The organism is Streptomyces sp. NPDC098781, assembly GCF_044759995.1.
Taxonomy (GTDB): domain Bacteria; phylum Actinomycetota; class Actinomycetes; order Streptomycetales; family Streptomycetaceae; genus Streptomyces.
The window spans coordinates 796,877-852,076 of sequence record NZ_JBIWAK010000003.1 but is presented as its reverse complement, the minus strand read 5'-3'; the positions used below and the strand labels follow the sequence as shown (position 1 = coordinate 852,076).

Below are 55,200 nucleotides of genomic sequence, written 5' to 3'. Positions count from 1 at the left end.
TTCCACGGCCGGTCACCCGAACGCAGCAGGACCGCGTGCCCGCGACGAACGACATGCGGGCCGGCCCCCGACCCCCGAGACCCCGGGACACGCACCGGACGGCGAGCGACGACCGGCACGTCGCCCCAGTCGAAGAATCCGGCAAATCCTGGCAAGGTGGCCCCATGGTTGATCGGGGAGCGAGCGCCCCGTCACTCCCGGACGACTGGCCCGCCCACCCGGACCCGATCCTGGCGCTCAACCGCATGGGCACCTTCGACTGGGACCTGGACACCGGTGCGTTCCACATGGACGCCCAGGCCCACGAGGTGTTCGACCTGCGCCCCGAGGAATACGACGGCAATCCCATGACCCTGGCGATCCGGGTGCCGCCGGTGGAGGGCTACCGGCTGGACGGCGTCGTCTCCCAGGCCATGAAGGACGGCAGTGAGAACTACGGGGCCTACTTCCGCATCCGCTGCCGCGACGGCACCATGCGCTGGACCCACACCCAGGGCTACATCCGCCGCGACGAGACCGGCCGGCCCCGCCGCATCGTCGGTGTCGTCCGCGACGCCACCGAAGAACTCGCCGAGAGCGAGGAACGGCGTCAGCAGGCGGCCGACGACGAGGCCCGGCGGCGCCAGACCAGCGTCGTCCAGCTCACCACGGCCGCCCTCGCCCACGCCCGCACCATCCAGGACGTCATCGACATCCTCAAGGACACCCACGGCCTCACCCACCTCGGCGCCAAGAGCCTGGTGATGGGCCTGGTCGAGGCAGGGCGCATCCGACTGGTCGCCGAAGGCCCCTCCGGCAGCTTCGTGCCCGGCACGCTGGTCACCCGGATCGACGAGCAGTACCCGATGAGCGAGGTCGTACGGACCCTCAGCCCGCGCTTCATCGAGTCACCGGAGGAGTTCGCGGAGCGCTACCCGATCCTGTGGCCGCACATCACCGACCTGCACATCACGTCCGCCGCCTACATGCCGCTGATCGCCCAGGCCAAGCCCATCGGCGCCATCGGATTGCTCTACAGCGACCGGCGCGGCTTCTCCACCGAGGACCGCAACGTGCTTGTCGCCCTCGGGAGCAGCATCGCGCAGAGCCTCCAGCGGGCCATGCTCTACGAGCAGGAGAAGGACCTCGCCACCGGCCTCCAGCAGGCCATGCTGCCCCGCACCATCCCCAGCGTGCCCGGCGCCGACGTCGCCGTCCGCTACCGTTCCGCCTCCCTCGGCCGGGACATCGGCGGCGACTGGTACGACCTGATCCCGCTGCCGGGCGGCCGGGTCGGCGCCGTGATCGGCGACGTCCAGGGCCATGACACACACGCCGCCGCCGTGATGGGCCAGTTGCGCATCGTCCTGCGGGCCTACGCCGCCGAGGGGCACACCCCCGCCACGGTGATGGCCCGCGCCTCCGTGTTCCTGCACGAACTGGACACCGACCGCTTCGCCACCTGCCTGTACGCGGAGGCCGACCTGTCCACCGGTGTCGTACAGGTCGTACGGGCCGGCCACATCGACCCGCTGATCCGGGAGCCGGGCGGCGCCTGCCGACGCGTCTCGGTCGAGGGCGGGCTGCCGCTCGGACTGTCGGCGGAGTTCGGGCAGCTCGAATACCCGGTCGGCACGATCGAGCTGGACTCCGACCACACCCTCCTGCTGTGCACCGACGGCCTGGTCGAACAGCCCGGCACCGACCTGGACGACGGCATGCAGACCCTCACCGCCCTGATCGCCGGCGGCCCCGAGGACGTACGGGACCTCGCGGACCGCCTGATCGACGTGGCCGAGGCACGCGGCGGCGACGACGACGTGGCCCTGCTCCTGCTGCGCCGCCGCGTACTGGACGCCCCGCAGGCCGGCGGCCGGCTCCAGCAGCACGTCGCCCCCGGCGACCCCGAGGCCCTCACCGCGGCCCGGCACATGATCCGTGCCGCCGTACGGGCCTGGGGCGCGGCCGACCGGGCCGACGAGATCGAACTGGTCGCGGACGAGCTGATCACCAACGCCCTGATGCACACCGAGGGCTCCGCCGTCGTGACCCTGCGGGTCCTGGCCGGTCCCGAACGCCGGCTGCGCGTCGAGGTCGAGGACTCCTCCAGCGCGCTGCCGCGCCGCCGGGAGGCGGGGGAGTCGGGTGTCTCCGGGCGTGGGCTGCTCCTGGTCGACCTGCTCACGGACGTGTGGGGCGTGGAGGCGCGGGGCGGCGGCAAGGCGGTCTGGAGCGAGTTCATCGTGCAGGAGCGACCCTGACCGGCCCGCGCGATGCGCCGCGTACCCGAACCCACCCGGCACTGTCGGTGCCGGATGGCACTCTGGACGTATGCCGGAACTCCCCGAGGTCGAAGCGCTCAAGGACTTCCTGACCGACAACCTGGTCGGCCACGAGATCGTCCGAGTGCTGCCCGTGGCGATCAGCGTCCTGAAGACGTACGACCCGCCGGTCACCGCTCTGGAGGGCCACGAGGTCACCGCCGTGCACCGGTACGGCAAGTTCCTGGACCTCGAAACCGCCGACGGCCCCCGTCTGGTGACCCATCTGGCCCGCGCGGGATGGCTGCACTGGAAGGACCAGCTCCCGAGCGGTATGCCCCGTCCGGGCAAGGGCCCGCTCGCGCTGCGGGTGGCCCTGGAGACCGGCGCGGGCTTCGACCTGACGGAGGCGGGCACGCAGAAGCGACTCGCGGTGTACGTCGTCGACGACCCGCAGCAGGTACCGGGCGTGGCCCGGCTCGGCCCCGACCCGCTCGCCGACGGCTTCGACGAGGCGCGGTTCGCGGCCCTGCTGAAGGACGAGCGCCGCCAGATCAAGGGCGCCCTGCGCGACCAGAGCCTGATCGCCGGGGTGGGCAACGCATATAGCGACGAGATCCTGCACGCGGCGAAGATGTCGCCGTTCAAGCTCGCCGCGTCACTGACCCCCGAGGAGACCGCGCGGCTGTACGAGGCGCTGCGCACCACCCTCACGGAGGCGGTCGAGCGCTCCCGCGGGGTCGCGGCCGGCCGTCTGAAGTCCGAGAAGAAGAGCGGCCTGCGGGTCCACGGCCGCACCGGCGAGCCCTGCCCGGTCTGCGGCGACACCGTCCGCGAGGTCTCCTTCAGCGACTCCTCGCTCCAGTACTGCCCCACCTGCCAGACCGGCGGCAAGCCGCTGGCGGACCGGAGGATGTCGAGGCTGCTGAAGTAGCCCGGAACCTGCTGCGCCGGTGAGCGGAACGGTTCAGCTCGGTTCCAGCGTGACCAGGTTCTGCCCGTCCGCGGTCCGCACCTCGTAGCGCACGATCTCGTCGGCGTGCATGGCGGACGCGCCCGTCATGGTGTTCTCGCGGGCGTCGTGATGGGCCGCGGACCAACTGGTCACGGTCTCCTCCGAGCCGTCCCGGCCGATGGCGATCAGATGGCAGGGCCGGGGGCCCGCGCCGTCCTTCACCTTCAGCTCCACCTGACTGCCGTACGCCTCGTTCTCGGTCGTGACCTGCGCCCACACCCCGGACCGCTCGTCGGTCGCCTGGACGACCTGTACGGTCCGGCTGTCACCGCTCGCCATCATCGCGAGGGAGGGCGCGGCCAGCGCGATGACCACCGAGGCGGCCACGGCGTAGAGGGAGCGCCGGCGCCGGGCGCGCCGGCGGACGGCCACCGCTTCGAGCAGCCGGTTCAGCATCTGCGGTCCCGGCTGGGCCATGGGGTGGACGAACTGGGGCGTGGACCGCCGGTACAGCATCAACTGGCGGGTGATGGGCCCGAACTCGGTCACGTGTGCCGCACAGCGGGGGCACTCCATGAGGTGGTCCTCGAAGCGGAACGCCTCCGCCTCGTTCAGCACGCCGAGCGCGTACGCGGCGACGTCGCGATGCCTCTCCAGGGACCTCATGCCGAATCCTCGTGCCGTTGGGTGTGGGGTGTGTTACTCCTTGCGCCCACTGGTACGCACCAGGAAGTCGAATCACTCAAGGCCTATACAGAATCGCAACCAAGGGATTCGTAGCGGTCGGCACCGAGGATTGGTCCCAGGGGAAAAGAACTTAAAAAAGATGGATGGCGAGGTGTCCGAGCGGCAGTCCGAGCTGCCACGCCGGTGTCCACACCTTGGGTCCCTCGTCCTCACCGACCGGTACGCCGCCGCCCGGCACCGCGTTCAGATCGGGCGCGAGCAGCTCGGTCTCCTGGAGCCAGCGCCAGGCGGCCTCGGCCAGTTCCAGATCGGGCGCCGGCCCGCCGGACTCGACCGCCTCGGCCGCGAGGGCTGCCATGCGTTCGCGCACCCACTCCTGCCAGGGCTGGTCGTAGGCCGTCAGCGACAGCCAGGTCTCCAGCTGGGTCACGACCCGGATGCCGGAGAGCTCGCCGTCGGTGTCGGACAGGAAGATGGTCAGCGCCAGGGCGTCGCGCCCGGCGCGGAACTCGAAGGACGTCGGCGGCATCAGATCGCCGGTGCGCAGCAGCTCGTCGGCGATGTACTCGGCGTACATCCACGCCATGGGGACGGTGAGTTCACCGCCACCGGTGCCGTCCGTGCTCTCCTGACCTCTGTGCAGCATCCCTTCCTGCCTTCCTCCGGTGAGTGCGTCGCCCTACCCCGGGGCCGCGGGCCCTTGCCCGATCCGGAACACGGATGAGGACAGCCGATTACTCAACCGGGGTGTTCAGCAAGGCGCTTTACGGAGGTTTGACTAAGCCTTCGGTTTCACCGCAGGTCGGCCGCGTATCCGGGAAGCACCCGACGCAGGGCCCGCAGCGCGTAGTACGCGCGGGACTTCACCGTACCGGGCGGAATACCGAGGGCTTCCGCGGCCTCCGCCACACTCGCCCCTTGGAAGTACACGAGCACCAGGACTTCACGGTGCTCCGGAGTGAGTGTCTTCACAGCCTCGCGGACGTCGAGCATCTCGGCGGCCCGCTCGGCGTGGTCGGAGATCACCCGCGCGTTCTCCAGGATCGCGTCCCCGACCTCCGGCGGCCGTGCCTGGCGGGCCCGCCGCGCGTCGATGGCGAGTCGCCGTCCGACGGTCATGAGCCAGGGCCGCACCGAGTCGAAGTCGTCGGCGCGCAGAGCCTCGGGATGCTGCCAGGCGCGCACCAGGGTCTCCTGCACGAGGTCCTCGGCGCGCTGCCGGTCGCCGTCGCAGAGCCGGAGCAGGAGCGCGAAGAGGGGCCGGCCGTGCTCGCGCTGCAATGCGGCGAGCTCGTGCTCGGCGGTCGTCCCGTTCGTGAGGGTGGTTCCGGCCGTCATGGCCGTATGGCATCGCAGGCGGCGGCCGCGGGACAGGGCACGCACACGCATCTGCGGCGGACGGTCGATCGCGTCGGCGAACGGTTCGGTGAACGGTTCCTTCCGCAAGCCGGGGCGGGCCGGACGGGCTAACGGAAGCGACCGGATTGTTTGCGGGAGTGCGCTATTTCGTACCTATTTTGGTGCGTATATACGACCACAAGGGGTGAGCTGATGATCGCACGCAGTCGGCTCGTGGCCATCGCTGTCACGGCCGTCCTCGCCGCAGGAGCCGCCTGCCAGGCCCACAACCGCGAGGCCTCGGGACGCCCGGCTCCCTCCGCCGGCACCCGCGGCTTCACCCTCGTCGCCTCCGGCGACGTCGTCCCGCACACCCCGATCATCGACCGCGCGCGCTTCGACGCGGGCGGCAGGGGATACGACTTCCGCCCGATGTTCGCCGGCGTCGAATCCGTGGTCACCCGGGCCGACCTGGCGCTGTGTCATATGGAGACCGTCTACGGGGAGAACGGCCAGTACACCGGCTACCCCCTGTTCAAGTCCCCGCCGGAGATCGCGAAGGCCCTCGCCGTCACCGGCTACGACGGCTGCTCCACCGCCTCCAACCACAGCCTCGACGACGGCGCCGCCGGCATCCTGCGCACCCTGAACGCCCTCGACCGGGTGAAGGTGCGGCACGCGGGCGCCGCACGCAGCGAGGGTGAGGCGCGCACGGTGACCGTCCTGCGCGCGGGCCGGGCCAAGGTGGCGCACCTCGCGTACACCTACGGTGTGAACGGCTTCCCGCTCCCGCCGGGGCAGCCCTGGGCGGTCAACCTGATCGACCGGGAGAAGATCCTCGCGGAGGCGCGGGCCGCCCGTAAGGCGGGCGCCGACGTGGTCGTCGTGTCGCTGCACTGGGGTACCGAGTGGCAGGACGCGCCCGACGACGAACAGGTCACGCTGGCCCGCGAGCTCACCGCCGCCCGCTCCGACGAGCGTCCCGACATCGACCTGATCCTCGGCACCCACGCCCATGTCCCGCAGGCGTACGAGAAGGTCAACGGGACCTGGGTGGTGTACGGCATGGGCGACCAGGTGGCCGGCGCGATGTACAACCAGCAGGGCGTGCAGGACCCGCGTGGCAACCAGTCCACCCTCGCCCGCTTCACCTTCTCCCCGCCGGACGAGGCCGGTGGCCGCTGGGAGGTGTCGAAGGCCGAGTTCGTCCCGCAGCTCTTCGACATCGACGCGGGGCGGGTGCTCAACCTCAACCGGTCCATCGCCCAGGGCGCCGAACTGCGGGGAGTGCGGGACCGGATCCGGGAGGTGGTGCTGAGCCGGGGCGCGGGGGAGGACGGGTTGGAGATGGGGCAGTAGGCCGCAGGCGGAGCGGCGGCTCGGCGGCCGGGCCGTGGGTCAGTCGACGTCCACGTGGTCGAAGGTCTTCAGCATCTGCTTCAGCACCCGTACGCAGGCCTGGAGCTCGGCCTCGGTCAGCTCCCCGCCGACCTGCCGGTTCAGCGCGTGCTCGCGCTCCAGGATCGTGGTGATGACGGCCTCGCCCTCCGCGGTGATCCGGATCAGCGAGGAGCGCTGGTGCGCGGGGTTGGCGGTGGCCTCGACCCAGCCCCTGCTCGTGGCGTCGTTGACCATGCGCTGCACGAACTGCCGGGTCAGCGCCATGAGCCGGCCCATCTGAGGCACCGTCATGGGCCCGTACCTGCGCAGCAGCACCAGGACCGAGCGCACGCCGACGGACACCCCCTCGACCTCCTCGCCCTGCTCCAGCTTGCGCAGGCCGCGTCGGTAGAGAGCGCCGATCAGGTCGAACACCTCGCTGACCCGGTGGCCGAGTTCGTCGGGGGAGAGGGGCTTGTCGGAGTCGTCGGAGTGGTCCACCCGGCCATCATGACACCTCGGTTGCCAAATCTCATCGAAGATGACACCTTAGTTGTCATGACGACAGCGACGACTGCTTCGGATCTGCGCTTCTTCGCCTCCGCCGACGGCGACCTCGCCTACCACGACTCCGGCGCCGGGGACCTCGTGGTCCTTCTCCACTCCGGATTCGTCGACCACCGGATCTGGCACGCCCAGATACCCGCCCTCGCCGCCGGCCACCGCGTGGTCGCCCTGGACGTACGCGGCCACGGCTCCTCCGCCAACGCGAGCAAGCCGTTCCGCTGGGCCGACGACACCGCCGCCCTGCTGCGCCACCTCGACGCGGGACCCGCGGTCCTCGTCGGCCTGTCCATGGGCGGGCTCATCGCCACCAACACCGTGCTGGAGCACCCGGATCTCGTCCGCGCCGTCGTCACCTGCGGTGCGGCGACCGGGGAGTTCCAGTACACGGATGCCTGGAACCGCGAGCTCCAGGCCGAGTTGGCCCGCGCTCTGGAGGCGGCGGACATCGACGCCTGGCTCGACGCCTTCGTGCGGGTCCTGCCCGGTCCGGGGCGCACCGCCGCCGATGTCGACCAGGACAGCCTGCGTCTGATCCGGGACCTGGCCCGCGGCACGCTCGCCAAGCACACGCCGGGCGAGAAGGACTGGTTCGTGCCCGTGACCGACACCTTCGCCCGCGCGGCGGACATCACCGTCCCGCTGCTCACCCTCAACGGCGGCCTGGAACCCGCCGACATGCTGGCCGCGGCCGAACGCCTCGCCGACACCGTCCACGACGGCCGCGTCGAGGTCATCGACGGCGTCGGCCACTACCCGAACCTGGAGAGGCCGGAGGACTTCAACAAGATCGTGCTCGACTTCCTGCGGACCCTGTGACGGCCCGTCGCCTCAGCGCGCGACCACGTAACTCAGGTCCCGCGCGCTGAGCGACACGGGCGCGAGGCACAGCCACACCGTGCCGCGCTCCGCCGGATCGTCGTGGAGATACCGCAGGAACCGCGGGTCCCAGCGGTCCTCGTCGGCCCCCAGATAGCGCGTGAGCTTGCGCCGGCCGCGCGGGACGTCGAACGGCACCAGCGCGGCCCGGCCCCGTGCGATCACCTGGCGCACCAGACCCGTCGCCGGTTCGCACTCGTCGACCACGAGGGCCACCGAGGGATCGTCCCGGACCCGCCGAAACAGCCCCGCCCACGGCCCGGTCAGCACCCAGAAGGCCCCGTCCTCCCAGAGGTACCAGACCGGACGCACGGTGGGCCCGTCGGTCGCGATGCGCGCGGTCAGGGGCCGCTGGAGGAAGGCGTCGACGTCGAAGTCGAAGTCGAAGTCGGGAGAAGTCATCCCCCAGATCTACGCCACTTCCTCAGCGCGCCACTAGGGCACCACGGTCACCGGCCAGCGCCCCGCCTTGACCAGCCGGATCGCCACGGAACCGACGATGCGGTGGCCGGCCTGCTCGGAGGCGCCCACCACCACGGCGTCCGCCTTGAGGTCGTCCGCTGCCTTCACCAGGCCGTTGTAGGGGTCGCCCTGGAAGGTGTGGAACTCCCAGCGGACGTCGAATATCCCCTTGAGCCGCTCGGTCGCCTCCCGGATCTGGGCGATCAGCTCCTCGGCGATCTCACTGGTCGTCTCCGCGACCGGCGCCCCGAGCGCCGCGCCCGCCGACATCACCGGCTGCACGTAGACGACGGCGAGCAGGGCGTTCTGCCGCCGGGCGAGGCCACCCGCGTAGGCGGCGGCGCGCATCGAGGAGTCCGAGCCGTCCACGCCGACCACGATGACCTTGGGTCCGTCCGTGCCGCGCTCGAACCGGTGCGAGTGCTGTTCCGTCACGGCAGGAGGCTATCGGAACCCCCAGGTCCGTCTGCCGGCCGGGACGCTCGACGGGCGAGGAGGCCGGGGGCTTCCTACAGTCGGAACATGAGTGCCACCGTGGAGGTCGCCCCCGACAAGCGCGCCACGGGCCCGACACGGCCGCCCGGCAAGAGGCTGCTGAGCAGGGTGCCCGAGGGCTTCGCGACCTTCTTCGGCGCCCTCGGACTGTTCTGCGTCCTGCTGGCCTTCATCCCGCCGCTGCGGACCGCACTGCGCCCGGTGGTGAACGCCCTCGACCAGATCATCGTGCCCGTCAGCGCCAACCTCGCCTACGCCGTCTTCCTCTTCCTGCTCGCCGCCGCGACGGCCGCCCGCAAGAAGATCGCCTGGTGGCTGGTCGTCGTCTATCTGGGCCTGCTCGTCCTGAGCGACATCCTCGGCACGGTGGTCGGCGACTACTCCGACTCCGTCCCCTCCCTGATCGTCTGCGGCCTCGCCCTCGCCCTGCTGATCGTGGCCCGCGGGGAGTTCTACGCCGCCTCCCGCAGAGCCGCCGTACGCAGAGCCCTCGGCGTCCTAGTCGTCGGGCTCGTCATCGGCATCCTCATCGGCTGGGGGCTGGTCGAGCTGTTCCCCGGCACCCTGCCGCAGAGCCAGCGGCTGGCGTGGGCCGCCGACCGGGTCTGCGGCGGCCTCGTCTCCGGCGCCACCTACGACGGACGGCCGCCGCGGCCGCTGCAATTCGTGCTGGGTCTCTTCGGCGCGCTCGCCCTCCTCAACGCCGCCGCGACGCTGTTCCGCTCGCAGCGCATGGAGGCCGCCCTGCACGACGACGAGGAGGCCCGCATCCGCGCCCTCATCAAGACGTACGGCGCCCAGGACTCCCTCGGCTACTTCGCCACCCGGCGCGACAAGGCCGTCGTCTTCTCACCCAGCGGAAAGGCCGCCGTCACCTACCGCGTCGAGGCCGGCGTGTGCCTCGCCAGCGGGGACCCCGTCGGCGACCGGGAGGCATGGCCGCGCGCCATCGCCGCCTGGCTGGACCTGGCCCGCCGCTACGCCTGGGTGCCCGCCGCCATGGGCGCCTCCGAGGACGGGGCCACCGCCTACGCGCGTGCCGGGCTCGGCGCGCTCCAGCTCGGCGACGAGGCGGTCCTGCGGGTACAGGACTTCGACCTCGACGGCCGCGACATGCGGGTGACCCGGCAGGCCGTCCACCGCGTCCGCCGCACCGGCGCGCACTGCCGTATCCGCCGCCACTCCACCCTCAGCGAGGCCGAGATGGAGGAGGTGATCCGCAAGGCCGACGCCTGGCGCGACACCGAGACCGAGCGCGGCTTCTCGATGGCCCTGGACCGCCTCGGCGACCCGGCCGACGGCGACTGTCTCCTCGTGGAGGCGCTCGGCGAGGGCGGCCAACTGCTGGCCCTGCTCTCCTTCGTGCCCTGGGGCAAGGAGGGCATCTCCCTCGACCTGATGCGCCGTGACCGCGGCGCCCCCAACGGCGTCATGGAGTTCATGGTCGCCGAAGTGTGCGCCGCCGCACCCAAGCTCGGCATCCGCAGGATCTCCCTGAACTTCGCCGTCTTCCGCTCGGTCTTCGAGGAGGGCGCCCGCATCGGCGCCGGACCCGTGCTGCGGCTGTGGCGGCGCCTGCTGCTGTTCTTCTCCAAGTGGTGGCAACTGGAGGCGCTCTACCGCTCCAACGCCAAGTACGACCCGCAGTGGTTCCCCCGCTTCATCTGCTACGGCGAGGCCGCCTCCCTCGCCCGGATCGGCACGGCGTCCGCCATCGCCGAGGGATTCGTCTCCGTACCCTCCCTGCACAAGCTCCGCAGGAAGGGGCACCCGAGGAACGGACCGCGCCCCGCCACCACCGAGGGACTGCCCTCGCTGGCGGCGCTCGGCCTCGAAGGAGGGGACGAGGCCGGGGCGGCCGAGCCGGGTGCGGGCCTTCCCGAGCAGGTCCGCATCCGGCACCACACCCTCGACCGGCTGCGCGCCGACGGCGTCGACCCCTACCCCGTCGGCATCCCGGCCCGCACCCACGCCCTCGCCGACGTCCGCACGGGCGAGCAGGTCACCGTCGCCGGCCGGATCATGCTGGTGCGCGACTTCGGCGGCATCGTCTTCGCCGTGCTGCGCGACTGGTCCGGGGACCACCAACTCGCCCTCACCCGCAAGGACTCCGGCGCCGCCCTCGACCGCTTCACCGCCGACAGCGACATCGGCGACCTGATCAGCGCCACCGGCCTGGCGGGCGTCAGCGACAAGGGCGAGCCGACCGTGTTCGTCACCTCCTGGCAGCTCATCGGCAAGTGCCTGCGCCCGCTGCCCGACAAACGCCGCGGCCTCGCTGACCCCGAGGTCAAGGTCCGCATGCGCTACCTCGACCTGGTCTCCAGCCCCGCCGCCCGCGAAACGGTCCGCGCCCGCTCGGTCGCCGTCCAGGAACTGCGCCAGGGCCTGCTCCAGCGCGGCTACCTGGAGGTCGAGACACCGGTGCTGCAACAGATCCACGGCGGCGCCAACGCCCGGCCCTTCACCACCCACATCAACGCCTACGACCTCGACCTCTATCTGCGGATCGCGCCCGAGCTGTATCTCAAGCGGCTGTGCGTCGGCGGCATGGAGAAGGTCTTCGAGATGGGCCGCACCTTCCGCAACGAGGGTGTCGACTACAAGCACAATCCCGAGTTCACCATCCTGGAGGCCTACCAGGCGTACGCCGACTACGAGGTGATGCTCGACCTGGTGCGCGAGCTGATCCAGGGCTGCGCGACCGCCGCCTACGGCCGTCCGGTCGCCCACCAGGACGGCAAGGAGTACGACATCTCCGGGCAGTGGCCGGTCAAGACGGTGTACGGCGCCATCTCCGAGGTCCTGGGGGAGGAGATCGACCCCGACACCGAACTGCTCCGGCTGCACCGGCACTGCGACCGCGTCGGCGTGCCCTACGTCGCCGACGACGGCCACGGTGACGTCGTCCTGGAGATGTACGAGCGGCTCGTCGAGGAGAAGACCCAGCTGCCCACCTTCTACAAGGACTTCCCGACCGACGTCTCCCCGCTCACCCGCCAGCACCGCAAGGACCCCCGGCTCGCCGAACGCTGGGACCTCGTCGCGTTCGGCACCGAACTGGGCACCGCCTACTCCGAGCTGACCGACCCCGTCGAACAGCGCCGCCGCCTCACCGCCCAGTCCCTGCTGGCCGCGGGCGGCGACCCCGAGGCCATGGAACTCGACGAGGACTTCCTCGACGCGCTCGAATACGCCATGCCACCCACCGGCGGCCTCGGCATCGGCGTCGACCGCCTGGTCATGTTCCTCACCGGCTTGACGATCCGCGAGACACTGCCGTTCCCACTGGTGCGTCGCCGCTGAGAGGGTCGGCCGGGAGGGTGTTTTCGTACCGCCGTACCGGTGTCGCACTGGTGCGTCGGTCTCTCGACGGGCGACTCATGAGTCATGACGAAGGTTCAGTTGCCCCCGCGTCTGCTCACCCGGCGCCGCGCGCTGCTCGCGGGTGTCGCCGCCGTCGGAGCCGCCGGCACCGCCGGTCTGGTCTCCACGTGCGCGGGCGACGCGCCGATCCGGGGAGCCGTCACCCCGGCGCCTGCCGCCGGCGCCCAGGCGCGCCCGCTGCTGAAGCCCTCCGCCTACCGCCTCCGGCCCCTGACGGGCTTCGGCCCGCCAGAGGTCGCGCCCCGCCGCACCCTCGTACGGCGCGCACCCCTGCTACGGGTGTCCGGACGCGGCCGCACCATGGTGCTCACCTTCGACGACGGTCCCGACGCCCGCTACACCCCGCACATCCTGGACACCCTGCGCGAGTACGACGTCCGCGCGATGTTCTTCGTGTGCGGCGAGATGGTCGCCGAGAACAAGGACCTCGTGGCCAGGATGGCGGAGGAGGGCCACGTCGTCGGCAACCACACCTGGTCGCACCCGCTGCTCACCGGGCTCAGCAGGGCCCGGATCCGCAAGGAGATGGAGCGCACCAGCGACATCATCGAGGAGAGCTACGGCGAGCGCCCCGCCTGGTTCCGCGCGCCCTACGGAGCCTGGAACCGCGCCGCCTTCCAGATCGGCGCCGAACTGGGCATGGACCCGCTGGCCTGGACCGTCGACACCCTCGACTGGACCACCCCCGGCACCGGCACCATCGTCGACAGGGTCGAGGACGGCGCCGCCCCCGGTGTCGTGGTGCTCTCGCACGACGCCGGGGGCGACCGCACCCAGAGCGTCCACGCCCTGCGGGCCTATCTGCCGCAGTTGCTGGACTCCGGATACCACCTCACCGTCCCGGAACGGCACTACGCGTGACGCCTTTCGCCGCCCGGGAGGAACGCTCAGCGGACCTCGACCAGGCTGGCGAAAGCGACGACGTTCCCGTCATAACCGGTCTGCTCGGAGAAACCGCCGCCGCAGGTGATGACCCGCAGTTCGGCGGTGCCCTTGGACGCGTAGACCCGGTCGCCGGGGAAATTGTCCTTCTGGAACACCTCGATGCCGTACACCTCGAATACGGCCGTCTTTCCGTCCTTGCGGACGATCTCGACGCGGTTTCCCTTCGCGAGGGAGCCGAGACCGTAGAACACGGCGGGCCCCTGCAAGTTGTCGACATGGCCGACGACCACCGACGTGCCCTTCTCACCGGGTGAGACGGAGCCGGTGAACCAGCCCGCCAGATTGGGGTCCTCCGGAGGCGGCGCGCCGACCCAGCCGTCCATGTCCAGACCGACCGGGATCGCCGGCGCGTCGACCTGGATCGCGGGGATCCTGACCCGGTCCGGCAGGGCGAACGGCAGCGGCCGCGCGGCCTGGGTGAGGACGCCGCTGGGCAGCCGGTGGTCCGCGGCGGCCGCCGAGGCGGGCTGCGGCGGACCCTCGTCGAACTCGCCGGAGCCATTGCGAACCAGCGCGAGACCGGTCAGCAGGACCAGCGCCAGGACGCCCCAGGGAGCACGCTTCCTCCGCCGCTCCTCCTCTTCTTCGGCCAGTTCGAAACCGGACATTCGACTTCCCCTCTCGACGCGGCCGTCGCCACGTCATTCGCGCATACGAAAACGCTAAGTCGCCTGCGCGAAACCGGCGCGGGGGGCAGAGACGAACGGGTGGCACCAACTCCTTGGGTGCGCCATCCGAGTTGCCACCGGCCGGAAAATTCTGACGGTGTGTGACCTGCGGCAATTCCCCTTACGGGCAGTTCCTTCGGCGTGTCCTCTCACCAGGACGGACCATCGCCGAAATGCGGCCTCGGGCACGGCATCTGAGGGTCTTTCTGGGAGGCGCTTTCTCGCCGATCGATTCCGGGGACGGTTCCCGGGGCGTCTTCCGCGGAGGATCCCATGCGCACCACACGAACCCTGGCGGCCGCCGCCACCGCGGTCGCCGCCCTCGGTCTGGCCGCCCCGGTGGCCGCGGCGCGCGACGGCATGCCCGTCGGGCCGAGCAACATCGTCGCCCTGCCCAGCGTCATCGCCCGGGGCGGGCAGCTGACCATCACCGTCGACGGCTGCCCGCGCGGCGGCACCGCGACCTCGGACGCGTTCCGGCCCACGACGCTGACGCCGGTCGGCGGCAGCACGGCCAAGGGCACCGCGACGATCGACAGGAACGCGCGGCCCGGCTCGCACAGCATCACGGTCCACTGCACGGGCTCCAGCAGGCCCCTGACGCACCCGAACGCCTTCTCCGTCATCGGCGGCGTCCGCGGCGGCCTCGGTGGCAGCAGCTCCACGGGGGCCACCCCGACCGACATGGCCATCGGAGGCGGGCTCATCGCCGTGGCGCTCGTCGGCGGCGGCGTGTTCTGGATGCGGCGGCGGGCGGAGCGTCGGATCTGACCGCCGCCCGTTGCCGACGGGAGGCAGGTCACAGGTGTACAGGCCTTCGCCCCGGCCCCCGCGTGGGGATCCGGGGCGAAGGCCTTGTCTTCGTAGGCAGGGGGTGTGTCAGGCGCCGTCCTCGTCGGTGGCCCGCCGGGAGAGGTGGTACGCCGTCCCGAGCGCGGCCGTGATGAGCGCGGCCCCCAGCCCGATCTCCTTGAGGTCCAGCCCGGCGAGGGTGCCGCCCGCACCCGCCCGTACGCCGTGGCGCGGGTGGTCGGGCCGGTCCGGCCGGCCGCCGGCGATGGTGAGGTCGACGCTCTGCCAGAAGGTGCCGCAGTAGAACGACACCTCGTACACGGCACCCGGCTCGACGTGCCGGTCGACCGTGGCCCAGGTCGTCGTCCGTCCCCGGGGGATGGTGACCGTGTCGAAGACTCCCGACGCGACGGTCACACTCTGCTCGCAGCCCGTCGCCCGCAGCCGGACCTGTCGGCCGGGCTCGACGGTGGTGGGCCGGACCGTGGCCCAGAAACCGGAGTTGTCGCCGTGCGCCTGGGCGGCGGGGGCGGTCATGGCGAGGGCGGTCACGCCCAGCAGTGCGGCAGAAGCGACACGTATCGCGCTCATGGTGTGTCCTCCGGGTTCCCGAGGAGCATGCGCGGACCTTTTCCGCTTGCGCCGGAACGCGCCCCGGTGATCGAAAGGCTAGGAAGGGGCGTTCGCCCGCGCGATCGGTGTCGTACGAATGGGGCAAGCGGGTGGGCCGCCCGGGGGACGGCGGCGGCGCGGCGGGTTCCCGTGGAAGAGGTTCGCCACCGGCCCCCGCCATGCCCCCGGCTGAGGGAGTGTCAGCCCCCGACGCCCGGGAAGAGCGCGAAGAACGGTTCCGCCGACGCCGTCACACCCCGGCTGTAGGGATCGTCGAAGTCCCAGATGAGGAAGAGCAGGAAGGCGATCAGCGCGGAGAACAGCCCGGCGAGGATCAGCTCACGGGCCGTACGCCGGATCTGGAGGGCGAACACCATCCCGATGGTGACGACACCGCCGGCCAGGAGTCCGAACCACACCACGCCCGGCATGGTGTCGCCCGTCGAGTTCGCACGGGCGTTGCGCGCCTGGTCGGCCGCGGTCACCTGGTCGAGGAGCGGTTGGTAGGCCTGTGCCTCGAAGTCCGACCTCGGTTCGTAGTCGGTGACGTCCTCCCGGACCCGCTGGAGGAGCTCGGTGCCGCGTTCGGTGACGTCACCGTGCTCGGTCATGTGCTTCCACTCCTTGGTGACGACGTGTCCGACATAGGCGTTGACATCGTCCCGAATGCGGTCGCGGACGTCGGCGGGATAGACCCGGACCCGCTCCGAGACCTCGTGCAGCGCCACCGCCTCCGCCTGGACATGGTCCTGGGCGGCGCTGCGCGCCTCCCAGACTCCGGCGATGGCCAGACCTAGCACGATGGCGTAGACCACGCCGATCCACATCGTCATGTACTCGATGACGTCCGGGGTCTCACTGGGATCCTCGTCCTCGGGGGCCGTGCGGTGCCGTACGAGGGTGATGACGACCACCACGGCACAGGCGGCCAGCATCGCGAGGGTGAGAACAAGCCATTCCGGCAAGAGGGACCTCCAGGGTCAGCGCGGACGCAGCGCGGCGACGGCGGCGATGGCGGGCACCGCGATCAGCAGGACGAAGGTGAGGGGCGACTGGGCGCCGCCGTGCGCGGCACGTTTGTGCGGGGCGGAGTGGTACGGCGGATAGCGCACCGGGGTCGGGGACGGACTCGGGGTGGGCCTGACCGACGGCTTCGGCGGGGGCGCGGGGGCCGGAGGCGGTGTGGGGACCGGCCGTGGGCGGGGCGGCGCGGGCTGCGGAGCCGGCTTAGCCGGGGGCGGTGGCGGCGGAGGTGGCGGCTTCGGTTTCGGTGTGGGCGTGGGTTTCGGCGGGGGTGTGGGGGTGGGTTTCGGTGGGGGCGTCGGCTTCGGTGGGGGCGTCGGGGTCGGCGTAGGAGTCGGCGTCGGTGTCGGGCACTGCGGGGGAGTCGGCCAGGTGAAGGTGCCGGCCACCGCGACCGCCTGCGCGCCGCCGCTGCCGGCGACCGCCACCGCCTGCGCCCCGTCCGGCCCGGTGCCGGCGTAGGCGCAGGACGTGGCCACGGCCGCGCCGGACGGTGCCGACACCAGAAGCCAGGTCAGCGTGACCACCGTCAACACCCTTGCCGTGAGGGTGGATTGGGTCGGTTCGAGTGCATGCACGACGAAGATCTTGAGGCCAACACGGGTCACGGCGTGCCGGAGAACGGGTGGAATGCCCCGAACGGGCGACGTTCGGCCCTCGAAAGGTTTGGTCAGGGGGTGTCGGCGTGACCGCCAGGGCGCACTGGCGTGCGACAGGAGACGGGCGGAGTCGCCGCGGTGACGCACTCGTTCACAGCCGTGACGCCGGTGCCGTCACAGGTTCCGGAAAGAAAATTGTGCCGCGGTTGAACACCAGGGTGGCTCCTGTGCGTACCTCTGGTCGTGCGGCGGCGCAGCAGGGCGCTGCAACACCCTTGTGATGATCGGGGAGTTGACAATGAAGACCTCGTGGCGGAGCGCCTCGCTCGTGGTGAGCGCCGTGGCAGTGGCGGCGCTGACGACGGCATGCGGCTCGGAAACCGCCCCGCCGGCGAGCAGCCAGAACGTGGGTGCCACAGCGGCGGCCGGTGATTACGGAAGCGGCACGGGCCTCGGGTCCGGTTACGACGCGGGCGCGGCGGGCAACGAGAGCGCCGCCACGCAGGCCTCCTCGGCCGGCGAACTGACGGTGGCCACCAACGCGGAACTCGGCGAGGTGCTGACCGACAGCGCCGGGATGACCCTCTACCGCTTCGACAAGGACGTAGCCGAGCCGCCCAAGTCGAACTGCGACGGCGACTGCGCGACCAAGTGGCCGCCGGTCCCGGCCGACGATGCCACGGCCGGTGTCGGTATCGACAAGAACAACCTCGGCTCGGTCACCCGAACCGACGGCACCAAGCAGCTGACGATCGACGGCTGGCCGGCCTACCGCTACGCCAAGGACACCAAGGCGGGCGATGTCAACGGCCAGGGTGTGGGCGGCACTTGGTACGCGCTCGACCCCAACGGCAAGAAGGCGCAGGGCGGGGCCGACGCGGCCGATCTGCCCGGTCTGTCCACCCGCCAGGACTCCAAGCTCGGCGAGATCGTCATCGACAAGAACGGCCACACGGTCTACCGCTTCATGAAGGACTCGCCCTGGCCGATGAAGACGGCCTGCACCGGCGAGTGCCTGGAGAAGTGGCCGGTCATCGATCCGGTCGACGCCGAGGACACCGAGGGCATCGACCTGAAGGGTTCCGGCCCCCGGGGCCAGGGCTACGTGGTCTTCGACCGGCCCGACGGCATCAAGCAGCAGACCATCGACTGTGTGCCGATCTACACCTTCGCCGGTGACAAGAAGCCCGGCGACACCAATGGTCAGGGCGTCGGCGGCACCTGGTTCGCCATCCGTCCCGACGGCAAGCCGGTCGGCGCGCCGGAGCAGTGACAGATCACACCTCCCCAGGGTTGATCGCCTCACCCAGCCGAGCAGGACACGGAAGGGAGGGATGACGACAGCGAGAGTGCCGGACGAACGGCCGGCGCGCCGACTCACCGGTCCGCCCCCTGAGCTCCACGCGCAGGGGGCGGACCGGTTTGCCTGCGTTCATCGTGGTTCCTCACCCTCTTTCGCCACGATTCGGAACTCTGTGGAATGCTTCGGATACTTTTCGTAGAGGGTGCGAGGGGCGTCAATTCGGCACGTGCCACTGGCAGTGACCGGGAACGGATGGTCAATTTCCGTTTCCGCTCGCTCCTTTGGCGGGCGATCAGTAGCCTCAGCTCGAACACTGGATCGCCTACGCGTTGGAGAGATAGATGGAGCGTCCCGCCTGGGCCCCTCGGAGCATCGACATCTCGGTGCCCAGCGTCTCGCGGATCTATGACTACTACCTGGGCGGTTCGCACAACTTCGAGGTCGACCGGGAAGCGGCCCGCAAGGCCATGGACTTCATGCCGGGGCTTCCCAAGATCATGCAGGCGAACCGGGCGTTCATGCGCCGCGCCGTGCGCTTCGCCGTCGACCAGGGCATCACCCAGTTCGTCGACATCGGCTCCGGCATCCCGACGTTCGGCAACGTCCACGAGGTGGCCCAGGCCGCCAGCCCCGAAGCGCGCGTGGTGTACGTCGACCACGACCCGGTCGCCGTGGCGCACAGCCAGGCGGTCCTCGCGGGCAACGACGCCACGGACGTCGTCGCCGCGGACCTGCGCAAGCCCCAGGAGATCCTGACCAGTTCCGAGGTCGAGCGGCTGATCGACCTGAATCGGCCAGTGGCGCTGCTGCTCGTTGCCATACTGCACTTCGTGGAGGACGAGGACGAACCCTACGAGGCGGTGGCCCAGCTGCGCGACGCGCTCGCGCCGGGCAGCCTGCTGGTGCTCACGCATGCCTCGTACGAGGGAATCCCGCTGCCCGAGGAGCGGGCCCAGGGCACGGTCGACGTGTACAAGGACATTCGCAACCCGCTGATCATGCGCTCGCGCGAACAGATCGCGCGGTTCTTCGAGGGGTACGACATGGTGGAACCGGGACTGGTGCCGATGCCGCGCTGGCGGCCCGACACCGCACCGGAGGACGACGATCCGTGGGCCTTCTCCGGGTTCGGCGGCGTGGGACGTTCGGCGTGAGCGCGGGGCCGGACGGGCCGGAGGACAGACTGCGCCGGTTCGCGACGATCTGGAGCCGGGCGGTCTTCCCGGTGACCTCGACGTCGTCGACCCGTCCGGAGTTCGAGGAGCAACTGCTGCCGCTCGCCCGGCGGTTGAGCCAGGCGCTCAGGGCCAGGGCGTTCGACGCGGAGGACGGCCGGGCGGTCGGCGCCGCGCTCGTCACCGCGCACTGCACGGACCCCGAGGCGCTGAGCCGATCACTGGACTGCGTCGACGCCTACCTGGTGCTCTACTGCGGTGACGGCGGCGACCAGGAGGACCTGCGGGCGCGCTCGGCACGGCTCCAGCACGCCATGGCCGCCGGGTTCGCCCAGGCGCTGCGCGAACGGACGCTGGCCGAGCAGGAGTCGATCTCCGCGGCCGCCCTCAAGGCGCAGGGCGTGGTGGCCCAGGCGTTGCACGCCACCGAGGCCCGCTTCCGCGCGGTGTTCGAGGGGGCGGCCATAGGAATCGGCATCGCCGACCTGGAGGGCCACATACTGCAGGTCAACGGCGCCCTGTTGCGTATGTTCGGCGTCTCCGAACAGGCGATCCGCACCCGCAACGTCAAGGAGTGGACCCACCCCGAGGACGCGCCGCAGACCTGGAAGCTCTACGACGAACTCGTCCGCGGCGAGCGCGAGCACTACCACGTCGAAAAGGCCTTCTACCGCCCCGACGGCACGGTCCTGTGGACCAACCTCACGGTCTCCCTGCTGCGCGACGCCGACGGGGTCCCGCAGTACCAGCTGGCCCTGATGGAGGACACCACCGAGCGGCGGCTGCTCAATCTGCGGCTGCGCTACGAGGCCACCCACGACGCGCTCACCGGACTGCCGAACCGCACCTTCTTCTTCGAGCGCCTGGAGAAGGCACTGGGCGCCGGGGCAGGCCAGCGGTTCGGGCTGTGCTACCTCGACCTGGACGGCTTCAAGACCGTCAACGACAGCCTCGGCCACGCGGCCGGCGACCGGCTGCTCGTCGAGGTCGCGGACCGCCTCCAGTCCTGCGCCACCGCGCCCGGCGAGATGGTCGCGCGGCTCGGCGGCGACGAGTTCGTGGCGCTGACCACCGGCCCCGACACCGAGCGCGAGGTCGACGAGCTCGCCGCACGGATCATGAACGTACTGGTCGCCCCGATCAGCGTCGACGGCCGTGAGCTGACCGTGCGCGGCAGCATCGGCATCGTCGAGGGCCCGGCCGGGGAACGCAGCCCGGCGGAGGTGCTGCGCAGCGCCGACATCACCATGTACCGGGCCAAGTCGGCGGGCGGCAATCGCTTCGAGCTGGCCGACGAGGAGGCCGACGCCCGCGCCATCACCCGGCACGGGCTGACCACGGCGCTGCCGACGGCCCTGGACCGGGGCGAGTTCTTCATCGAGTACCAGCCGCTGGTCCACCTCGGCGACGGCAGTGTGCGCGGCGCCGAGGCCCTGGTGCGCTGGCTGCACCCGCAGCACGGCGTCCTCGGCCCGGACCGTTTCATCCCGCTCGCCGAGCACACCGGGCTCATCGTGCCGCTCGGCCGCTGGGTCCTGGAGCAGTCGGTGCGGCAGGCCCGCTCATGGCGAGAACGTCACGACGACGCCGGGCCCTTCCGCATCAACGTCAACCTCTCGCCGTGCCAGCTCACCCACCCCGGGCTGGTGCAGGACACCGTGGACATCCTGGAGCGCGCCGGCGTGGCACCCGACGCCCTCTGCCTGGAAGTCACCGAGTCGGCCCTCATCGGCGCCGACGACGACCTGCTCAAGCCGCTGCGCAGGCTCGCCGAGATGGGCGTCGACATCGCCCTGGACGACTTCGGCACCGGCTACTCCAACCTGGCCAACCTGCGCCGGCTGCCGGTGAGCATCCTCAAGCTGGACCGCTCCTTCACCCAGAGCATGCAGCAGTTCCCGGCCGACCCCGTCGACCTCAAGATCGTCGAGGGCATCGTCTCCCTGGCCCACAGCCTGAACCTCGCCGTCACGGTCGAGGGCGTGGAGACCGGCGCCCAGGCCGAGCAGCTGCGCATACTGGGCTGCGACACGGCCCAGGGCTGGTACTACGCCCGCCCGGGCCCGCCGGAGCGCCTGCACGAGCTGGCACTGGTGGACGCGACGGGCTGACCGGCGGACGAACGGCCGTATGGCGTGAAGCCATGCCTGACCGGCCGATCGATCTGGATCTGCGCAAGCTGCGGTACTTCGTCGCGGTGGCCGAGCGCCGGCACTTCGGGCAGGCGGCGCTCGCGCTGCATGTCACCCAGCCGGCGCTGTCCCGGCAGGTGCGGCAGCTGGAGCACGAGCTGCGGGTCGAGTTGTTCACCCGCAGCACGCGCGAGGTCGACGACGCGCTGGTGGTCGGCGCACCAACGTGCTGTCCACGCAGCGCGTCAACCGGGCGGTGCTGCCGGGGATGCGGGAGCGCCGCGACGGCCTGCTGCTCTGGGCGGGCTCCTCCAGCACCTACGGCGGCACCCCGCCCTACCTGGGCCCCCACTTCGCCGCGAAGGCCGCGATGGACCACCTGGCCAAGAGCTACGCGGTCGAACTGAGCCGCTTCGGCATCGACACGGCCCTCGTGGTCCCGGGCTCCTACACCTCGGGGACGAACCACTTCGCCCATGCGATGCAGCCGCTGGACACGGCCACGGCGCAGGCGTACGACACCCAGTACGCCGGTCTGATGGAGGACGTGGGCAAGGCGTCGGCCGCCCTGGCGCCGGCCGACGCCGACGTCCGGGAGGTCGCCGACGCCATCGTCCGTATCGTCGACACCCCGAACGGCGAGCGCCCCTTCCGCACCACGATCGACCCCGCCGACGAAGGTTCGGAGCGGGTCAGCGACGTCGCCGACGGCGTCCGCACCGAGTTCTACGAGCGCATCGGCATGACGGACCTCCTCGCCCCGCGCGGCTGACGCTCACCGCTCCAGCAGCATCCGCTGCAACTCCCGCGCGGCCCGCGGGGGTGCCACGTCGCTGCGGTGGGCCAGCGCGATCGTCCGGTGCAGTCCGGGCCGGGCCAGCGGGGTGACCCGCAGCCCCCGGCCCGACCGTGCCGCCACCATGCGCGGCACCACGGCCAGGCCCAGCCCCGCGCGCACGAACCCGAGCACGGCGTCCATCTCGCCGCCCTCCACGGCGAAGTCCGGCTCGAAGCCCTCCGCGCGGCACGCGGCGACGGTCAGTTCGCGCAGGTCGTAGCCGTGCCGGAACATCACCAGGCGTTCGCCCTCCAGATCGGCGATCCGCACGGTGCGCCGGCCGCCGCCGGGGCGGGCCGCCTCGGGGGAGGAGACGACCACCAGGTCCTCGCGCAGCAGCTCCAGCGTGGTCAGCGCCGGGGAGGGACTCGGCAGGGGCAGTACGACCAGGGCGAGGTCCAGGGCACCGCGCGCGAGCTGGCGTACCAGATCGTGCGAGCCGCCCTCCTCGATCAGCAGCTGGATGCCGGGATAGCGGTCGTGGAAGGCGCGCAGCACGTCCGGCAGCAGGCCCGTGCACAGGCTCGGGGTCGCGCCCAGCCGGACCCGGCCCCGCCGCAGCTGCACCAGCTCCTGCACCTCGTACCGGGCGGTGTCCGCGTCGGCCAGGATGCGCCGGGCCAGTGGCAGCAGGGCCTCCCCGGCGTCCGTCAGCGTGATGTTGCCGCGCGCCCGCAGGAACAGGTCCGCACCCAACTCCCGCTCCAGCGCCTTGATCTGCTGCGACAGCGAGGGCTGCGCGACATGCACCAGATCGGCGGCCCGGGTGAAGTGCCGGGTCTCGGCGACGGCCACGAAGTACTGGAGCTGCTGGAACTGCATACAGCAAGCATAGGGTGTGCCTATCGAAACGAGCCGGACCATGTCTTGGACCGATGGGGTGGACCGGCTCTAGCGTCATACTCATGGCTCTGGCAACGCGGACGGACCGACGGCCGTCCATGGCACGCACGGTGTGGGACTCCACCGTCGGCAAGAAGACCGTGATGGCCGTCAGCGGGCTGATCATGCTGCTGTACCTGGTCGTCCACATGATCGGAAACCTGAAGATCTTCTTCGGGGCGGGCGAGTTCAACCACTACGCGCACTGGCTGCGCACCGTCGGCGAGCCGTTCATGCACTACGAGTGGACGCTCTGGCTGGTCCGGATCGTGCTGGTCGTCGCCGTGGTCGCGCACGCGGTCTCGGCGTACCAGCTCAGCCGCCGGGACATCAGGGCCCGGCCCAGCAAGTACGTCCACAAGAAGCCGCGGGCCTCCTACGCGACGCGCACCATGCGCTGGGGCGGCATCATCCTCGCCCTGTTCATCGTCTGGCACGTCCTGGACCTGACCACCGGCACCGTGCACTCGGGCGGCTTCCAGGAGGGCCACCCGTACCAGAACGTCGTGGACACCTTCTCCACCTGGTACGGCAACGTCATCTACATCGTCGCGATGCTCGCCGTCGGCCTGCACGTCCGGCACGGCTTCTGGAGCGCCGCCCAGACCCTCGGCGCCGGCAGTCGCACCCGCGACCGCGCCCTGAAGGCCACGGCCGACGTCCTCGCGCTCGTGCTCACGGTCGGTTTCATCGCCGTACCGGTGGGCGTCATGACCGGATTGGTGAACTGACATGTCTACCTACGCCGAGTACACGACCGGCGAACCGGTCGCCGACTGCAAAGCCCCCTCCGGCCCCGTCGGCGAACGCTGGGACAAACGCCGCTTCGAGGCCAAGCTCGTCAACCCCGCCAACCGGCGCAAACACACGGTGATCGTGGTGGGGACGGGCCTGGCCGGCGGATCGGCCGGCGCCACCCTCGCCGAACAGGGCTACCACGTCGTCCAGTTCTGCTACCAGGACTCCCCGCGCCGCGCCCACTCCATCGCCGCGCAAGGCGGCATCAACGCGGCGAAGAACTACCGCAACGACGGCGACTCCATCCACCGCCTGTTCTACGACACCGTCAAGGGCGGCGACTTCCGGGCCCGCGAGTCCAACGTGCACCGCCTCGCGCAGATCTCGGTGGAGATCATCGACCAGTGCGTGGCACAGGGCGTGCCGTTCGCCCGGGAGTACGGCGGTCTGCTCGACACCCGTTCCTTCGGCGGCGTCCAGGTCTCCCGCACCTTCTACGCCCGCGGCCAGACCGGCCAGCAACTCCTCCTCGGTGCCTACCAGGCGCTCAGCAGGCAGATCGCCGCGGGCAACGTCGAGATGCACCCGCGCACCGAGATGCTCGACCTGATCGTCATCGACGGGAAGGCCCGCGGCATCGTGGCGCGCGACCTGATCACCGGCCGCGTCGACACCTACTTCGCCGACGCCGTCGTACTCGCCAGCGGCGGCTACGGCAACGTCTTCTACCTGTCGACGAACGCCATGAACTCCAACGCCACCGCCGTCTGGCGGGCCCACCGGCGCGGCGCCTACTTCGCCAACCCCTGCTTCACCCAGATCCACCCGACGTGCATCCCGCGCACCGGCGACCACCAGTCCAAGCTGACGCTGATGAGCGAGTCGCTGCGCAACGACGGCCGGATCTGGGTGCCGAAGGCCAAGGGCGACGACCGCCCCGCGAACAAGATCCCCGAGGACGAGCGCGACTACTACCTGGAGCGCATCTACCCGTCCTTCGGCAACCTCGTGCCCCGCGACATCGCCTCCCGCGCCGCGAAGAACGTGTGCGACGAGGGCAGGGGCGTGGGCCCCGGCGGACAGGGCGTGTACCTGGACTTCGCGGACGCGATTCAGCGCATGGGCCGCAAGGCCGTCGAGGCCAAGTACGGCAACCTCTTCGACATGTACCAGCGGATCACCGACGAGGATCCGTACGAGGTGCCGATGCGGATCTACCCGGCCGTGCACTACACGATGGGCGGCCTGTGGGTCGACTACGACCTCCAGACCACCGTCCCGGGCCTGTTCGCGATCGGCGAGGCCAACTTCTCCGACCACGGGGCGAACCGCCTGGGCGCCTCGGCGCTGATGCAGGGCCTGGCCGACGGCTACTTCGTGCTGCCGGCCACCATCAACGACTACCTCGCCCGCAACCCGCACCACGAGGCGGTCACCGACGAGCACCCCGTCGTCCAGGAGGTGCTCGCCGAGACGCAGGACCGGCTCAACCTGCTGCTCGCCGTGGACGGCGACCGTACGCCGGACTCCTTCCACCGCGAGCTCGGCGAGCTGATGTGGGAGTTCTGCGGGATGGCCCGCACCGACTCCGGACTGCGCAAGGCGCTCGAACGCATCCCGCAGATCCGCGAGGAGTTCTGGCGGCGGATCAAGGTCCCGGGCACCGGCGAGGAGTTCAACCAGTCCCTGGAGAAGGCGAACCGCATCGTCGACTACCTGGAGCTGGCCGAGCTGATGTGCCTCGACGCGCTGCACCGCGACGAGTCGTGCGGCGGCCACTTCCGGGAGGAGTCGCAGACGCCGGACGGCGAGGCGGCCCGCAAGGACGACGAGTTCGCCTACGCGGCGGCCTGGGAGTTCACCGACACGGGCACCGCTCCCGTGCTGCACAAGGAAGACCTGGTCTTCGAGTACGTCCACCCCACCCAGCGGAGCTACGCATGAAGCTCACCCTGCGCGTCTGGCGGCAGAAGAACGCCGACACCGAAGGCGCCATGTCCACGTACGAGGTGGACGGCATCTCCGCCGACATGTCCTTCCTGGAGATGCTCGACACCCTCAACGAGGACCTCATCCTCAAGGGCGAGGAGCCGGTCGCCTTCGACCACGACTGCCGCGAGGGCATCTGCGGCGCCTGCTCGCTCGTCATCAACGGCGACGCGCACGGGCCCGAGCGGACCACCACCTGCCAGCTGCACATGCGGTCCTTCCAGGACGGCGACACCATCGACATCGAGCCGTGGCGGGCGTCGGCCTTCCCGGTGATCAAGGACCTGGTCGTCGACCGCTCCGCGTTCGACCGGATCATCCAGGCCGGCGGATACATCACCGCGCCGACCGGGTCCGCGCCGGAGGCGCACGCGACGCCGGTACCGAAGCCGGACGCCGACCTCGCCTTCGAGCACGCCGAGTGCATCGGGTGCGGGGCATGCGTGGCGGCCTGCCCCAACGGGGCGGCGATGCTGTTCACTTCCGCCAAGATCAACCATCTGAACGTGCTGCCGCAGGGCGCGCCCGAGCGCGAGACCCGGGTCCTGGACATGGTGGCGCAGATGGACGAGGAGGGCTTCGGCGGGTGCACGCTCGCGGGCGAGTGCGCCACCGCCTGCCCCAAGGGCATCCCGCTGATGTCGATCACCGGAATGAACAAAGAGTGGCTGCGGGCTGCGCGCAAGGTGAAACGATAGGACGGGACACCCTGAAGACGTTCGCCGAAAGGTGCGGACGGGCGGGGCCGGGAGTGGTGCTCCCCGGCCCCGTCTCGCGCTTTTTCGCTCGCCAGGTGAACAGCACTGGACCCCTCGGCTGACCGGCCGGGCACCGGAATGTGGACGACCGGTACCGGTTCGCGCCGTTCAACATCCGCACATCCACTCTCCTGGCACAGGTCACGCGTAGGCCAACCGGCATAGGAAGAACAGGGGCGGCACATCGCATCGCTCCAACCGAGCTCCGCTCGCCGTCCCCGGCCCGTGACCAGGAGTAAGCCATGACCGGCGTACTGACCGTCGACCGTCCCCCGCAGCCCACGGCACCCACCCGTTACACCGTGGGACTCGCCCGCAACGAGGAGGACGTGCGCGCCGCCCAGCGGCTGCGGTACGACGTCTTCGCCGGCGAGATGGGGGCCCTGCTGTCCACCCCGCAGCCGGGTCACGACATCGACTCCTTCGACGCGTACTGCGACCACCTGCTCGTCCGTGAGGAGGTGTCCGGCCAGGTCGTCGGCACCTACCGACTGCTGCCGCCGGAGCGCGCCGCGGTCGCGGGCCGGCTGTACTCGGAGGGCGAGTTCGACCTCGGCAACATCGACGCCCTGCGTCCCAACCTGGTCGAGGTCGGCCGTTCCTGCGTCCACCCCGACCACCGCGACGGCGCCGTGATCAGCCTCATCTGGGCCGGCATCGCCCGCTACATGGTCGACCGCGGCCACGAGTGGCTGGCGGGCTGCTGCTCCATCCCGCTGGCGGACGGCGGCACGCTCGCCGCCGCGACCTGGGACCGCGTGCAGGCCAAGCACCTCGCCCCGGAGGAGTACCGGGTACGCCCGCTGCGCCCCTGGGAGCCGACCGCCCCCGCCCCCGCCGCGCGCACCGAACTGCCCGCCCTGCTGCGCGGCTACCTGCGCCTCGGCGCCATGGTGTGCGGTGAGCCCGCGCACGACCCGGAGTTCGGGGTCGCCGACCTGTACGTGCTGCTGTCGATGCGCCGGGTCAACTCGCGCTATCTGCGGCACTTCCTCTCCCTCGCCCCGGCGTGACGGACGGGGCGGCCATGAGCATCTCCTCCCTCGGTGCCGTCGGTGTCCCCACGGCGACCGCTCCCACGGCCGGCACACCGGCCGTCGTTCCCACGAGCCACGCGCCCGACGCGGGGACCCTCTGGCGGCCCAGCGCCCCCTGCTCCCCGCTCACCTGCATCGACGCGGCGGGAGCGACCAGAGCCCTGCCGCTGGCCGTCCTGCGGATCGTGGCGGTCCTGTCCCTGCTGATCGTCGGACTCCTGCTCATCCCGGTCGGCGGGCGGATACCCGCCGGCCTGGTCCGGCGCTGGAGCCGCTGGATCGTACGGGCCGCGGGGGTCCGGGTACGGATCGACGGCGGCGCGGCGTCGGACGGCGGGCTGCTGCTCGTCGCCAACCACGTCTCGTGGCTGGACATCCCGATGCTCGCGGCCATCCGCCCGGCCCGGATGCTCGCCAAGTCGGAGATCCGGGACTGGCCGGTGGCGGGGTGGCTGACCGCCAGCAGCGGCGCCCTGTTCATCGACCGGGACCGCATCCGCGCGCTGCCCGAGACGGTGGCCCGGATCGCCGGTGCGCTGCGCGCCGGGGAGGCGGTCACCGTGTTCCCCGAGGGCAGCACCTGGTGCGGTCGGGCCCAGGGCCACTTCCGCCGGGCCGCCTTCCAGGCCGCCCTCGACGCGGGCGTCCCCGTGCAGCCGGTGCAACTGCGGTACCGGTTCGCGCAGGGCGCGCCCACCACGGCGGCCGCGTTCGTCGGCCGGGACTCCCTGCTCTCCTCGGTGTGGCGGGTGGTGCGGGCACGCCGGCTCGTGGCCGAGGCGGAGGTGATGGAGCCGATCACGCCGGGCAGCGTCCTCGACCGCCGCTCCCTGGCCGAGGCAGCCGAGGCGGCGGCCCTGCCGGGCCGACACCACGCCCCGATCCCCGCACCGCAACGCGTGGTACCCCGTCCGGCGACGGGCGGCGTCGCACAGCCACCGGTTCCGGCGCCGTCGTGCGAGCCGCTGACGGCGTGATCCGGGCGAGGTAGGGATTCGCCCGCCCTGTCCCTCGCGGCGGCGACCCGGGCGGGCGGACCGTCCGCCGCGATGCGTCCGCCCGCGTCACCGCCGCGGTGTCGGGTTCGGCTCCCCGTACGGCGTGGCCCGGTCCTCCGGCGGCTGACCGCAGCCGCCGGCTCCGGCCGCACGCGGCATGCCCCGGGCCAGGTAGGGCGCGGTCGCGCCGTCTCGTGTCGGTGACCCGGGGGGGGGCGGACCGTCCGTCATGCGTCCGTCCGCGTCGCCGTCGTGGGTCAGGCACCGGTCTCCGTACCGCATCGCCCGGTCCTCCGGCTGGTCTCCGGCGGATCAGCGCAGCCTTCGGTCCCGGTCGTCGTGCGGGCCGCTCACGGCATGATCCGGGACAGGTAGGGCGCGGTCGCGCTGTCTCTGGCCTCGGTGACCCGGGCGGGTGGGCCCGCCGCCACGATGTGTCCGCCCGCGTCGCCGCCGCCGGGGCCCAGGTCGATCACCCAGTCCGCGCCCGCGACGACGGACATGTCGTGCTCGACCACGACGACGGTGTGCCCGGCGTCGACCAGCCCGTGCAGCTGGCGCATCAGCACCTCGACGTCGGCCGGGTGGAGTCCGGTGGTCGGTTCGTCGAGGAGGTAGAGCGTGTGGCCGCGACGGCCGCGCTGCAACTCGCTCGCCAGCTTGATGCGCTGGGCCTCGCCGCCGGAGAGCTCGGTGGCGGGCTGCCCGAGGCGCAGATAGCCGAGACCCACGTCGAGCAGGGTGCCGAGGCTTCGGGCCACGGCCGGGGTGTCCGCGAAGAAGTCCGCCGCCGCCTCGACCGTGAGGTCCAGCACCTGCGCGATGTTCCTCCCCCGGTACGTCACTTGGAGCGTCTCGGGGTTGTAGCGGGCCCCGCCGCAGTCCGGGCACGGCGCGTACGTGCTCGGCAGGAACAGCAGCTCGACGCTGACGAACCCCTCGCCCTGACAGGTCTCGCAGCGCCCGCCGGTCACGTTGAAGGAGAAACGGCCGACGCCGTAGCCACGCTCGCGCGCCTCGTCGGTGGCCGCGAACACCTTGCGCACGACGTCGAAGAGGCCGGTGTAGGTGGCGAGATTCGAGCGCGGGGTCCGTCCGATCGGCTTCTGGTCGACCGACACCAGACGGCCCACGCCCGCGAGTTCCTCGGTGATCTCGCCGATGAGCGTGGACTTGCCCGATCCGGAAACCCCGGTGACGGCGGTGAAGACGCCGAGCGGGAACTCGGCGGTCACCCCCCGCAGGTTGTGCCGCGTGACCGGGCCGACCTTCAACTGGCCGTGCGGGACCCGCACTTGGCGTACGGCTGCGGGGGAGTCGTCGAACAGGAAGCGGGCCGTCGCCGAGTCCTCGACGGCAGCCAGCTCCGCCACCGGCCCGCTGTGCAGCACCCGACCGCCGTGCTCACCGGCCCGCGGCCCCACGTCGACCAGCCAGTCGGCGCCGCGCATGACGTCGAGGTGGTGCTCGACCACGAACACCGTGTTCCCGGCCGCCTTCAGCCGCGCCAGCACCCGCAGCAGCGCCTCCGTGTCCGCCGGGTGCAGCCCCGCCGACGGCTCGTCGAGGACGTACACGACACCGAACAGCCCCGACCTGAGCTGGGTCGCGAGCCGCAGACGCTGGAGTTCGCCCGCGGACAGGGTGGGCGTGGCGCGGTCGAGGCTGAGGTAGCCGAGGCCGAGCTCGACGACGGGTGCGATCCGTGATCCGAGGTCCTCGGTGAGCACCCGGGCCGTCTCCGACGCCGCCGCGCCGCCCAGCGCCCCCGCCAGCTCGGTGAGGGGCAGCGCGGCCAGCTCGGCGATCGTCCGGCCGGCGAAGGTCACCGCCAGCGCCTCGGGCCGCAGCCTGCTGCCCCCGCACACCGGGCAGGGCGCGGCGGCGAGGAACCGCTCGGCCTTCGCCCGCAGTGTCTGGCTCTTGGAGTCGGAGAAGGTCTTCATCACATACCGCCGGGCGCTCATGTACGTGCCCTGGTACGGCCGTTGGATGCGGTCGGCGTCCCGCACCGGGTGGACGGTCACGACCGGCTGCTCGTCGGTGAACAGGATCCACTCCCGCTCATCGGCGGGCAGTTCGCGCCAGGGCCGGTCCACGTCGTACCCGAGCGCGTCGAGGATGTCGCGCAGGTTCTTGCCCTGCCAGGCGCCCGGCCAGGCGGCGACGGCGCCGTCCCGGATCGACAGCCCCGGGTCGGGGACCAGCAACTCCTCGGTCGTGCGGTGCACTTGGCCGAGCCCATGACACTCCGGGCACGCCCCTGCCGCCGTGTTCGGCGAGAACGCGTCCGAGTCCAGCCGCTCGGCGCCCGCCGGATAGTCACCGGCACGCGAGTACAGCATCCGCAGGGAGTTGGACAGGTTGGTGACCGTGCCGACCGAGGACCGGGACGTCGGGGCCGAGCGGCGCTGCTGGAGGGACACGGCGGGCGGCAGCCCCGTGATCTCGCCGACCTTCGGCGCGCCGACCTGGTGGATCAGCCGGCGGGCGTACGGCGCGACCGACTCGAAGTAGCGGCGCTGCGCCTCGGCGTAGATCGTGCCGAAGGCGAGCGAGGACTTCCCGGAACCGGACACCCCCGTGAACACGGTCACCCCGTCGCGCGGGATGTCGACGTCCACCCCCTTGAGGTTGTGCTCACGGGCGCCGCGGACACGGACGTACGGGTCGGGCGAGGAGTGCATGCGGCGAGGCTCCGGAAGGGACGCGAACGGGTGGGGGCAAACCCCGCGATTCTATGCGAACCCGGCGCGCCGGCCGGACGGACCACCTGATGTTCACGGCGCCGTCGGCTCACCCACACCGCTCGCCCATAGCCTCTCGCCCGTCACTTTTCCTACTGAGGAGTATTCGTGAGCGCTTCCGCTCTGAGCACTCTCACCGCCGCGCTGCTGATGGTCACGGGCGCCTCCGCCCCGCAGCCGGTCTCCGTCTCCGCGCGGGTGGAGACGCCCGCCGTGTACGACGACGAGGCGGGCGGCAACGCCGACGCCGACGACCCGGCCGTCTGGGTCGACCCCCACCACCCGGGCCGCAGTCTCGTCATCGGCACCCTCAAGGAGGCCGGCCTCGACGTCTACGACCTCGACGGCAGGCGCCTCCAGCACATCGCCGCCCCCGCGGCGCCCGGCGAGGAGGCGGCGCCGGGCCGCTTCAACAACGTCGACGTCGTCTACGGCTTCGAACTGGGCGGCAGGAAGACCGACCTGGCGCTGGTCAGCGACCGCGGCCGGGACCGGGTCCGGGCCTACGCGATCGACCCCGCCGCCGTGGCCGCGGGCAGGCCCCCGCTGAAGGACGTGACGGCGGCGAACGCGGCGCCGGTCTTCTCCGCGAGCGAGGCCGAGGTCGACGACCAGCGCACCGCCTACGGCCTGGCCGCCTTCAGCGCCGACGACAAGGCGTACGTGGTCGTGTCACGCCGTTCGGAGACCCGGGTACGACTGCTGCAACTGGAGGACCGGGGCGGCCGGGTCGGCTACAAGGCCGAGGACACCCTCGACCTGCCCGGCTCCTTCACCCTGCCGAACGGCCAGAGCTGGACGCCGTGCGCCGACCCCGGCGACCACGCGCAGGTCGAGGGCATGACCGTGGACCAGGAGAAGCACGTCCTGTACGCGGCCCAGGAGGACGTCGGGCTGTGGCGGATCGAGCTGGACGACGAGGAGTTCGACAAGCCCAGGCTGATCGACCGGGTGCGCGAGTACGGGACGCCGTGGACGTACGACGCCGAGGAAGAGGAGTGCGTCGTCGACACGGCCCACGACCCCGGCTTCGGCGGTGAACACCTGAGCGCGGACGCCGAGGGCGCCACGATCTACCACGCCGCCGACGGCAAGGGCTATCTGCTCGCCTCCAGCCAGGGCGACAACACCTTCGCCGTGTACGAGCGCCAGGGCCGCAACGCCTACCTCGGCTCGTTCGCCGTCACCGACGGCGCCGCCACCGACGGGGTGCAGCACTCCGACGGCGCCGCCGTGGTCAACGTCCCGCTGGGCCGGTCCTTCCCGAAGGGCCTGCTCGTCACGCACGACGGCGAGGCCACGCCCGCCGACGGGGACCGTGAGGGCACCAACTTCAAGTTCACGCGCTGGGACTCGGTGGCGGGCGCGTTCCCGAAGTCGCTGACGGTCGACACCAAGTCGTTCGACCCGCGCAACACGGACTGAGCCGTCGCACGGTCGCTCGCCCGGATCACCCGCCGGTGATCCGGGCGAGCCCGCGGTAGGAGTCCAGCAGCGCCGCACGGTCGTACGTACTGGTCGTCACCAGTACCTCCTGCGCACCCGTCTCCTTCAGCACCGTCTCCAACTCGTGCGCGACCTGTTCCTCCGTACCGGCGATGTGCCCGGCGAGGCCGCTTTCGAAGAAGCCGCGCTCCTTGTCGGTCATCGTCAGCGCCTCCGTGCGCTCGGCGGGCGCCAGCGGCGGGAAGGTGCCGTGCGTGCGCGAGTATGCCATCGCCCACGCCTCCGGCACGAGCAGCCGCCGGGCCTCCTCCGGTGTGGCGGCCACCGCGACGGTGCCGGAGATCACGACGTACGGCTCGGCGGCCCAGGGGGAGGGCCGGAAGTGCTCGCGGTAGTGGTCGATTCCGCGCCGCATCTTCTCCCGGTTCCTGAGATCACCGATGACCATCGGGAGCCCGACGCGGGCGGCGATGTCCGCGCCCTCGCCCATGGCCAGCACGAACGGCGGCACCGTCAGGCCCTCCGCGGGCCGTGCGTGCACCCCCGTCGGGGAGGTGCCCCGGAACCAGCCGAGCAACTCCTGGAGCCGGTCCGCGAAGTCCGCAGCGTCCCCCTTGTCCCGCCCGAGCGCCCTGCGCACCCCGTCGGTGAAACCGACGGACCGCCCCAGCCCCATGTCGATACGGCCGGGAAAGAGCGACTCCAGCACCCCGAACTGCTCGGCCACGACCAGCGGTTGGTGGTTCGGCAGCATCACCCCGCCGGTCCCGACCCGGATGGTGCGTGTCGCGCCCGCCACGGCGGCGGCCAGCACGGTCGGAGCCGACCCCGCCACGCCGGGCACGCCGTGGTGCTCCGAGACCCAGACGCGGTGGTAGCCCAGCGCCTCCAGCTCCCGCGCCAGCCGTACGGTGTCGCGCAGCGCCTCGGCGTCGGTGTGCCCCTCCCGGGTGCGGGAGCGGTCCAGGACGGAGAACCGGGTCCGGGCGATCACTGAGCTCATGCCCTGTTCAACACCGCGGGGCGCGCATGATTCCCCGGCGGGCGCCGGGGAGTCAGCCGACGGAGCGAAGCAGGCCGCGCTCGTAGGCCTTGACCAGGTGCTGCGGCACGAGGTGGCGGACGCCGTCGATCGTGACGGGTACGAGCTGCGGGGTGCTCGCCTTCCACTGGGCGCGGCGGTGGCGGGTGTTGCTGCGGGACATCTTCCGCTTGGGGACAGCCATGTCGGACCTCCTCGGTGAGTGAACGCCGAGAGGCTACATGAAAATGGTTCCCATTAATAAATTGGGGGGGGGTGCGGGAGGGGCTGTCCCGTGCGCACGCGCAGCCGCACCCGGCGGCGGAGCACGGAGCCCCCTTAGGGTGAGGGGTGTGACCGACAGCAATGAGCGCCCGCTCGCCGTGTTCGACCTGGACAACACCCTCGCCGACACGGCGCACCGGCAGCACTTCCTGGAGCGCACACCGCGCGACTGGGACGGCTTCTTCGCCGCCGCCCCCCAGGACCCGCCCATCGAGGAGGGCGTCGCCCTGGTGCGGGAGAGCGCCGAGGAGTGCGAGATCCGCTATCTCACCGGGCGCCCCGAGCGCTGCCGGCGCGACACCCTCGACTGGCTCGCGGCGCACGGACTGCCCGAAGGGCGGGTGCACATGCGGCGCAACGACGACCGCAGACCCGCCCGGCGCACCAAACTGGACACCCTGCACCGCCTCGCCCGTACGCGTGAGATCCGGGTGCTGGTGGACGACGACGAGCTGGTGTGCGAGGACGCCGAACGCGCCGGCTTCACCGTCGTACGGGCACGCTGGACCGCCCCTTCCGCCGCGCTGAAGGTGGCGCAGGAGCGGGAGGGGCGGACCTGACGGCAGGTTCCCGGCGCGGCGGAAGCCGCTATTCGGATTCCTCCAGCCGGAACCCGACCTTCATGGTCACCTGCCAGTGCGCGATGTCGCCGTCGTTCAACTGGCCACGCACCTCGACCACCTCGAACCAGTCCAGGTTGCGCAGCGTCTGCGAGGCGCGCGCGATGCCGTTGCGGATCGCCTGGTCCACGCCGTCGGGCGAGGTGCCGACGATGTCCGTGACCCGGTAGGTGTGGTTCGACATGTGGGTGCTCCTCTCACACGCGTCACTCCACCGTGCCCCACCGCGGGGCATCGCGCGAGCCGTCCGTCAGCGCGCCACGCTCAGTGACAGCGCGAAGCGGCCCTCCGCGTCCGTCCACCAGTGCGCCAGCTCCAGCCCGGCCGCGGACAGTTCCGTGCCGACCCGCTCCTTGCGGAACTTCGCCGACACCTCGGTGCGCATCTCCTCGCCCGCCGCGAACTCGACGGCCAGGTCCAGCGCGGGCACCTTCACCGTCTGCGCGGTACGGGCGCGCAGCCGCATCTCGATCCACTCCTGGTCCGCGTTCCACATCGCCACGTGCTCGAAGGCACCGGGATCGAAGTCGGCGCCCAGCTCCCGGTCGATCACGGTCAGCACGTTCTTGTTGAACGCGGCCGTCACCCCGGCCGCGTCGTCGTAGGCGGCGACCAGGACCCGCTCGTCCTTGACCAGGTCCGTGCCGAGCAGCAGCGCGTCACCGGGGGAGAGCAGGGCCCGCACCGAGGCGAGGAACGCGGCGCGCTCGGCCGGCAGCAGATTGCCGATCGTGCCGCCGAGGAACGCCACCAGCCGGGGACCGGGCGTGTCCGGCAGGTCCATCCCGATGGTGAAGTCGGCGATGAGGGCATGCACGTTCAGGTCGGGCCGCTCCTCGACCAGCGCCTGCCCGGCCTGGGTGAGGGCGCTCTCGCTGACGTCCACGGGAACGTAGGTGTGCAGCCCGGTCAGCGCGTCGATCAGATGCCGCGTCTTCTCCGAGGAGCCCGAGCCCAGTTCGACCAGGGTGCGCGCGCCGGTGGCGGCGGCGATCTCGCCGGCCCGGTCGATCAGGATCTCGCGCTCGGCGCGCGTCGGGTAGTACTCGGGCAGTTCGGTGATCTTCTCGAAGAGCTCGCTGCCCTGCGCGTCGTAGAACCACTTCGGGGGCAGCGTCTTCGGTGTGCCGGTCAGGCCCTTGAGGACGTCGGCGCGCAGCGCGGCGTCGGTGGCGTCCTCGGGCAGGGTGCGGGTGAGAAGGAACGGACTCACGTGCGGGGCTCCTTCGGTGGTGCGGAGGGTGGTTCCGGGGTGTCGCCGGGGTCTTTGAGCGGGGTGAGCAGCACATCGGTGCCGCTCGCCGCGAGCAGGGTCCGGTCGGGGACCTCCTGCCAGTGCGGATCGTCGTCGTAGGGCTCGGAGGCCACGACGGTGCCGCCGCCGGGCCGGGTCAGATACCAGAGCGTGTCGCCCCAGGCCGTCGCGGCGATGGTCTCGCCGTTGGTGAGCAGCAGGTTGAGCCGGGAGCCGGGGGCCGCCTCCGCGACCTCCACGACCGTGTCGGCCAGCGCCTGCCCCTCCTCGTCGCCCGCGCGCAGCCGTGCGAGCACCAGCGCCCACACGAACGCCGAGTCGTTACGGGCCTCCAGCGACAGCAGGTCCACCGCGGGCAGGCCGGTCACGAGCGGCGTCAGCGAACCGGGCCAGCCCTTCACCGCGCCGTTGTGGCTGAACAGCCAGGCTCCCGCGGCGAACGGCGCCGCCGCGGCCTCCTGGTCCGCGCCCGGCACCGTGGCGTCCCGTACGGCGGCCAGCAGCGCGGTGCTGCGCACCACCCGCGCCAGATCGGCGAACGACGGATCCGCCCAGATCGGCCCGGCCCGGCGGTACCGCGCCGGAACCGGGTCCCCCTCGGCATACCAACCGACCCCGAACCCATCGGCGTTGACGGTCCCGTAGCGCTGCCGCCGAGGCGCCCACGACTGCTGGAACAGGCCGTGCGGGGGCGCCACGAGGAGCCGGCCGAGCGGCTCCCCCGGGCCCAGATACGCCAGGTGACGGCACATCAGATGTCCCCCGCCGAGCGGGCCGTGCGGAAGCCGGAGAAGATCTGCCGCCGGATCGGATAGTCCCAGTTGCGGAAGGTGCCCCGGCAGGCCACCGCGTCCACGGCGAACGAACCGCCGCGCAGCACCTTGTGCTCGGGCCCGAAGAACACCTCCGAGTACTCCTTGTACGGAAACGCCTGGAACCCCGGGTACGGCTCCAGATCGCTCGCCGTCCACTCCCACACGTCACCGATCAACTGCCGTACCCCGAGCGGTGATTCGCCCTTCGGATAACTTCCGGCGGGCGCCGGGCGCAGATGCCGCTGACCGAGGTTGGCGTGCTCCGGCGTCGGGTCGGCGTCGCCCCACGGGTAGCGCGTCGAGCGGTCACCGGCCGGGTCGTGCCGGGCCGCCTTCTCCCACTCCGCCTCGGTGGGCAGCCGTCGCCCGGCCCAGCGGGCGTAGGCGTCCGCCTCGTACCAGCACACGTGCAGCACCGGCTCGTCCGGCGGCACGACCTCGGTGACGCCGAAACGCCGCCTGAGCCACTGCTTGCCGTCCCGGCGCCAGAACAGCGGCGCCTGGATGGAGTGCTGCCGGATGTGCGCCCAGCCATCCGGCGTCCACCAGCGGTCGTCGTCGTAGCCGCCGTCCGCGATGAACGCCTGGTAGGCGGCGTTGGTCACCGGTGTGGTGTCGATGTAGTACGCCGGCACCTCGCGCCGGTGCGCCGGGCGCTCGTTGTCCAGCGCCCACGGCTCGGTCGAGGTGCCCATGGTGAACGGGCCGCCGGGGACCAGGACTTCGGACGGCCCCGTGAACAGGGGGGCCGGGTCCGGGTCGGGGGCGGTGAGGGCCTGCGGGCCCTTGCGGAGCTGATGGGTGATCAGCATGGTCTCGTCGTGCTGCTGCTCGTGCTGCGCGATCATCCCGAAGGCGAAGCCCGCCTCGGTGAGCCGCGTCCCGTGGAACGCGGTGCTCTCCAGGATGTCCAGGACCCGGCCGCGCACCTCGGAGGCGTAGTTCCGGGCCTCGGCCGGCGGCAGCAGCGGCAGCGAGGGGCGTGCGGCGCGCGGGTGCTCGAAGGCGTCGTACAGGCCGTCGATCTCGGGCCGTATCGCCTCCCGCCCGGCGACCGCCCGCAGCAGCCACTGCTCCTCCTGGTTGCCTATGTGCGCCAGGTCCCACACCAGCGGCGACATCAACGGCGAGTGCTGGGCGGTCAGGTCGGGGTCCTCGACACAGCTGGTCAGAAGAGTCGTCCGGGCACGGGCGGTGGTCAGGGTGGTCAGCGCCCGCTCGCGGAGAGTGTCGGCGTCGAAAGCGGGGTCGGTCATGTGCGGAAGTCCTTCCCGTGCAGGGTGCGGTCCGTGCCGTAGAGCTCGTCCAGCAGATCGTCGGCGGGGCAGCGGCCCCGTGCGACATAGCGGTCCCGGAACGCCGCCACCGCGTCCGTGACCTCCTTGGTGGCGCCCAGCCGGGGCAGGGCCTCCAGCGCCGCCGTGAAGCAGGTGTCCGCCACCTCCCGCAGTTCGGCGTCGGCGAGGCCCGAGCGGGCCGCGTCGATCCACAGCGGATTGAGCGGGGCGGGCAGCGGCAGCGCGCGCTCGGCCAGCGGCTTCACCGCCCGGTAGGCGGTCTCGGCCGCCTCCGGGTCGTCGAAGAGCGCGCTCGCCACGGCGAGCGGCACGATCCAGCCGTCTTCGCCGGGCTGGGCGTCGATCATGCGCAGTTCCAGATGGCCACGCGGTCTGACCGGCGGGAACAGGGTGGTGAGGTGGTAGTCCAGGTCCTCCTGGGTCGGCGGCCTGGGCGCTCCCGTTCTGGTCCACTCCCGGAACGACAGCCCGTCCGGGACGTCCCACGGGCCCTCGTCCTCCCGTCGTACGCACATCACCGGCGAGTCCACCACATGCCGCGCCCAGGCGGCCCGGGGGTCGCCGTCGAGCGCGGGAGCGCCGGCGCGGCCCGAGCCGATCTCCATCCACAGCAACTGCCGGGTGGAGAGCCAGCCGGTGGGCTCGCACCCGGCGAGCGGGGAGTTGGCGAAGGCGGCGACGAGAACGGCACCCAGATGGTGCGCCAGCCACCAGCGCCGCCCGTGCCCGAGCGGGCCGGGCTCCTCGTAGCCGGCGTCCAGGCACACCTGTACGGATGCCGAGGTGCACATCATGGCGCGGCCGGCCGGGCCGACCCGGTCCAGACAGGCCTCCATCGCGTCATAGCGTGGCTGACGCAGGAACCGGCGCGGCGTGTGCCAGGGGTCGTTGCCGATGCCGACCAGACCGAGACCGTGGTCGCGCAGTACCGCGCGCGCGGTGTCGAGGTCGGCGGAGACGGTACCGATGCACTCCATCAGTGAGGCGGCGGGCGGCGAGCTCAGTTCCAGCTGGCCGCCGGGTTCGACGGTGAGCGCCGACCTCAGAGGCACGGTCCGCAGTGCGGCGTAGGCCGCTTCGAGTCGTTCGGATGTGACGGGGAGCCGCGGGTCGCGCAGCTCATGGACGAGCCATTCCACTTCCACCCCGAGGGTGCGGGGCGGGCCGGTCTTGAAGCAGATGCCCCTGACGAGGGCCTCCACCTCGGCTTCGGCGACTGCGGTGCGGGGTCGCTCCGTACAGTCGCTCGGCGAATCGGACATGTCTGGATCCTCCTGAGAGTCCACGATGCCACCGACCGCGGGATCTTGCGGGTCGGGACGGCACACTCGTCCCACCCAAGACGTTCTCGTCGCATCGCACAAGAGTGCGTACTGGCCCGTTCCGGGTCGGTAATATCCGCTCTCCGAAGCGTTGGCAGGGGCTTTCCCGGTCGTTCTCGAACGGCGGCGCGGTCACGGAAACTCTGTTGCACCGCTGGACCAGGATCGCTCAGGATTCCGCTGTGAGCACGACGGGGGAGATCGCACCGCAGCGAGGCGGTCGTACGGTCATGGCGCGCACGGGGGTGGCGCCATGAGCGCACGTCTGCGCGGTATCGCGCAGCAGACGGAACAGATCGTGGCGGCGGGCACGTACCGCGCGCCGGACGGCCGTGAGGTCTCCGTCGCCGAGGCGATCGGGTCGGCGCGGGACGGCACGCGGATGTACGGGCCGGACCCGCTGCCGGCGCCCCCGCTCCCGGCGGTGGCCGAGACGTTCTTCGAGGTCACGGAGGAGAGCAGCCTGGAGGCGGCGCACCGCCTCGGCGGCCGGACCGCGGTCCTGAACTTCGCTTCGGCCCGCAACCCCGGCGGCGGCTTTCTCAACGGCGCCCAGGCCCAGGAGGAGGCCCTGTGCCGCGCCTCGGCGCTGTACACCTGCCTGCTCGGCGCCCGCGAGTTCTACGACCACCACCGCGCCCACCGCGACCCGTTCTACACGGACCGCGTCATCCACTCGCCCGGCGTACCCGTCTTCCGCGACGACCGTGGCCGCCTGCTGGACGAGCCGTACACCGTGGGCTTCCTGACCGCCGCGGCCCCGAACGCGGGCGTCGTCCGGCGTACGGCACCGAACCGTGCCGCCGAGCTGCCCCGCGCCCTGGCCACCCGCGCCGAGCGGGTGCTGGAGACGGCCGCCGCGCACGGGTACCGGCAGCTGGTGCTGGGCGCCTGGGGCTGCGGGGTGTTCCAGAACGACCCCGCGCAGGTGGCGGAGGCGTTCCGGGCGCTGCTCGGGCCCGGCGGACGGTTCGCCGGGGCCTTCGAGCACGTCGCGTTCGGCATCCTGGACCGCACGCCGGACAGCCCGGTGCGGGCGGCCTTCGTGCGGGCGTTCGTGGAGCGTCAGGTCCAGCCGTAGCGCTGGTGCAGCCGCTGCCTGACCAGATTGAACCGGCCGCGGTCCAGGGCGCACGCCTCCCGGCGCATGCCCTGCTCGTGCAGCCGCAGGATGCGGTCCACGTCCACCCAGGAGTCACGGCCGGACCGGTCCCACGGCCCGCTGCCGATCGCCACCCACTCACGGTCCCCGTCGTGCCGTTTGCTGGAGAGCTGCACGGCCAGGAAGGTGCCGCCGGCCTCGCGGGCGACGACCAGCACCGGGCGGTCCTTGCCCCGTCCGTCGTTCTCCTCGAAGGGGACCCAGGTCCAGACGATCTCCCCGGGGTCGGGGTCGCCGTCGTGCGCGGGGGAGTACTCGGTGCGCACCCTGCCGACCGCGCGCGGGTCGGCCTCGGTCGTGGCGGTGGGGCCGAAGCGGCCCGGGACGTTCTCGTCGGTAAACGTGCTCACGGGGGCACACCCTAGGGGCTGCCCCCGTGAGCGCCGCGCGAAGGGTCACTTCTGCTCTGTCGGCGCCTTCCGCGTCAGCTCGCCCAGCGGCGAATCGGCGTCCGGCGCCTCGCCGTTGTGGTTCGGTGAAGCGAGCAGCCGGCGGGCCTGGCCCCGTGCCGCGCCCGATCCGGTCCGTGCCGGTCACCGGACGGGCGAGCGAGCGCTGACTGGGTCTCAGGCGACGGGCGCCGGCACCGATTCGCCCTGCTGCGGCGGCCACAGCTCGTGCCAGCGCAGTTCGGTCTCCAACTGTGCGGCCAGGGAGATCAGCAGGGGTTCGCTGTTCGCGGGCCCGAGCAACTGGCCGCCGACCGGCAGTCCGTCGACGAAGCCGGCGGGGACGTTGACGCCGGGCCAGCCCAGCACGTTCCAGGGCCAGGCGTAGGGGCAGGCGGCGATCATCGCGCGGTCGGTGGCGAAGCCGCCGAGGCTGAGCATGGCGCCGATGCGGGGCGGGGGAGCGGCCGTCGTGGGGGCGAGGACGACGTCGTAGGACTCGTAGAACCTGCCGATACGGCGGTGCAGGACCGCTTCCGCGCGCCGGGCCGCCCGCAGCGGAGCCCCGCCGAGGAGCCGGCCCAGGCGGGCGGCGCTGCGGGTGCGCGGGTCGAGCAGCGCGGGGTAGGGCACCTCGTCGGCCCACTCGGCGATCCCGGCGGTGGCGCGCGGGACGAAGGTCAGCCCGATCTGACCGTACGGCGGATCGGCCTCCTCCACGTGGTGCCCCAACGCGCTGAGTTTCTCGGCGAGTTCGACGATCCTGGCCCGTACCTCCGGCCGCAGTCGGGCGGGCAGGGCGGTGAACGGCGGCTTGAGGGAGAGCGCGATGCGCAGCCGTCCCGGCTCGCGGCCGACGGCGCCGGAGGCGTCGATCGCGGGCGGCCGGTGGGGATCGAGTTCGTGGTTGCCGGTGGCGGCGTCCAGCAGGAGCGCGGCGTCGGCGACCGTACGGGCGAGGGTGCCGTTGACGGTGATGCCCTTGAAGGACTCGCCGCGTGGCCAGGTCGAGACACGGCCGCGCTGCGGCTTGATGCCGATGAGATGCGTCCAGGACGCGGGGATCCGTACCGAGCCGGCGCCGTCGGAGCCGAGCGCGGCGGGCACCAGACCGGCGGCCACGGCCGCCGCCGAACCGCCGGACGAGCCGCCGGGCGTGTGGTCCCGGTGCCACGGATTGCGGGTCGCGCCGAACGCGGGCCCCTCGGTGAACGGCCACTGCCCCAGCTCACAGGTGTTGGTCTTGCCGACGATCACGGCACCGGCCGCCCGCAGCCGCCGTACCGCCTCGCCGTCCTCGGCGACGGGCGGGAACTCCCCGCCGCAGCCGAACGCGGTCGGCTCTCCCGCCACGTTCATGTCGTCCTTCACCGCGACCGGAACCCCCAGCAGCGGCCGCCGCCCTCCGGCGGCGAGTTCCTCGTCGGCGGCCTTCGCCTCGGCGAGCGCCGCCTCGGTCCGCACCACGCGGAAGGCGTTGAGGGAATCCTGTGTCGCCTCGATCCGTGCGAGCGCCGCGGCAACGAGGGCCCGCGACGTCACCTCCCCGTCGGCCAGCGCACGGGCGGACTCGGCGAGGCCTACGGCACGGTCGGGTGTCATACGGGGCACCTCCGGGACGACGTTGTCTACCGAACGGTAACGTCAGTTGGGCCGGCCGCGGAACGTTTTCGCCGGTGCGGCTCCGAGGTTCACCACAGGTTTCTCCCAGGTCCCTCCTCCTCGTGCGCGAACCATTGACGCGTCCCGACCCCACCCCTACCTTCTGATCGAATTTCCGAACCATGTTCGATATCACGAACGCGATGCATGCCCCTGTGTTCGGAACTGTTCCCTTGAGCCGTAGGGAGAGCCGCCCATGACCAGACGCCCCCCGACCCCGTCCCGCCGCACGCTGCTCCGCGCCATGGCCGTACTGCCCGCCTCCGCGCTGGTCCTGGGCGAGACTCCCGGGCTGCTCGGCACGGCCCTCGCCGCCGCACCGCCGAGCGGCTCGGCCACCCGGTACACCATCGTGCCGTTCCTGAACAGCGACGACGGGACCGTGAACGTCTACCAGTCGGACGACGCCACCGACTTCCGCCTGGTCCGGGCCTCCGCGTACACGCCGCCCGCCAACCGCATCCGCGACGCGAGCATCCTCAAGCACACCGACGGCTCCTACTACGTCACCTACACGACCCACACCTGGCAGGACACCAGCACCACCATCGGCTTCGCGCGCAGCGCCGACCGGGTCAACTGGACGTTCCTGTACGACCACACGGTCCCGATCGCCGGTCTGTCCCGCGCCTGGGCGCCGGAGTGGTTCGTCGACGGCGACGGCAGCGTGAACGTCATCGTGTCCTGCTCGACCACCGACGACGAGTGGATCTTCACCCCGTATCTGCTGAAGGCCACGAATTCCGCGCTGACGGCCTGGAGTTCACCGGTGGCGCTGTCCGGCATCGGTGCGAACCACATCGACACGTTCGTGGTGCGGACCGGCTCCACGTACCACGCCTTCACCAAGAACGAGACGACGAAGTACATCGAGTACGCCACGGCCTCCGCGCTGACGGGCCCCTACACGATCTCCCGCACCGGCGACTGGGCCGGCTGGGGCAGCTACCGCGAGGGTCCCGCGCTGGTGCAACTCGACAACGGCGCCTGGCGTCTGTTCTTCGACGGCTACGGCGACGGGACCTACTACTACAGCGACAGCCACGACACCTTCGCCACCTGGACCGCGCCGGCCGCCCTGCCGGCCGTCTCGGGAACCGCCCGCCATTTCACGGTCGTCAAGGAGACCGTATCGGGCGGTCCGGCCCTGACGAGGAACGTCACCCGCTCCTTCCGGTCCGTCAACTACACCAGCCGGTACTGGCAGTCGCAGTCCTTGCTGCTGAACCTCCCCGTGGTCAGCGGCTCCAGCACCACCGCCGAGAAGCAGGCGTCGACCTTCACGGTCGTGGCCGGCCTCGCCGACGCGAACGGCTGCTCGTTGCGCGACTCGTCCGGGCGCTACCTCCGCCACTGGGACTTCCGCGCCCGCTTCGACGCCGACGACGGCACGTCGACCTTCGCCAAGGACGCCACGTTCGTCGCCCGTACCGGCACGGCGAGCGGTTCGATCCGCTTCGAGTCCTTCAACTACCCGGGGTACTACCTGCGGCACTACAACTACCAGCTGCGGGTGGAGCGGACGGACGGGACGGAACTGTTCCGGCAGGACAGCTCGTTCCTGCCGGTCACCGCCTGGGCCTGAGCGGAGGCGGCGACGGCGGCCGTTCGGCTGCGTGGCCGCCAGTTGCCCAGGTCGTCCCGGCGCAGCAGCAGGACCTCCGCCCATGTCTCGTCGAGGGGCGTGTAGGAGCGGGCCCGTCGTTCCACGGGGGTGTCGGCCAGCCGGGCCGCGAGCTGTCTGGCGTGATGCTCGTCCCGGGCGTCGCGCACGACGTAGAAGTGTTTGACGAGCCGATCCGTACCGGTGCAGAGGCGGAAGCCCACCATCCACAGATGATCGATGAACAAGAGACCGCTCCCTTCCTTCGGCGGTCGATGTGCGTCCTTCGTTCCCAGGTCCGAGCCCTCACGCTAATGACTGGCCGAAATCCGGCACCAGGGGCTGGATCGACAAAGACCAACGGATTCTCGCCACGGCTCTGACGTGGGAAGTTGTTGTCCTCGCGGCTTTTGGCGAGGGTGTTGGCATTGGCTGGATCGCGTCTATGGTGGATGCCATGCACACCGTTGCGGTTCTCGCGTTGGACCGGGTGCTGGCCTTCGATCTGGCGGTCCCGGTCGAGGTGTTCGGATGCGTACGGCTGCCGGACGGCCGGCAGCCGTACCAGGTGCGGGTCTGCGGGGTGGCGCCCGAGGTGGACAGCGGCACGTACCTGGTGCGGGCGCCCTGGGGACTGGAGGCGCTGGCCGACGCGGACACGGTCATCGTGCCCGGACGGTTCGACTACGGCAGCCCGCCGCCCGAGAAGGCCCTGGAGGCGCTGCGGGCGGCGGCGGCACGGGGCAGCCGGATCGCCTCGATCTGCTCGGGGGCGTTCACCCTCGCCCAGGCGGGCCTCCTCGACGGTCATGCCGCGACCACGCACTGGATGGCGACCGGTCTGCTGGCCGAACGCCACCCGAAGGTGGAGGTCCGCCCTGACGTGCTGTACGTCGACAACGGGCGGCTGCTGACATCGGCCGGGGCGTCCGCGGGACTTGACCTGTGCCTGCACATGATCCGGCAGGACCTGGGCTCCGCGGTGGCGGCCGACGCCGCCCGTCTGATGGTGATGCCGTTGGAACGCGAGGGCGGGCAGGCGCAGTTCATCGTGCACGAGCAGCCCCCGGTGCCCCAGGGCTCGGTGATCGAACCCGTGCTCACCTGGATCGAGGAACATCTGGGTCAGGAACTGTCCTTGGAGAGCATGGCGGCCCGATCCGGGCTGAGCGAGCGGACGTTCAGCAGGCGGTTCCACGAACAGACCGGCACCACGCCTCTCCAATGGCTGTTGCGCGCCCGCGTCCGCCGGGCCCAGTACCTGCTGGAGACCACCGATGACCCGGTCGAACGAGTGGCGCACCAGGCCGGGTTCGGCTCGCCCACCGCTTTCCGTGAGCGCTTCAAGCGGGTGACCGGGACCACGCCGCACGGCTATCGCGCCGCCTTCCGCGGACGCGGCGCGGCGGCCTAGCCCCGGTCGGCTTCGCGCGTGCCGGACCCGCGTCTTCCCTCACGCCCCCTCGGCAGTGAGCCGGCCGATTGCCCGGATGACCTGCCGTCGGGTGGCCAGGCGCCGGGCGAGGAATGCCATCACCCGGTTCATCCGCCCCGCGATGACGCTGGGTGGCGGGTTTCTGCGGTCCAGGGTGGCCAGCGCGGTGCGGACGACGTCGGCGGGCGAGGCGAGCTTCGTCCCGCCGGCGGCCTGCGTCGTGCCCACGACATCGAAGAACTCCGTCCGGGTGGCGCCGGGGGAGAGGGCCAGCACCCGCAGACCGGTGCCGCGCGACTCCTCCCACAGCGCCTCGGTGAGGCTCAGCACGAACGCCTTGGTCGCCCCGTAGAGCGCCATGCGCGGGTTGGGCTGGTAGGCCGCCATGCTCGCCACATTGACCAGCACCCCGCGTCCCGCCGTGCGCAGTTGCTCGATGAAGGCGCGGCTGATGTCGGCGACCGCGGTCACATCGACGGCGATCTCCTGCCGCAGCCGTACCGGATCGGCCCGATGGAAGGGGCCGAAGCTCCCGAACCCGGCGTTGTTGATCACGCTGGTGACCCGCAGACCCAGGCGGTCCATCCGTGCGGCCAGCTCCTGCCCCGGGTTGTCCGTGGCCAGGTCCATCCCCACCACATGGACCTCCACCCGGTGGTCCGCGCGTAGTTCGGCGGCCAGTTCCTCCAGGCGGTCCTTGCGGCGGGCGACCAGCACCAGGTCGGAGCCGCGGGCGGCGAGCCGGCGGGCGAACTCGGCGCCCAGGCCGGCGCTGGCGCCGGTGATCAGTGTGGTCTGACCGTGGTAGTCGACGGGTGGCATGGGGTGTCCTCTTTTCAGCCGCTGCTTTCCTGGCAGTTAATGCCAAGTAGGCGGTCGCTGTCCAGAGGGGTAGCCTGAAGTCCATGACGACTTTGTGGGACCGTTCACGGCAGGTCGCCGTCGAGGCGATCCTGGACACGGCGGTTCGCCTGTTCACCGAGCAGGGGTACGAGCGGACGACGATCGCGCAGATCGCGCGGGAGGCGGGGATCTCGCAGCGTTCGCTGTTCCGCTACTTCGGCACCAAGGAGGACCTGGTCTGCGGGGACCAGGAGGCGCTGGGCGAACTGCTGCGGCGGACCGTCGAGCAGCAGCCCGCCGAGGTCTCCCCGTGGGACGCCCTGCGCGCCGGATTCGAGGCCGCCCTGACGGCCGACCATAGCCCGGAGCGGGTGCTGGAGCTGTCCCGCCTGATCTTCGACACGCCTTCGCTGCGTGCCCGCTATGTCGAGAAGCGTCTGCGCTGGCAGGCCGAGCTCGTCCCGGTCGTCCAGGCACGGTTGGGTCCCGGGCCGGGCGCCGCCCCTGATCCGCGGGCCCAGGCGATCGTCGCGACGGTCTTCGCCTGCGTGGACACGGCGACCGAGCTATGGGCCCGGCATGACGGCCGCCTCGACCTGGCCGACCTGTACGACCAGTGCCTGGCGGCGGTGCGGGGTCGCGACTGAGGCGCGCGCCTCCCGCGGACGTTCAAAAGCGTTCGTGTGAACCGTGTACGCGTGCTCACTCAAGGGCGGAGCGCACGATCCGCCGCACGTCCGGGGTACTGTCCAGCTCCGCCCTGATCTCGGCCAGGCTCTGGGCGGCCAGCGCCTGATGCCATGACTCCTCCGCCCTGCGCATCGCCGCGTTGACGGCGCACATGCCCGTCGGGGCGGGCGACAGCTCCCCGATCCGGCCGCAGCAGCGGATCTCCGTGCAGTGGAAGAGGTGTGCGTCCCCCTCGATGGCCTCCACGACGTCGAGCAGGGTGATGTCCTCCAGCGGCCTGGCCAGGTGGAAGCCTCCGCGCGGTCCGGGTACGGAGACCACGAGCCCGGCGCGGGCGAGCTGCTGCAACTGCTTGTTCAGGTAGGACGCGGAGAGCCCGTGGGCCTCGGCGAGCCGGCCGCTGCCCACCGGGGCGCCGCCGATCATGTCCAGGTTGAGCAGTGTGTGCAGCGCCCACTCGACACCCTTAGCCATTCGCATATTACGGACATTACCTGTCCAGGTTGTCCGGGATCGAGCCCGGGTAAATCTTGACACTCAATATCCAGGATATGTAGTGTCCAGAATTAGCGAGGCGGGCTCTCGGGGACGCACCCACCAGCACGACCCCGGTGAACACGGCACGCGCACATCACGGCCCTCGCACCTCACAGCCCTTGCCCGCGCGGCCCCGGACCGCCGGGCGCCGGCTGGTCATCTCGGCTTCCAGAACGGAGAAGGTCATGAAGGACGTCCTGATCATCGGCGGCGGATTCGCCGGAGTGTGGACCGCGGCCGGAGCCGTCCGCGCCGCCCGCGAGGCAGGCGCAGGCGACGACGTACGGGTCACGCTCGTCAGCGCGGGCGACGACCTGGTCATCCGTCCGCGGCTCTACGAGGACGCCCCGGACGGCATGCGGGTCCCGCTCGACCGGGTCCTCGGCCCGATCGGCGTACGCCGTGTGACGGCCACCGTCACGGGCATCGACACCGGGGCGCACACCGTGCGGGCCCTGCGGCCCACCGGTGAGGAACTGGCCCTGTCCTACGACAAGTTGGTGCTGGCCACGGGCAGCCAGCTGGTGCGGCCCGGCTTCCCCGGCGCCCAGGACGTCTTCGACGTCGACACCCTGCCCGCGGCCGCCGCACTCGACAGCCATCTGCGCCGGCTGCCCGAGCGGAAGCCGTCCCCGGGCCGCTACACCGCCGTCGTGGTCGGGGCCGGCTTCACCGGACTGGAGCTCGCCACCGCCCTGGGCGAGCGGCTCCGAGGCATCGCGGACCGCGAGGGCGCGGCCGAGGACGTCCGGGTCGTGCTGGTCGACCTCGCCGAGGTCGTCGGCCCGGAACTCGGCGCGGTGCCGCGCCCAGCCATCCTCGACGCGATCGGCGAACTGAAGATCGAGCAACGACTGGGGCGCACCGTGACCTCCGCGACCTCCGCGGACGTCACCCTCTCGGACGGCGAGGTGATCCCCGCGGCGACCGTCGTATGGACGGCGGGCATGGCGGCGAGCCCGCTCACGGCCCAGATCCCGGCCGAACGCGACCGCCTCGGCCGGCTGGCCGTGGACGAGTACCTCCAGGTCGTCGGAGTGCCCGACGTCTACGCCGCCGGCGACACCGCGCTCGCCACCGCCGAGGCGGGCCACGCCACGACGCAGTCCTGCCAGCACGCCCTGCCGATGGGCAAGTTCGCCGGTCACAACGTCGCCGCCGAACTGTTCGGCCGGGCCCTGCTGCCCTTCACCCCTGACCCGTACGTCACCTGCCTCGACCTCGGCCCCGCCGGCGCCCTCTACACCGAGGGCTGGGACCGCCGGATCGCGCTCACCGGCCAGGAGGCCAAGTCGCTCAAGCAGCAGATCAACGCGGTCTGGATCTACCCGCCGGTCGACGACGCCGAGCAACTCCTCGACCAGGCGGGCCGCTTCTCCAACGGCTGAGGGCGGCCGTAGCCCACAGGCACCGCCTTTCTGCCGCACGCAGGTCAGTTGACGCGGATTCGGCCGCCCTGAATGTTGAACATGTGACGTATGTGGTCCAGTGGGAAAAGATGCGCGCTTTGTGGCTGTGTGGTGCTCTTGGTTGTGGAGGCTATGGCTGACCCCAGAGGAGATGGTGATATGCCTTCCATTGACAAGGCGATCCAGGACACGACCCGTGTGCGGACCGACCTCGAAGCGGCACTCGACCCCGCAGAGCCCGACGGCGTCTTCCGTGACAGCCGCGAGTGCGCCGCCCTAGCGCTGCTCTCCGCAGACACCAAGCTGCTGCTCTCGCCGCCGACCCCTCGCCCGAAGAAGGGCTGAGCGGACGGAACGGGAGCGACTGAATGGAGCAGTCAGGCACTTCGGCCCTCTTGCAGGGCGCGGTGCGGGACCTTGCGTCCGACGTGGTCTCCGCCCTTCGGGGCGGGGACCACGTGCGCATGTCCGGCACGGAGACCATGAACGACGTAGAAGCGGGCCTCGCCCTCGCGGCGGTCAGGGTGCTGGGAGCGGATCTGCTGCTGCCGCACGTGCTTTTCCCGACTCCGCCCGCCCCGGAGGCAGTTGCCGTCTTCCGCAGGACGGTGGAGGCCTTCCCCCCGCGCCCGGACGCGGCACCCACCGTCCGGTGGAGCCACTGGGCCATGCGCCGCACCCTGCTGCGGTTCGACACACCTCACGACACACCTCTCGGCGGACCGCCCGCCGGAACCGACGACACCGAACCGGACGCGGGCTGGCTCGCCGAGGCACCCTGGCAGATGCTGACGCACCAACTCGCCGTCCTGGCCCCCCTCGCCGTCCGCGGCGAGGACAGCGGCGTGGTCCGAGCGGCCCGGCAGCGACCGGTCGACGTGGCCCGCGGCTTCGTACGGGCCGTACGGCGCAGGGACTGGCAGCAGGCGGCCGGAGCCGGGCGCTGGCTGACCCTGCTCGACGGGGTGCCCGACACCCTCGGCCTCGAAACCGGCCTCGACTTCGTGGAGTTGATGGGCGGGACCGATCCGCGGGTGGCCCTCCAGGTACAGGCGGCGCGGGTCATGCGGGCGGCCGGAGCCCTCGTATGACCGCCCTGGGCGCGGACGAGATCCGGGAGGTGGGAACGGCCGCGTTCGCCTGGCTGGCCGCGCACCGCGGCGACTTCGCGCTCGGCGAGGACGCGCTCACCGCCGAGGGGCAGGTGGACGCCACCTGGAAACCGCTCGGGGAACTCGCCCAGACCTGCCACAGCGTCCGCACCCACCTCCCGCCCTCGGACCCGCTGCATGTGTGCGCCTCGGACCTGCTGCGGTTCGCCTGGCAGCAGACCGGCCGGGGCGAACTCTTCGTGAGACTCCAGCGGTTGGAACCTTTCGCGACCTACCCCCTGGAGGTCTATTCCGTCTTCGCCGCGGCCGGGCTGCGGCACTCCGGGTACGAGGCCGCCGCCGCCACGACGGCCCGTACCCGGGGCTGGCGGTTCACCGAACAGGAACCCACGCGCCAGCTCGGCGTCCTCAAGGCCGAGCGGCGCAGCGGCATCGACCGCACGGACGAGTCCGAACCGGTGCTGCGGCGCACCTGGCTGGGCGGACTGCCCGAACCATGGACGTTCGAGCGCTCCTCGGGATACGCGCTCACCCACGTCGTCTTCCACCTCACCGACTGGGGCCGGGAACCCGCGGGCGTACCCGCGGACCTGGCCGCCTATCTGAACCACTGGCTGCCGTCCTGGCTCGACTCCTGTCTGGACGCCGGGATGTGGGACCTGAGCTGCGAGTTGCTCGTGGTGGCCGCGAGCCTGCCGGACCCGCCGGCCCTCGCGGCCTTCCAGGACGCCTGGCGCCGGATTGCGCGGGCCCAGCACGAATCGGGCGCGCTCCCGCAGGATTCCCGCGAGATCGCCGGAGCCGAGGCGGACTTCCTGCACTGCTACCACTCCACCCTGATGGCCGCCTTCGCGGCGGCACAGACCGTCAAGCGCCTCACCGGCGACGCCGACGAACCCACCGACGGCCACGGATCGCGCGTGGGCGGCACGCGAACCAGCCGCAGCGGACAAGGAGTGCCCGGATGACCGACACCCGTCTGATGCACACCGTCGGCGTCCGCGCCCTGGAGTGGCTGTGGGCCCACCGCGACGGATTCCGGCTGGAGCCCGACGTCGACCCCGAGATCGGCTTCCTGGAGCGCTTCAAGCCCGTCGGTGAACTCGCCCTGATCTGCCGTGTGCTGTTCCGCGAGGGCGTCGCCGGCTCCCGGCAGGCCGACCTCGCGCGCCGGCTCCTCGACCACACCTGGCGGCACACCCTGGACGGCGGCCGCATGCTGGTGCGGGGCCAGCGCGTCGAACCGATGTCGCCGATCCCGTTCGAGGTGTACCTGCCCTACAAGGAACTCGGCTACAGCGAGCCCGAGGTGGAGCGGGCCACCGTCCTCTACCACCGGCTCGAAAGCTGGTCCGCCCTCGAACTGGACCCGACCCGACGCCTGGGACTCGCCGCGTTCCAGCGCCGCTTCGGGCTCACACCCCGCCCGCCCGAGTCGGACCTCGTCGCCCCCACCTGGCTGGCCCGGACCCCCGAACCCTGGACGGTCGGCGGCCACATCGCCTACGACGTCACCCACACGGTGTTCCACCTCACCGACTGGGGCGAGCACCCCGAGAACCTGCCGCCGGACATCGCCGACTACCTCGCCACCTGGCTGCCGGTGTGGATCGACGACTGGCTGGACCTGAAGCGCTGGGACCTGCTCGGCGAGCTCCTCGTCGTCGACGCCTGTCTGCCGCGCCCCACCCTCGACGAACGGGCCTGGGAAGGCTTCGCCGCCGCGCAGCAGCCCAACGGGGCCATGCCGGCCGTACGGACGATGCCGGAGGGCGAGCCCGACGAGGTGTTCGACATCGTCTACCACCCGACGCTGGTCGCGGCGTTCGCGTCGGTGCTGGCCACCTCGCGTGCCCTCGCCGAGCTGACGCACGCGACCACATGAGCGCCGGCCTCCTGCCCTGGCCGGGCACCGACGACGACAGTGATCACAGCCGTGCCCGCGGCCCCGTCGAGGACGAGGACGCGCTGCGGGACCGGCTGGCGGCCGCCGTGGACGCGGTCGACGCACCCGACGTGGTCTTCGCCGTCTCGCGGTCCGGCCGCCGCTTCCTGCGCTGCGGCGGCACCGCCCCGCACCGGCCGGTCCCCCGGCAGGACCTGCGCTACGAGATCGGCTCGGCGTCGAAGACGTTCACCGGACTGCTGCTGGCCCAGCTCATCCAGCGCGGCCTGCTGACCGGCGGTGAGCGGGCCGTCGCCTGTCTCGCGCCGGGCCTGCGGACCGACGCCGATCCGGTGACGCTGGCCCACCTGGTCACCCACACGGCCGGGCTCCCCACCCTGCCCGGTGACTTCTATCTGCGGGCACTGCCCGTCTGGCGCACCAACCCGTACGGCAGCTATCCGGCCGAGCGGGTCACCGGCGCGTTCCTGCGGCACCGCCCCCGGCACCGGCCCGGCACCCGCTGGCAGTACTCCAACTTCGGTGTCGCCGTGCTCGGTCACGCCGTCGCCGCGGCGGCCCGCACCCCGTGGGCGGCACTGCTCGGCGCCCATGTGCTGCGTCCGCTCGGCCTGACCGGCGTCGCCCTGCGAGCGGCGGACCCGAAGGCAGACGCCGTCGGCCACGGCAAGGACGGGCACAGCGCCACGCTCGCCTTCGACGCCGGGGGATTCGAGGCGGCCGGCGCCGTCCGCGCCACACCGCACGACCTGCTCACGTTCCTGGAGGCCCACCTCGACCCGGCGGGCTCCCCGCTGGCCGGGGCGCTGCGGGCGGTTCGGACGCCCGTGCTGCGCCGCGGGCTCGGGCACCGGCATGTGCACACGGTGGCCTGGTTCCGGCACCCCACGAACGGCGGGCCGATGTACTTCCACAGCGGGGCGACCCTCGGCCAGCAGGCCTTCCTGGGTTTCCGGCCCGACACGGGCACGGCCCTGGTCGCGCTGTGCACCCGCCGCTTCCGGGCCCGCGACTCCTTCGTCGCCACCGCGTACGGCTTTCTCGCGGACGACCGGCAGCCGTGATCACGGCGGACGGTGCGGGGCCGGGCCCCGCACCGGATAGCCGTACGACTGCTCCCCGCGCCTAGAGCTTCTGCCACAGGGCCGGGGTGGCGCTCGGCGACCACCTGCCCTGCGCCTGGTGGGTCTGAATGCACTGGTAGCGCGCGCCCGCGTGGGTCACCGTGGCGCCCGCCTCGAAGACGCGGCCCGCGGCCCAGCTGACCGCTGTGCCGTTGTCCTGCGGGGCGGGAGCTCCGGACTGTGCGGCCGCGGTCTTCAGGACCAGCCCGAAGTCGCTGAGGATCGGGTTGATCGGCTGGTAGAAGGTTCTGCCGCCGTTCGTGCAGTCACCCGAGCCGCCGGAGGTCACGCCCTGGGCCTGGGAGCCGGAGACGTACGGGCCGCCGGAGTCGCCGGGCTCGGCGCACACGGTGGTCTCGGTGACCCCGTCGACGGTGCCCTGGGAGTAGCTGACACTGGTGTCGTGCTGCTGGATGGTGCCGCAGTGCCAGCCGGTGGTGGAGCCAGAGCGGCAGATCGAGGCGCCGACGAGCGCCTGGACCGAGCCGGTGACCTGCGTGCGCTGGCCGCCCTCGCCCTTGACGTCGGCCGTGGCGGTCCAGTCGCTGTTGACGCTCACCCAGGACATGTCCTTGCCGGGGAACGTGGAGGCCTCGAACGTGCCCTGCTGGGCCATGTTGTAGCCGCTGGTCGAGTCGTCGGGGTCGCCGCAGTGGCCCGCCGAGGCGAAGCCCTGCTGGGTGTCCTTGGTGACGGAGAACCCGATGGAGCAGCGGGCGGAGTTCTCGATGTAGTACGCCTCGCCGCCGACCAGGTCCGCGAGCGGCCGCGGCCGCTGGGCCGACACCCGCACGCCCACGCCCTTGTTCCGGACGCCGGCGGCCTTGATGAAGGCGTTGGCGGCCGACCGCTTGGTCGCCTGGACGACGACGCGGTTCGTCGGTACGTCGACGAACCAGACCGGCGTGTCACGGGTGTCGACGCGGGTCGCGGCCTTGTCCAGCTTCTCCTTGACGGCTCGGAGGTCGCTCAGGGGCCGCTTGACCACGACGGCCTTGGCGCCCTGGGCCTCGATGGCGGACACGTCGTCGGAGTGGGTGGTCGCGACGGCGAGTTCGGCGGAGGTCGCTCCCCGCAGCCACGCGCCCGCGAAGCGCTGGCCCAGGGCGTTGCGCAGGCGACCCGCTCGGACGCCCGCCTCCGCCTCGTTGACCAGCCGCTCGCGCGCCTGCCCCGGCTTCAGCTTCAGGTCGCGCTCCATCGCGCGCACCACCGCGGCCGCCGGCCGGTCGGCGCCGAGCGTCTGCGCGGCCACGGACGCGGGTACCGGTGCGGGCGGCGGCGCGGCCGTGGCGGCCGTGGTGACGCCGGTGAGGACGAGGGTGCCAGCAGCGGTCAGGGCGGCGCGGCGGCCGAGCGCGGTATGTCTGCCGAGCATGCGATGTACCTCCAACGAGGACGAGGGGGAATCCGACCAAGTGGAGGCCTTGACAGAAAGACCTGAGTCAATGTCAGAAAAGATGATTTTTCGCGCTTTGGGAGGCGCCCCCGGCCGCCATGTCAGCCGACCGATGGAATGGGTACACCGGGCACCAGACTTTCATCATTCGTTTTCTTGAATCATTCGTGTTTGGAGAGGTAGGTTGTCGCCATGACCGCATCCCAGACTCCGACCCCCGCCGAGGAGCTCCGCGGTGCAGGCC

General features: G+C 71.6%; 55 protein-coding genes and 1 pseudogene (1 of these 56 running past the window's edge). 30 read left to right on the top strand and 26 right to left on the bottom strand.

Features of this window, described 5'->3' with window-relative positions:
* Positions 1–164: 164 nt before the first annotated feature.
* Both ACIQWG_RS15655 and ACIQWG_RS15650 read left to right on the top strand, forming a co-directional pair.
* On the top strand, positions 165–2,240 hold the full coding sequence (locus ACIQWG_RS15655) for a SpoIIE family protein phosphatase (protein ID WP_404095289.1): 2,076 nt from the start codon (positions 165–167) through the stop codon (positions 2,238–2,240).
* A gap of 70 nt (positions 2,241–2,310) precedes the next feature.
* Positions 2,311–3,174: an Fpg/Nei family DNA glycosylase gene (locus tag ACIQWG_RS15650; RefSeq protein WP_404095286.1), complete on the top strand. Its 864-nt coding sequence runs from the start codon at positions 2,311–2,313 to the stop codon at positions 3,172–3,174.
* A gap of 33 nt (positions 3,175–3,207) precedes the next feature.
* On the opposite strand, the gene ACIQWG_RS15645 is transcribed toward ACIQWG_RS15650, so the two are convergent.
* The 3 genes from ACIQWG_RS15645 to ACIQWG_RS15635 all read right to left on the bottom strand — a co-directional run bounded on the left by ACIQWG_RS15645 (position 3,208) and on the right by ACIQWG_RS15635 (position 5,220).
* Positions 3,208–3,861, bottom strand: coding sequence for a zf-HC2 domain-containing protein (locus ACIQWG_RS15645; protein WP_404095284.1), 654 nt, complete (start codon positions 3,859–3,861; stop codon positions 3,208–3,210).
* Between the two features lie 151 nt (positions 3,862–4,012).
* Positions 4,013–4,528 (bottom strand): hypothetical protein, encoded by a 516-nt coding sequence (locus ACIQWG_RS15640; RefSeq protein ID WP_404095282.1) that lies wholly within the window; start codon positions 4,526–4,528, stop codon positions 4,013–4,015.
* 146 nt (positions 4,529–4,674) lie between these two features.
* The gene (locus tag ACIQWG_RS15635; RefSeq protein ID WP_404095280.1) at positions 4,675–5,220 is read right to left on the bottom strand and encodes a sigma-70 family RNA polymerase sigma factor; all 546 of its coding nucleotides are present in this window, start codon (positions 5,218–5,220) and stop codon (positions 4,675–4,677) included.
* Positions 5,221–5,433: 213 nt separating this feature from the next.
* Here ACIQWG_RS15635 and ACIQWG_RS15630 point away from each other — a divergent pair, with 213 nt between their 5' ends.
* Positions 5,434–6,579: a CapA family protein gene (locus ACIQWG_RS15630; RefSeq protein WP_404095277.1), complete on the top strand. Its 1,146-nt coding sequence runs from the start codon at positions 5,434–5,436 to the stop codon at positions 6,577–6,579.
* Between the two features lie 39 nt (positions 6,580–6,618).
* Here ACIQWG_RS15630 and ACIQWG_RS15625 read toward each other — a convergent pair whose 3' ends face one another.
* Complete coding sequence (locus ACIQWG_RS15625) at positions 6,619–7,101, bottom strand: MarR family winged helix-turn-helix transcriptional regulator (protein ID WP_404095275.1); 483 nt, start codon at positions 7,099–7,101, stop codon at positions 6,619–6,621.
* Positions 7,102–7,158: 57 nt separating this feature from the next.
* Between ACIQWG_RS15625 and ACIQWG_RS15620 the strand changes: the two genes are divergently transcribed.
* Positions 7,159–7,983 (top strand): alpha/beta fold hydrolase, encoded by an 825-nt coding sequence (locus ACIQWG_RS15620; protein WP_404095273.1) that lies wholly within the window; start codon positions 7,159–7,161, stop codon positions 7,981–7,983.
* 12 nt (positions 7,984–7,995) lie between these two features.
* Here the strand turns inward: ACIQWG_RS15620 and ACIQWG_RS15615 are convergent, their stop codons facing one another.
* Together ACIQWG_RS15615 and ACIQWG_RS15610 are read right to left on the bottom strand one after the other, a co-directional pair.
* On the bottom strand, positions 7,996–8,445 hold the full coding sequence (locus ACIQWG_RS15615; protein ID WP_404095271.1) for a pyridoxamine 5'-phosphate oxidase family protein: 450 nt from the start codon (positions 8,443–8,445) through the stop codon (positions 7,996–7,998).
* A 33-nt stretch (positions 8,446–8,478) separates the two neighbouring features.
* Positions 8,479–8,940, bottom strand: a complete 462-nt coding sequence (locus tag ACIQWG_RS15610; RefSeq protein ID WP_404095269.1) for a universal stress protein — start codon at positions 8,938–8,940, stop codon at positions 8,479–8,481.
* 87 nt (positions 8,941–9,027) lie between these two features.
* On the opposite strand from ACIQWG_RS15610, the gene lysX reads away from it, so the two are divergent.
* A complete protein-coding gene (gene lysX / locus ACIQWG_RS15605; RefSeq protein WP_404095267.1) occupies positions 9,028–12,306 on the top strand; it encodes a bifunctional lysylphosphatidylglycerol synthetase/lysine--tRNA ligase LysX in 3,279 nt (1,092 codons plus the stop codon).
* Positions 12,307–12,390: 84 nt separating this feature from the next.
* Entirely contained in the window at positions 12,391–13,248 is an 858-nt protein-coding gene (locus ACIQWG_RS15600) for a polysaccharide deacetylase family protein (RefSeq protein ID WP_404095266.1), read from the top strand.
* A gap of 26 nt (positions 13,249–13,274) precedes the next feature.
* Here the strand turns inward: ACIQWG_RS15600 and ACIQWG_RS15595 are convergent, their stop codons facing one another.
* Complete coding sequence (locus ACIQWG_RS15595) at positions 13,275–13,940, bottom strand: class F sortase (protein WP_404095263.1); 666 nt, start codon at positions 13,938–13,940, stop codon at positions 13,275–13,277.
* A 333-nt stretch (positions 13,941–14,273) separates the two neighbouring features.
* On the opposite strand from ACIQWG_RS15595, the gene ACIQWG_RS15590 reads away from it, so the two are divergent.
* Entirely contained in the window at positions 14,274–14,771 is a 498-nt protein-coding gene (locus ACIQWG_RS15590; protein ID WP_404095260.1) for a hypothetical protein, read from the top strand.
* 108 nt (positions 14,772–14,879) lie between these two features.
* Here the strand turns inward: ACIQWG_RS15590 and ACIQWG_RS15585 are convergent, their stop codons facing one another.
* From ACIQWG_RS15585 to ACIQWG_RS15570, 4 genes are all read right to left on the bottom strand, one after another.
* Positions 14,880–15,383 (bottom strand): hypothetical protein, encoded by a 504-nt coding sequence (locus ACIQWG_RS15585; RefSeq protein ID WP_404095258.1) that lies wholly within the window; start codon positions 15,381–15,383, stop codon positions 14,880–14,882.
* A 221-nt stretch (positions 15,384–15,604) separates the two neighbouring features.
* A complete protein-coding gene (locus ACIQWG_RS15580; RefSeq protein ID WP_404095256.1) occupies positions 15,605–16,369 on the bottom strand; it encodes a hypothetical protein in 765 nt (254 codons plus the stop codon).
* 15 nt (positions 16,370–16,384) lie between these two features.
* Entirely contained in the window at positions 16,385–16,516 is a 132-nt protein-coding gene (locus ACIQWG_RS15575; protein WP_404095254.1) for a hypothetical protein, read from the bottom strand.
* Between the two features lie 115 nt (positions 16,517–16,631).
* Positions 16,632–16,781: a hypothetical protein gene (locus ACIQWG_RS15570; protein WP_404095251.1), complete on the bottom strand. Its 150-nt coding sequence runs from the start codon at positions 16,779–16,781 to the stop codon at positions 16,632–16,634.
* Positions 16,782–17,324: 543 nt separating this feature from the next.
* On the opposite strand from ACIQWG_RS15570, the gene ACIQWG_RS15565 reads away from it, so the two are divergent.
* The 5 genes and pseudogenes from ACIQWG_RS15565 (at position 17,325) to ACIQWG_RS15545 (ending at position 22,408) form a co-directional block, all read left to right on the top strand.
* The gene (locus ACIQWG_RS15565) at positions 17,325–18,299 is read left to right on the top strand and encodes an SCO0930 family lipoprotein (protein WP_404095248.1); all 975 of its coding nucleotides are present in this window, start codon (positions 17,325–17,327) and stop codon (positions 18,297–18,299) included.
* Positions 18,300–18,670: 371 nt separating this feature from the next.
* Positions 18,671–19,483 carry an SAM-dependent methyltransferase gene (locus ACIQWG_RS15560; protein WP_404095245.1) on the top strand — a complete coding sequence of 271 codons (813 nt, stop codon included), beginning with the start codon at positions 18,671–18,673 and terminating at the stop codon, positions 19,481–19,483.
* Entirely contained in the window at positions 19,480–21,615 is a 2,136-nt protein-coding gene (locus ACIQWG_RS15555; protein ID WP_404095243.1) for a putative bifunctional diguanylate cyclase/phosphodiesterase, read from the top strand. Before ACIQWG_RS15560 ends, ACIQWG_RS15555 begins: the two co-directional genes overlap by 4 nt.
* Positions 21,616–21,647: 32 nt before the next feature.
* Positions 21,648–21,833: pseudogene (locus tag ACIQWG_RS15550) on the top strand (LysR family transcriptional regulator); the annotation flags it as partial.
* Positions 21,834–21,862: 29 nt separating this feature from the next.
* Positions 21,863–22,408 (top strand): SDR family oxidoreductase, encoded by a 546-nt coding sequence (locus tag ACIQWG_RS15545; protein WP_404095240.1) that lies wholly within the window; start codon positions 21,863–21,865, stop codon positions 22,406–22,408.
* A gap of 3 nt (positions 22,409–22,411) precedes the next feature.
* Here the strand turns inward: ACIQWG_RS15545 and ACIQWG_RS15540 are convergent, their stop codons facing one another.
* Positions 22,412–23,296: a LysR family transcriptional regulator gene (locus ACIQWG_RS15540; protein WP_404095239.1), complete on the bottom strand. Its 885-nt coding sequence runs from the start codon at positions 23,294–23,296 to the stop codon at positions 22,412–22,414.
* A 119-nt stretch (positions 23,297–23,415) separates the two neighbouring features.
* Here ACIQWG_RS15540 and ACIQWG_RS15535 point away from each other — a divergent pair, with 119 nt between their 5' ends.
* From ACIQWG_RS15535 to ACIQWG_RS15515, 5 genes are all read left to right on the top strand, one after another.
* Entirely contained in the window at positions 23,416–24,087 is a 672-nt protein-coding gene (locus ACIQWG_RS15535) for a succinate dehydrogenase (RefSeq protein ID WP_404095876.1), read from the top strand.
* Position 24,088: 1 nt separating this feature from the next.
* Positions 24,089–26,038 carry a fumarate reductase/succinate dehydrogenase flavoprotein subunit gene (locus tag ACIQWG_RS15530; RefSeq protein ID WP_404095237.1) on the top strand — a complete coding sequence of 650 codons (1,950 nt, stop codon included), beginning with the start codon at positions 24,089–24,091 and terminating at the stop codon, positions 26,036–26,038.
* Positions 26,035–26,781, top strand: a complete 747-nt coding sequence (locus ACIQWG_RS15525; RefSeq protein ID WP_404095235.1) for a succinate dehydrogenase/fumarate reductase iron-sulfur subunit — start codon at positions 26,035–26,037, stop codon at positions 26,779–26,781. The genes ACIQWG_RS15530 and ACIQWG_RS15525 overlap by 4 nt, the downstream gene beginning before the upstream one ends.
* Positions 26,782–27,083: 302 nt before the next feature.
* A complete protein-coding gene (locus tag ACIQWG_RS15520; protein ID WP_404095232.1) occupies positions 27,084–27,854 on the top strand; it encodes a GNAT family N-acetyltransferase in 771 nt (256 codons plus the stop codon).
* 14 nt (positions 27,855–27,868) lie between these two features.
* Complete coding sequence (locus tag ACIQWG_RS15515; protein WP_404095229.1) at positions 27,869–28,855, top strand: lysophospholipid acyltransferase family protein; 987 nt, start codon at positions 27,869–27,871, stop codon at positions 28,853–28,855.
* A gap of 371 nt (positions 28,856–29,226) precedes the next feature.
* On the opposite strand, the gene ACIQWG_RS15510 is transcribed toward ACIQWG_RS15515, so the two are convergent.
* Positions 29,227–31,563, bottom strand: coding sequence for an ATP-binding cassette domain-containing protein (locus ACIQWG_RS15510; RefSeq protein WP_404095227.1), 2,337 nt, complete (start codon positions 31,561–31,563; stop codon positions 29,227–29,229).
* A gap of 168 nt (positions 31,564–31,731) precedes the next feature.
* Here ACIQWG_RS15510 and ACIQWG_RS15505 point away from each other — a divergent pair, with 168 nt between their 5' ends.
* On the top strand, positions 31,732–33,048 hold the full coding sequence (locus ACIQWG_RS15505) for a phytase (RefSeq protein WP_404095224.1): 1,317 nt from the start codon (positions 31,732–31,734) through the stop codon (positions 33,046–33,048).
* Positions 33,049–33,073: 25 nt separating this feature from the next.
* Here the strand turns inward: ACIQWG_RS15505 and ACIQWG_RS15500 are convergent, their stop codons facing one another.
* Positions 33,074–34,072 carry an LLM class flavin-dependent oxidoreductase gene (locus tag ACIQWG_RS15500; RefSeq protein ID WP_404095222.1) on the bottom strand — a complete coding sequence of 333 codons (999 nt, stop codon included), beginning with the start codon at positions 34,070–34,072 and terminating at the stop codon, positions 33,074–33,076.
* Positions 34,073–34,124: 52 nt separating this feature from the next.
* A complete protein-coding gene (gene rpmF, locus ACIQWG_RS15495; protein WP_404095219.1) occupies positions 34,125–34,295 on the bottom strand; it encodes a 50S ribosomal protein L32 in 171 nt (56 codons plus the stop codon).
* Between the two features lie 148 nt (positions 34,296–34,443).
* Between rpmF and ACIQWG_RS15490 the strand changes: the two genes are divergently transcribed.
* Complete coding sequence (locus tag ACIQWG_RS15490; protein WP_404095216.1) at positions 34,444–34,935, top strand: hypothetical protein; 492 nt, start codon at positions 34,444–34,446, stop codon at positions 34,933–34,935.
* A gap of 28 nt (positions 34,936–34,963) precedes the next feature.
* Here the strand turns inward: ACIQWG_RS15490 and ACIQWG_RS15485 are convergent, their stop codons facing one another.
* The 5 genes from ACIQWG_RS15485 to egtA all read right to left on the bottom strand — a co-directional run bounded on the left by ACIQWG_RS15485 (position 34,964) and on the right by egtA (position 39,625).
* Positions 34,964–35,179 carry a dodecin gene (locus ACIQWG_RS15485; protein ID WP_404095214.1) on the bottom strand — a complete coding sequence of 72 codons (216 nt, stop codon included), beginning with the start codon at positions 35,177–35,179 and terminating at the stop codon, positions 34,964–34,966.
* Positions 35,180–35,245: 66 nt separating this feature from the next.
* On the bottom strand, positions 35,246–36,208 hold the full coding sequence (egtD, locus tag ACIQWG_RS15480; protein ID WP_404095211.1) for an L-histidine N(alpha)-methyltransferase: 963 nt from the start codon (positions 36,206–36,208) through the stop codon (positions 35,246–35,248).
* Entirely contained in the window at positions 36,205–37,002 is a 798-nt protein-coding gene (gene egtC, locus ACIQWG_RS15475) for an ergothioneine biosynthesis protein EgtC (RefSeq protein WP_404095209.1), read from the bottom strand. The genes egtD and egtC overlap by 4 nt, the downstream gene beginning before the upstream one ends.
* Entirely contained in the window at positions 37,002–38,321 is a 1,320-nt protein-coding gene (gene egtB / locus ACIQWG_RS15470; RefSeq protein WP_404095207.1) for an ergothioneine biosynthesis protein EgtB, read from the bottom strand. The genes egtC and egtB overlap by 1 nt, the downstream gene beginning before the upstream one ends.
* Positions 38,318–39,625 carry an ergothioneine biosynthesis glutamate--cysteine ligase EgtA gene (egtA, locus tag ACIQWG_RS15465; RefSeq protein WP_404095204.1) on the bottom strand — a complete coding sequence of 436 codons (1,308 nt, stop codon included), beginning with the start codon at positions 39,623–39,625 and terminating at the stop codon, positions 38,318–38,320. Before egtA ends, egtB begins: the two co-directional genes overlap by 4 nt.
* Positions 39,626–39,938: 313 nt before the next feature.
* On the opposite strand from egtA, the gene ACIQWG_RS15460 reads away from it, so the two are divergent.
* The gene (locus ACIQWG_RS15460; RefSeq protein WP_404095201.1) at positions 39,939–40,766 is read left to right on the top strand and encodes a TIGR02452 family protein; all 828 of its coding nucleotides are present in this window, start codon (positions 39,939–39,941) and stop codon (positions 40,764–40,766) included.
* On the opposite strand, the gene ACIQWG_RS15455 is transcribed toward ACIQWG_RS15460, so the two are convergent.
* Together ACIQWG_RS15455 and ACIQWG_RS15450 are read right to left on the bottom strand one after the other, a co-directional pair.
* Positions 40,751–41,197, bottom strand: coding sequence for a type II toxin-antitoxin system PemK/MazF family toxin (locus tag ACIQWG_RS15455; RefSeq protein WP_404095198.1), 447 nt, complete (start codon positions 41,195–41,197; stop codon positions 40,751–40,753). The genes ACIQWG_RS15460 and ACIQWG_RS15455 overlap by 16 nt on opposite strands.
* A 216-nt stretch (positions 41,198–41,413) precedes the next feature.
* Positions 41,414–42,838, bottom strand: a complete 1,425-nt coding sequence (locus tag ACIQWG_RS15450; protein ID WP_404095195.1) for an amidase — start codon at positions 42,836–42,838, stop codon at positions 41,414–41,416.
* Positions 42,839–43,094: 256 nt separating this feature from the next.
* On the opposite strand from ACIQWG_RS15450, the gene ACIQWG_RS15445 reads away from it, so the two are divergent.
* Positions 43,095–44,483: a glycoside hydrolase family 43 protein gene (locus ACIQWG_RS15445; RefSeq protein WP_404095193.1), complete on the top strand. Its 1,389-nt coding sequence runs from the start codon at positions 43,095–43,097 to the stop codon at positions 44,481–44,483.
* Here the strand turns inward: ACIQWG_RS15445 and ACIQWG_RS15440 are convergent.
* A complete protein-coding gene (locus ACIQWG_RS15440) occupies positions 44,399–44,749 on the bottom strand; it encodes a hypothetical protein (protein WP_404095192.1) in 351 nt (116 codons plus the stop codon). The two genes, ACIQWG_RS15445 and ACIQWG_RS15440, sit on opposite strands and share 85 nt — an antisense overlap.
* A 209-nt stretch (positions 44,750–44,958) precedes the next feature.
* Between ACIQWG_RS15440 and ACIQWG_RS15435 the strand changes: the two genes are divergently transcribed.
* A complete protein-coding gene (locus tag ACIQWG_RS15435) occupies positions 44,959–45,915 on the top strand; it encodes a GlxA family transcriptional regulator (RefSeq protein WP_404095189.1) in 957 nt (318 codons plus the stop codon).
* Between the two features lie 39 nt (positions 45,916–45,954).
* Here ACIQWG_RS15435 and ACIQWG_RS15430 read toward each other — a convergent pair whose 3' ends face one another.
* A complete protein-coding gene (locus ACIQWG_RS15430; protein WP_404095187.1) occupies positions 45,955–46,758 on the bottom strand; it encodes an SDR family NAD(P)-dependent oxidoreductase in 804 nt (267 codons plus the stop codon).
* An 83-nt stretch (positions 46,759–46,841) separates the two neighbouring features.
* On the opposite strand from ACIQWG_RS15430, the gene ACIQWG_RS15425 reads away from it, so the two are divergent.
* Positions 46,842–47,426: a TetR/AcrR family transcriptional regulator gene (locus tag ACIQWG_RS15425; RefSeq protein WP_404095184.1), complete on the top strand. Its 585-nt coding sequence runs from the start codon at positions 46,842–46,844 to the stop codon at positions 47,424–47,426.
* A gap of 55 nt (positions 47,427–47,481) precedes the next feature.
* Here the strand turns inward: ACIQWG_RS15425 and ACIQWG_RS15420 are convergent, their stop codons facing one another.
* A complete protein-coding gene (locus ACIQWG_RS15420) occupies positions 47,482–47,943 on the bottom strand; it encodes an RrF2 family transcriptional regulator (RefSeq protein WP_404095181.1) in 462 nt (153 codons plus the stop codon).
* A 248-nt stretch (positions 47,944–48,191) separates the two neighbouring features.
* Between ACIQWG_RS15420 and ACIQWG_RS15415 the strand changes: the two genes are divergently transcribed.
* The 6 genes from ACIQWG_RS15415 (at position 48,192) to ACIQWG_RS15390 (ending at position 53,497) form a co-directional block, all read left to right on the top strand.
* A complete protein-coding gene (locus ACIQWG_RS15415; protein WP_404095178.1) occupies positions 48,192–49,394 on the top strand; it encodes an NAD(P)/FAD-dependent oxidoreductase in 1,203 nt (400 codons plus the stop codon).
* A gap of 180 nt (positions 49,395–49,574) precedes the next feature.
* Positions 49,575–49,760, top strand: a complete 186-nt coding sequence (locus ACIQWG_RS15410) for a hypothetical protein (protein ID WP_404095175.1) — start codon at positions 49,575–49,577, stop codon at positions 49,758–49,760.
* Between the two features lie 23 nt (positions 49,761–49,783).
* Positions 49,784–50,506, top strand: coding sequence for a hypothetical protein (locus ACIQWG_RS15405; protein WP_404095172.1), 723 nt, complete (start codon positions 49,784–49,786; stop codon positions 50,504–50,506).
* Positions 50,503–51,495, top strand: a complete 993-nt coding sequence (locus ACIQWG_RS15400; RefSeq protein WP_404095169.1) for a DUF6895 family protein — start codon at positions 50,503–50,505, stop codon at positions 51,493–51,495. Before ACIQWG_RS15405 ends, ACIQWG_RS15400 begins: the two co-directional genes overlap by 4 nt.
* A complete protein-coding gene (locus ACIQWG_RS15395) occupies positions 51,492–52,412 on the top strand; it encodes a DUF6895 family protein (RefSeq protein WP_404095166.1) in 921 nt (306 codons plus the stop codon). The genes ACIQWG_RS15400 and ACIQWG_RS15395 overlap by 4 nt, the downstream gene beginning before the upstream one ends.
* The gene (locus ACIQWG_RS15390) at positions 52,409–53,497 is read left to right on the top strand and encodes a serine hydrolase domain-containing protein (protein ID WP_404095164.1); all 1,089 of its coding nucleotides are present in this window, start codon (positions 52,409–52,411) and stop codon (positions 53,495–53,497) included. Before ACIQWG_RS15395 ends, ACIQWG_RS15390 begins: the two co-directional genes overlap by 4 nt.
* A gap of 61 nt (positions 53,498–53,558) precedes the next feature.
* Here ACIQWG_RS15390 and ACIQWG_RS15385 read toward each other — a convergent pair whose 3' ends face one another.
* Positions 53,559–54,935 (bottom strand): alpha-lytic protease prodomain-containing protein, encoded by a 1,377-nt coding sequence (locus ACIQWG_RS15385; RefSeq protein ID WP_404095161.1) that lies wholly within the window; start codon positions 54,933–54,935, stop codon positions 53,559–53,561.
* A gap of 213 nt (positions 54,936–55,148) precedes the next feature.
* On the opposite strand from ACIQWG_RS15385, the gene ACIQWG_RS15380 reads away from it, so the two are divergent.
* Positions 55,149–55,200, top strand: partial view of a Fur family transcriptional regulator gene (locus ACIQWG_RS15380; RefSeq protein WP_404095158.1) — the start only. Its footprint extends 398 nt past the window's final position; 52 of the gene's 450 nt are visible here — the first part of the coding sequence; its start codon is at positions 55,149–55,151; its stop codon lies off the right edge, out of view.

Coding starts and splice junctions, on each gene's coding strand:
- ACIQWG_RS15430 (WP_404095187.1), bottom strand. CDS start 46,758: ATGCCACCCGTCGACTACCACGGTCAGACCACACTGATCACCGGCGCC.
- ACIQWG_RS15655 (WP_404095289.1), top strand. CDS start 165: ATGGTTGATCGGGGAGCGAGCGCCCCGTCACTCCCGGACGACTGGCCC.
- ACIQWG_RS15535 (WP_404095876.1), top strand. CDS start 23,416: ATGGCACGCACGGTGTGGGACTCCACCGTCGGCAAGAAGACCGTGATG.
- ACIQWG_RS15385 (WP_404095161.1), bottom strand. CDS start 54,935: ATGCTCGGCAGACATACCGCGCTCGGCCGCCGCGCCGCCCTGACCGCT.
- ACIQWG_RS15560 (WP_404095245.1), top strand. CDS start 18,671: ATGGAGCGTCCCGCCTGGGCCCCTCGGAGCATCGACATCTCGGTGCCC.
- ACIQWG_RS15565 (WP_404095248.1), top strand. CDS start 17,325: ATGAAGACCTCGTGGCGGAGCGCCTCGCTCGTGGTGAGCGCCGTGGCA.
- ACIQWG_RS15425 (WP_404095184.1), top strand. CDS start 46,842: ATGACGACTTTGTGGGACCGTTCACGGCAGGTCGCCGTCGAGGCGATC.
- ACIQWG_RS15420 (WP_404095181.1), bottom strand. CDS start 47,943: ATGGCTAAGGGTGTCGAGTGGGCGCTGCACACACTGCTCAACCTGGAC.
- rpmF (WP_404095219.1), bottom strand. CDS start 34,295: ATGGCTGTCCCCAAGCGGAAGATGTCCCGCAGCAACACCCGCCACCGC.
- ACIQWG_RS15620 (WP_404095273.1), top strand. CDS start 7,159: ATGACGACAGCGACGACTGCTTCGGATCTGCGCTTCTTCGCCTCCGCC.
- ACIQWG_RS15590 (WP_404095260.1), top strand. CDS start 14,274: ATGCGCACCACACGAACCCTGGCGGCCGCCGCCACCGCGGTCGCCGCC.
- ACIQWG_RS15630 (WP_404095277.1), top strand. CDS start 5,434: ATGATCGCACGCAGTCGGCTCGTGGCCATCGCTGTCACGGCCGTCCTC.
- ACIQWG_RS15510 (WP_404095227.1), bottom strand. CDS start 31,563: ATGCACTCCTCGCCCGACCCGTACGTCCGTGTCCGCGGCGCCCGTGAG.
- ACIQWG_RS15435 (WP_404095189.1), top strand. CDS start 44,959: ATGCACACCGTTGCGGTTCTCGCGTTGGACCGGGTGCTGGCCTTCGAT.
- ACIQWG_RS15650 (WP_404095286.1), top strand. CDS start 2,311: ATGCCGGAACTCCCCGAGGTCGAAGCGCTCAAGGACTTCCTGACCGAC.
- ACIQWG_RS15595 (WP_404095263.1), bottom strand. CDS start 13,940: ATGTCCGGTTTCGAACTGGCCGAAGAAGAGGAGGAGCGGCGGAGGAAG.
- ACIQWG_RS15525 (WP_404095235.1), top strand. CDS start 26,035: ATGAAGCTCACCCTGCGCGTCTGGCGGCAGAAGAACGCCGACACCGAA.
- ACIQWG_RS15600 (WP_404095266.1), top strand. CDS start 12,391: ATGACGAAGGTTCAGTTGCCCCCGCGTCTGCTCACCCGGCGCCGCGCG.
- ACIQWG_RS15520 (WP_404095232.1), top strand. CDS start 27,084: ATGACCGGCGTACTGACCGTCGACCGTCCCCCGCAGCCCACGGCACCC.
- ACIQWG_RS15445 (WP_404095193.1), top strand. CDS start 43,095: ATGACCAGACGCCCCCCGACCCCGTCCCGCCGCACGCTGCTCCGCGCC.
- ACIQWG_RS15395 (WP_404095166.1), top strand. CDS start 51,492: ATGACCGACACCCGTCTGATGCACACCGTCGGCGTCCGCGCCCTGGAG.
- ACIQWG_RS15460 (WP_404095201.1), top strand. CDS start 39,939: ATGAGCGCACGTCTGCGCGGTATCGCGCAGCAGACGGAACAGATCGTG.
- lysX (WP_404095267.1), top strand. CDS start 9,028: ATGAGTGCCACCGTGGAGGTCGCCCCCGACAAGCGCGCCACGGGCCCG.
- ACIQWG_RS15515 (WP_404095229.1), top strand. CDS start 27,869: ATGAGCATCTCCTCCCTCGGTGCCGTCGGTGTCCCCACGGCGACCGCT.
- ACIQWG_RS15530 (WP_404095237.1), top strand. CDS start 24,089: ATGTCTACCTACGCCGAGTACACGACCGGCGAACCGGTCGCCGACTGC.
- ACIQWG_RS15415 (WP_404095178.1), top strand. CDS start 48,192: ATGAAGGACGTCCTGATCATCGGCGGCGGATTCGCCGGAGTGTGGACC.
- ACIQWG_RS15400 (WP_404095169.1), top strand. CDS start 50,503: ATGACCGCCCTGGGCGCGGACGAGATCCGGGAGGTGGGAACGGCCGCG.
- egtA (WP_404095204.1), bottom strand. CDS start 39,625: ATGTCCGATTCGCCGAGCGACTGTACGGAGCGACCCCGCACCGCAGTC.
- ACIQWG_RS15410 (WP_404095175.1), top strand. CDS start 49,575: ATGCCTTCCATTGACAAGGCGATCCAGGACACGACCCGTGTGCGGACC.
- egtC (WP_404095209.1), bottom strand. CDS start 37,002: ATGTGCCGTCACCTGGCGTATCTGGGCCCGGGGGAGCCGCTCGGCCGG.
- ACIQWG_RS15390 (WP_404095164.1), top strand. CDS start 52,409: ATGAGCGCCGGCCTCCTGCCCTGGCCGGGCACCGACGACGACAGTGAT.
- ACIQWG_RS15645 (WP_404095284.1), bottom strand. CDS start 3,861: ATGAGGTCCCTGGAGAGGCATCGCGACGTCGCCGCGTACGCGCTCGGC.
- ACIQWG_RS15500 (WP_404095222.1), bottom strand. CDS start 34,072: ATGAGCTCAGTGATCGCCCGGACCCGGTTCTCCGTCCTGGACCGCTCC.
- ACIQWG_RS15615 (WP_404095271.1), bottom strand. CDS start 8,445: ATGACTTCTCCCGACTTCGACTTCGACTTCGACGTCGACGCCTTCCTC.
- ACIQWG_RS15405 (WP_404095172.1), top strand. CDS start 49,784: ATGGAGCAGTCAGGCACTTCGGCCCTCTTGCAGGGCGCGGTGCGGGAC.
- ACIQWG_RS15450 (WP_404095195.1), bottom strand. CDS start 42,838: ATGACACCCGACCGTGCCGTAGGCCTCGCCGAGTCCGCCCGTGCGCTG.
- egtB (WP_404095207.1), bottom strand. CDS start 38,321: ATGACCGACCCCGCTTTCGACGCCGACACTCTCCGCGAGCGGGCGCTG.
- ACIQWG_RS15635 (WP_404095280.1), bottom strand. CDS start 5,220: ATGACGGCCGGAACCACCCTCACGAACGGGACGACCGCCGAGCACGAG.
- ACIQWG_RS15640 (WP_404095282.1), bottom strand. CDS start 4,528: ATGCTGCACAGAGGTCAGGAGAGCACGGACGGCACCGGTGGCGGTGAA.
- ACIQWG_RS15585 (WP_404095258.1), bottom strand. CDS start 15,383: ATGAGCGCGATACGTGTCGCTTCTGCCGCACTGCTGGGCGTGACCGCC.
- ACIQWG_RS15485 (WP_404095214.1), bottom strand. CDS start 35,179: ATGTCGAACCACACCTACCGGGTCACGGACATCGTCGGCACCTCGCCC.
- ACIQWG_RS15540 (WP_404095239.1), bottom strand. CDS start 23,296: ATGCAGTTCCAGCAGCTCCAGTACTTCGTGGCCGTCGCCGAGACCCGG.